The organism is Xanthomonas sp. 3058 (assembly GCF_014199765.1).
Lineage (GTDB): Bacteria > Pseudomonadota > Gammaproteobacteria > Xanthomonadales > Xanthomonadaceae > Xanthomonas > Xanthomonas campestris_B.
Genome location: NZ_JACHOF010000025.1, coordinates 1 through 57671, shown reverse-complemented (window position 1 = coordinate 57671; position 57671 = coordinate 1). Strand labels below are relative to the sequence as shown.

The following is a 57671-nucleotide window of genomic DNA, read 5'->3' as shown; positions in this document are numbered from 1 at the left end:
GCTTGCGGGAATTGCGACAGCAACGCGCAGCCCAGTGCAGCGGCGGCGGTGGTATTGCCGATACCCATTTCGCCGCCGACAAACAGCTGCGTACCGCACGTTTTCGCCTGCGCAATGCTTTCGGCGCCGGCGGCGAGCGCGTCGCGCAGCTGCGTCGATGTCATCGCCGGCTGCTCGCAGATATTGGCGCTGGAGGGCGCAATCCATGCGCGGCGCACACGCGGCAAATCGCCCGGGTCGTTGACCACCCCCAGATTCACCACTTCCAGGCGTGCGCCCAGCTCACGCGCCAGGACCGCAATGGCGGCGCCACCGCGGGCAAAATTGCGCACCATCTCGCCAGTGACCGCTTGTGGAAACACCGATACGCCTTCGGCGGCGACGCCGTGGTCGGCGGCATAGACCGCGATCCAGATGCGCTGCACGGTGGGGTGTTCGTTACGCTGCCAGGCCGCAAATTGCACGGCCAGCTGCTCCAGCCGGCCCAGCGCACCGGGCGGCTTGGTCAATTGCTCCTGCCGCGCCAGTGCCGCAGCGCGCACGCGTGCGTCCGGCATGGCGCAGGCACCATGAATCCAATCGCTACTCACATCGGGTCTCCTTGCAACACGGTCGGCGATCCCGACACGACGAACACCACACGCCCGCACTGTAGCGCCAATGTCTGGCGCAGCCGGCCGGCCTCATCGGCCAGACGGCGCGCCAGTTCGCCCAGCGTCATGTTTCCATTCCGCCACCGCATGCGGACCCGCACGACCTGCCCGGAAAGCCACGGCTAAACAGCACGCAGCGCATCAGCGTCGCGCACGAAGTCGCTGCTGTCGGGACAGCCGAACGGATGGCGCAGCCGCCGCATCGGCAACCCACTGATTCGCAACGGTCTGACGCAGCAAGCGTCTGCCAGATAACGGCCAGCACGCGGGTTTCTGAAACCGGCGCCACCACGGCACGCGTTGACTGCGGCGGAGCGTTAAGCGAAGGCCTGCGCGGTGGCGGCATGCATCACCTCACGCACAGACGGGGCGGCATCGGCATTTCTTTCAGCCGAATACCAAGTCGGCAGCAATCGGCAGCCGCGTGGTCGGCGTGCTCGACAACCACGATGAGCTACCGTCACCCGACGCCCAGGCACCGACTGCGCCCGCCTGCCAGCGTGCGCAATCGGTGCGTTGTTGTTACTGCGCCGCTTGGTAGCGGAAGGTCAGCAGATAGTTGCGCCCCGGCTGTGCGTACCAGCGAGCGGTTTCGTACTGGCGATCGAACACGTTGTTGGCGGTAAACGACACCTTCCACTCCGCGTTCACCGCGTAACTCACGCGCAGATCGAGCAAGCCATAGCCGGCCAGGCGATCGGTGTTGGCCAGGTCGTCGTAACGCTTGCCGGAGCCGAACAGACTGGCGCCCACGCCGAATGCACCGAAGCTGCGGTCCGCATCGATGCGTCCGCTCTGCCGCGCACGCCGCGGCAACCAGTTACCGTGGTTGATGTCGCCATCGGCCTGCGGCTGCAGCCAGGTCAACGCACTATGCACGGTCCAGCCGGCCAGTTCGGTGTCGTAACCGGCTTCCACGCCGCGGATGCGCGCCTGATCGATATTGTTCGGCTGCCCGAACGGATGCGCCGCATCCACCAACGACGCGTCGTAGGCGATCAGATCGTCGATGCGGGTCTGGAACGCGCTCAGCGTCCAGGTGCCCCAGCCGTAGCTACCGCGCAGGCCGAGCTCGGCGCTCTTGGAGGTTTCCGGCCCCAGCAACGGGTTGCCGAAATCGGGGTAATACAACTCGTTGAAGGTCGGCGCCTTGAACGCAGTGCCGTAGCTGGCGGTCAGGCGCAGATGTTCGGCGACATCCCAGCCCCACAGCAGGCTGCCGGTGGTCTTGCCGCCGAACTGGCTGTTGTCGTTGCGACGCAGGCTGGCCTGCAACGATTGGGCCCCGAAACTCTGCTGCCACTGCGCGAACGCGGCGCGGTCGATGCGGCTGTCGGCATCGTAGCTGTCGCTGCTGGCGATGGCGTCGCGCTGCCAGTCGAAGCCCACGCTGAGCAGGCCGGCGCGTGCATCGATGTCGGCCTGCAAGGAGCCCTGCTTGCGACGGGTGTCGTAGGTGGACACGTACGTACCGTCGTAATACGCATCGCTGAAATCGGAACTGCTGCCGACGCTGGCAGTGAGCTTGACCGCATCGGTGGGGGCATAACGCACACGCCCGCCGGCCGCCTGTTGCACGCCCTTGGACAGGTTGCCGCCGAAGGCCGAGCCGTCGTATTCGTTGCGGCTCTGCGCGCGCAGTGCGTGCACGTCGGCATCCCACTGACGATTGAAGCGCCAGCCACCCTGCACACTCAACGAATCGTTGCGGTAGCCGTCGCGATCCGGATCGTAGTCGCTGGAACTGGTGTCCAGATAGGCATTGATGCCATCGGTTTCATCGTGCACCGCGTTGGCCGAATACCAGCCGCCACTCTCGCTCAGATCGCCCTGGCTGCGCCCGGCCACGCCTGCGCTGTAGCGGCGCGCGTTGTCGCTGCCGGCTACCGCGCTGAAGGTCGGCACGAAGCTGCCTTGCGGCCGACGGGTGAATATCTGGATCACACCGCCCATCGCCTCGGAACCGTAGAGGCTGGAAAACGGGCCGCGCACGATTTCGATGCGTTCGATCTGCTCGATCGGCAGATCCTGCAGCGCAGCGCCGCCCGAGGTGGCCGAGCCGATGCGCACACCGTCGATCAACACCACCACCTGGTCTGACTCGGTACCGCGCAGGAACAGCGAGGTCGGCTTGCCCGGGCCACCGTTGTTGGCCAGCGACACCCCGGCTTCGCCACGCAGCAGGTCCTGCAGCGAATTGACCTGGCGACGCTCGATCTGCGCGCGGTCGATCACCGTGACCGGCGCCAATGTCTGGTCCTGGGTCTGCGCGGTGCGCGAGGCGGTGACCACGACCTGGTCGAGATCGACGGCAGCCTCGGCCTGCGCCAGGTTGACCACGCACAGCGACAGGCCCACGGCCAATACGGCGCGCGGTGGCAAAACGGAAGAAAGGGACATCAACGGCTGCTCCTGGAACCGCACCTACCCGCGCGGCGGCAATGGGGGCGGCAGGCAGCAACGGGCCAGGCGTCCGACGCAGCAGCGCCAGACGATCAAGGCCACGCCCACCGCGTGCCGGGTCAGTCCCTCAGGCCGGTCTCCGGGCTCGCGAGTGGAAGCTGGCGCCTCCGATACCGCGCCTTCCCATGCAAGCGCACAGTGGCATATTGCGGCATCTGACCTCGCCCACCGTTGCGGGGGCAGCTCCGGAATTGCCTCTCGCCAAGGCGATGCGCGCACCGGATTCCCGTTTAAACCACCGACAAACCGGCAGTCACCTCAGGGGCGCGCATGGTAGCAGGATTGGCGCGGTGCCTCGCAGGTGTCTGACAGTCGGCGAGATCGAACGTCTGGCGACGTAGAGGTGGCGACAGTGAAGCGCTTGGCGTGCGATGCGGAATTCCTGATGAGGGGTGGCAAATGCGCCCTCATCCGCCCTTCGGGCACCTTCTCCCGCATGCGGGAGAAGGAGGAGAGTCACTATGAGGCGAAAGCCGATTGCCTTCTCCCGCATGCGGGAGAAGGAGGAGAGTCACTATGAGGCGAAAGCCGATTGCCTTCTCCCGCGTGCGGGAGAAGGTGGCGCGCAGCGCCGGATGAGGGCCGCAATGCACTGCTGCCGACACCCAACCGACAAGCCCGCTTGCAGCTCAGCCCTTGGTAAACACCAGATGCCCCCCCTCGGCACGCACGCGCACCGTGTCGCCACTGAGGTACTGGCCGGACAGGATCTGCTGGGCCAGCGGGTTCTCCACCTGCGACTGGATCGCACGCTTGAGCGGGCGTGCGCCGTAGACCGGATCGAAGCCGACATTGCCCAGCAATTCCAGCGCGGCATCGTCCAGATCCAGCTTGAGTCCGCGCTCGGATAGGCGCTTTTCCAGCCCATGCAACTGGATGCGCGCGATCGATTTGATCTGCGCCTTGTCCAGCGGATGGAACACCACGATGTCGTCGAGCCGGTTGATGAACTCCGGGCGGAAATGTGCCTGCACCACGCCCATCACCGCCGCCTTCATCTGCGTATAGGCCTCGGCACTGCCATCGCCGGAGAGCTCCTGGATCTGATGCGAGCCCAGGTTGGAGGTCATCACGATCACCGTGTTGCGGAAGTCCACGGTGCGGCCCTGGCCATCGGTCAGACGGCCATCGTCGAGCACCTGCAGCAGGATGTTGAAGACATCGGCGTGCGCCTTTTCCACTTCGTCCAGCAGGATCAGCGAATACGGCCGCCGGCGCACCGCCTCGGTGAGATAGCCGCCTTCCTCGTAGCCCACGTAGCCCGGAGGCGCACCGATCAGGCGCGACACCGAATGCTTCTCCATGAACTCGCTCATGTCGATGCGGATCATCGCTTCGGTGCTGTCGAACAGGAAATCCGCCAGCGCCTTGCACAACTCGGTCTTGCCCACGCCGGTCGGCCCCAGGAACAGGAACGAACCGCTCGGGCGATTGGGGTCGGACAGGCCGGCGCGTGAGCGACGTACCGCATCGGACACCACCTTGATCGCCTCGTTCTGGCCGACCACGCGGTGATGCAGCTCATCTTCCATGCGCAGCAATTTGTCACGCTCGCCTTCGAGCATCTTGTTGACCGGAATACCGGTCCAGCGCGACACCACTTCGGCGATTTCCTCGGCGGTCACGCGGTCCTGCACCAACTTGAAGTCGTGATGTTCGACCTCGTTGGCCAGCGCCATCTGCTTCTCCAGCTGCGGCAATACGCCGTACTGGATCTCGCTCATCTTGGCGTAGTCCTGGCGACGCTGCGCGGCTTCCAGTTCCAGCTTGGCGTGCTCGATCTGTTCCTTGACCTTGGTGGTGCCCTGCAGCGCCGCCTTTTCCGACTTCCACAACTCATTGAGGTCGTAGAACTCGCGTTCGAGCTTGTCGATGTCGCTTTCCAGGTCGGACAGGCGTTGCCTGGACGCGTCATCCTTTTCCTTCTTCAGCATCTCGCGCTGGATCTTCAGCTGGATCAGGCGGCGCTCCAGGCGATCAAGTTCCTCCGGCTTGGAGTCGATCTCCATGCGGATGCGCGATGCCGCCTCGTCCATCAAATCGATGGCCTTGTCCGGCAACTGGCGGTCGGTGATGTAGCGGTTGGACAACGTGGCCGCCGCCACGATCGCCGGGTCGGTGATCTCCACGCCGTGATGCACCGCGTAGCGTTCCTTCAAGCCACGCAGGATCGCGATGGTGTCTTCCACCGTCGGTTCGCCCACGAGCACCTTCTGGAAACGCCGCTCCAGCGCCGCGTCTTTTTCGATGTACTTGCGGTATTCGTCCAGCGTGGTGGCGCCGATGCAATGCAGCTCGCCGCGCGCCAGCGCCGGCTTGAGCATGTTGCCGGCGTCCATCGCGCCATCGGCCTTGCCCGCGCCGACCATGGTGTGCAGTTCGTCGATGAACAGGATGATCTGGCCTTCGTTCTTGGACAGGTCGCTGAGCACCGCCTTCAGGCGCTCTTCGAACTCGCCGCGGAACTTGGCGCCGGCAATCAGCGCGCCCATGTCCAGCGACAGCACGCGCTTGCCGCGCAGGCCTTCGGGCACTTCGCCGTTGATGATGCGTTGCGCCAGGCCCTCGACAATCGCGGTCTTGCCCACGCCGGGTTCGCCGATCAGCACCGGGTTGTTCTTGGTGCGCCGCTGCAACACTTGAATGGTGCGGCGGATTTCTTCGTCGCGGCCGATCACCGGATCGAGCTTGCCGCTCTCCGCACGCGCGGTCAGGTCGATGGTGTATTTTTCCAGTGCCTGGCGTTGTTCCTCGGCGTTTTCCGATTGCACGGTTTCGCCGCCGCGCAGCTTGTCGATGGCCGCTTCGATCTTCTTCTTGTCGCCGCCGGCCGCGCGCAAGGCCACGCCCAGCGGGCTGGCATCGTCGGCAGCGGCCAGCACGAACCACTCGCTGGCGATAAAGGCGTCGCCATGTTGCTGGGCGAGTTTGTCGGTCTGGTTGAGCAGGCGGTTGAGATCGTTGCCGATCGACAGATTGCCTTCCTGCCCGGAGACCCTGGGCAGCGTGTCCAGCGCCTCGCCCAGCCGCTCGCGCAACAAGGGCACGTTGACGCCGGCCTGCGACAGCAGCGGGCGCGTGCTGCCGCCGCTCTGGTCGAGCAGTGCGGCCAGCACGTGCACCGGTTCGATGATGTTGTGGTCGCGGCCCACGGCCAGCGACTGTGCGTCGGCCAGTGCCTGCTGGAACCGCGAGGTGAGCTTGTCCATCCGCATGGGGAATCCTCTGAACGGGTGGCCGGCAACGCCGGCGATACCGTGCAGATGCGGCTGCTGTGCGGCGTTTCAAGGTTTGGCGGGCACCGACCGTGCGGTCGCGCGCAGGCGGGCCGGTCCGAACTGGTCGCTGGCCGCGACCTTCGGCGGGTCGAATCGATCGATCCGGCAGGCCGACCGCTCCACCGCAACGATGCCTTGGCGGCCCACTGGCGCGTCAACGCAAGCGGACGCCCGGCCGTCATTCACTCCACAGAAGCCGCAGCCGATGCAGCAACGCCATGCCAGGCCAGGCGCTGGCGCTGACCAGCCTTCCTGCATCGCCAGCCGATCGCCACAGTGCGTGCTTTCCTGCCTTCAGCAACGCAACACCCACCCTGCAGCGCACGGCGATCGCTTGCTCCGGCTCAATCGGTGGCCGGCTTTTCCCAGAGATTGATGCCGCCCTCGACCGCGTAGCGATCGATCTCGGCCAGTTCCTGGGTACTGAAGGCCGGTGCCTGCAAGGCCGCGACGTTCTCGATCAGTTGCTCGGGGCGGCTGGCGCCCAGCAAGGCCGAGCTCACCCGCAGGTCGCGCAGCACCCATGCCAACGCCAGCTGCGCCAGGCTCTGCCCACGCCGCCGCGCAATCGCATCCAGTCCACGCGCACGCTGCAGATTGTCGTCGGACAGATGTTCCGGCCGCAGCGAATGGCCACCAGGCCGATTCACGCGCGCATCGCTCGGCACCCCGTCGAGGTATTTGCCGGTGAGCACGCCCTGCGCCAGCGGCGTAAACGCGATCACTCCGGCACCGACCTCGTCAGTGGCATCGAACAAGTCGTGCTCGGCCCAGCGATTGAACAGGTTGTAGGACGGCTGGTGGATCAGTAGCGGCACCTTCCACTCGCGCAGCAGCGCGGCGATCTGGCGTGTGCGCGCCGCCGAATACGACGACACTCCCACATACAGCGCCTTGCCTTGCTGCACCGCGCTGGCCAGCGCACCGGCGGTCTCTTCCAGCGGCGTGTCCACATCGAAGCGATGCGAGTAGAAGATATCCACGTAGTCCACGCCCATCCGCTGCAGGCTCTGGTCAAGACTGGACAGCAGATATTTGCGCGAGCTGCCGCCCTGCCCGTACGGGCCAGGCCACATGTCCCAGCCGGCCTTGGTGGAGATGATCAGCTCATCGCGATACGGTTTGAAATCTTCCCGCAACAAGCGGCCGAAGTTGATCTCCGCACTGCCGTACGGGGGGCCGTAGTTGTTGGCCAGATCGAAATGGGTGATGCCCAGATCGAAGGCGGTGCGCAACAACGCGCGCTGCGTGTCGATCGATGTGCTGTCGCCGAAGTTGTGCCACAGGCCCAGCGACAAGGCAGGCAACACAAGTCCGCTGCGACCGACACGGCGGTAGGCGATACGGTCGTAGCGATCGGGGTGTGCGAGATAGGTCATCGAAGTGTCCGGTTGTTCAGCGTGCGCAGAAGCGTCGTGGGGAACGTGCAAGCCCGAATACTGGTGCACCGGGTATCGGACCTGTTCACACAGGCCGTCCACCCCGCTGCGGTTTCGGTGTGATGCGCGCTGCATCATCGCCAAACCGACGTAAAAAAAGCGGGAAGCAGCAGCAGTGGAAGCCGCGCTTGAACCCTCAACGACCTTGCCTGCAACGGTGAGCGCCGCTCCTGCACGCGCCGACGAACAAGCCCGTCCCCGTAGCGCGGGTGCTTCGACGACGCGGCGCACAAAAGATCCTGTCAACCGCGATAATGCGCGGATGGAAGCGCCCAAGCCCTGGCATCTTTATCTATTGCTGTGCAGCAACGGCAGCTACTACGCCGGCATCACCAACGATCTGGAACGCCGCTTTCAGGCGCACCTGCGTGGTACCGGCGCGCGTTACACGCGGGCGAATCCGCCGCTGCAGGTGATCGCCAGCCATGCGTACCCGGACCGTGCCAGCGCCTCGCGCGCGGAATGGCAGCTCAAGCAGCAACCGCGCGCGCGCAAGCTGGCCTGGCTGCAGGCACAACCGCCGCAGTCTTCGCCCGCCGACGCTTCGGTCATCCCTGGCTAGCGGAGGGTTTCCAGGTCACGTTGTGTAGGCCGTGCATGCCGCTTGGAGATGCGATGCACGACCACCCTCGGGTGCGAAGCGGTGGCTGCGCCGCGCAGGCTTGGTGCCGAGGCAAACGGCGTGGCATGGCGCAGGCTGCAGACCGTTGACGCCCACCGTCGGCAAGCGCCCCACGGCACGCTAATGCTGCAGTGCGCGCCTGCTTCCACACCTCGTAGTTCGCCTCGCACTCACCTCACCCTACATCGCAGCTTCTAACCTGCAGTGCTGTGGATGATGGAGCAACGCATGCATTACAACCTGTATTACTGGACCGGCCTGCAAGGCCGCGGCGAATTCGTGCGCCTGGCACTGGAAGACGCCGGCGCCAACTACACCGATGTGGCACGTGTCCAAGGCGATGCGGTGATGAATGGTTTTCTGGAAGGCGATCAGGCCGGTACCCAACCGTTCGCACCGCCCTTCCTCGAAGCCGACGGCATGCTGGTCGCACAGGTCGCCGCAATCCTGCATGTCATCGCACCGCAGATGCAATTGGTGCCAGCGCCGGAAGCGCAGCGCATTCAAGCGCTGCAGCTGCAGCTGACCATCGCCGATCTGGTGGCCGAGGTGCACGATACCCATCATCCAATCGCGTCGGGGCTGTATTACCAGGACCAGAAGGCCGAAGCAGCCAAGCGGGCGCAGGACCTGCGCGCGAATCGCTTACCCAAGTTCCTCGGCCATTTCGAACAGGTGCTGCACCGGGCTGGTGGCGTCCACGTGCTGGGCACGCATTCGTATGTCGATCTGTCGTTGTTCCAGCTGATCAGCGGCCTGGAGTACATGTTCCCCAAGCGCATGGCAACCCTGTCGACCGATCTGCCCGGCTTGAAAGCACTGCAGCAGCGCGTGGCCGAACGGCCGCGTATTGCGGCCTATCTGGCCTCCGAGCGCCGTGTGGCGTTCAACACCAACGGCATCTTCCGTCACTACCCGGAGCTGGATGCGGCCTAGGCATTGAGGCGACATGCCAGGCGTCGCAGCGCAGATGCCGCCGAGCACGCACTCCACCGCACCAGCCGCGTTTGCAAGCCGTTGCAGGCCGGCATGCGATGCGGCCTGGTGTCGCGCCCAGCGACGGTGGCGTCAACGCCCCTGCAGCAGCGCCGCACGAATTGTCCGCAGCTGCGCTTTCACCGCGGCCTCTTGCGTCGAGCCGAGTCGCAGCAACGCCTTCTGTCCGACCGACAGCGACTCCAGTGCGGGATCGACGAAGCGGTAGCGGCCGCGCTCGTCGCGCAGCACCACGATCGGCTGGGCCGGATCCGGCGTGCGCAGCAGATGATCGATCACATCGATCACGCGGTCGTTGAAGTAACGATCCGGCGCGCCGAGATCGGCATATGCCTGCTGAAACAGCGGGTAGAAACGCACATAGCTGCGCACCAGCGCCTGCGCATCAACGCCGGTAAACGCCGCCACGTAAGGCGCATAGCGCGCCGCATTGGCCTGATCGATCACAACAGCGCCAGCGGCATCGGAGACCTGCAACTCACCCGGCACCGGCTGCAGCACCGAGACACGGCGGCTGATGCTGGGCTGGGTGAGATTGTCGATCATCACCACCACACGTTCGATCAGATGCTTGCGCAGCACGAGCGACAACGCGCCGTCGTCCTGCACCAATGCCAGCAGCGCCTGCCAGGCCGCATCGTCGCTTTGCGCCAGGGCAGGAATTGCCGCATCGGCCGCATCGGCGGACGGCGGTTGCACCGGGTGACGTGGACCGGTGTTGGCCGGCGTGGGTGCGGTCACCGCGGCGGCCACCGCACTGGCGGTACGACTGATTGGCGCGGGTAACGCGTCCGGCGCAGTGGAAGTACCGCTGAATAGCCACCAGGCGGCACCGAGTACGACGGGCACGGCCAGCAACCACGGCCAACGCGACGGTTTGGATTGCATTGTGGAACTCCTCACATCGACAACATCCATGGTGTGACCATGGGAGATCGCGGTGGTTCCATCGATCCTGCAATACGCAGCACCAAGCATCGCCGCTGCCGCGCCAAGTTGGTGTCGTCGGTGTCGGTGTCAGACGGCCCAATTCATCCACGCATCCAGCTTACCGCTGCAACGCGTTGCAGCGCGCGTCATTCGGGCCCTTCGCCGAAGGCGATGCGTGCATCGACCCACTCGGCGACGACGGCTGCCGCGATGCGGTCGGCCTGCGCGGCCTGCATCGCCTTGTGTTCGATCAACCAGCGCGCCGTCGCCGCGCGCGCCGGCTGCAAGGCAGCCAGCGCAGCAGTGCGCTCGGCCTGTGACCACAGCGCTGCGTCTTGCAAGCCGGCGATCGCCGCCGCCGGATCGCGCCGCGGCTCGGCACCTTGCGGGCGGGACAGAAACAGCGTCGGCGAGACCGTGGCCTGCAGCGACAGCACGCGCCACGCGGCAAAATCGGCGTAGCGCATCGTTCCGGTCTCGGCGGATGCCCGCTCGATCATTGCAGAAAACGCCTGATACAGCCGCTTCCATGCCGGTTGATCGAACAGGCCGGGCTGCGGCTGGCAGATGGGTGCGCCGATGTCGCGACTGGATCCGTACATCGGCCCCATCGCCTCGTAAGCGGCTTCGCCCTGCTGCGCGAACACGAAGCAATGCACGTAGGGACGCCCGTTTGGCAACGTATCGGTCACGCCGTAATCGCTGCGCTCGATCCACAACCGCAACAGGGTCAGATCGCGGGCCTGCGCGGCCTGCGCGTCGGCCGGCTCGTCCGTATCGAGCAGCTGAGCGGCGACCGTATCCTGCTTGCGTAACGCAGCACTCGCCGCCGCAAAGCGGGCGCGCGCGTCGGATGCGCCGACGCCGGCCGCTGGCACGAAGCGATGCAGATAGACCAGCCACGCAGAGGCAAGGCCGCCGTCGTATTGGCGCAGCTGTGCAGCGGCTGCGGCCGGCGCCGTGGGAATGCCGGCGATGATGCGGTCCAGTGCGTGTTGCTGCGCAGTGAGCGCCTTGGTCAGCACATCGGCTCTGGCCTTCAATGTGCGCTGCAGGCAATCGTCCAGCTTGGCGTCCTGCGCGCAGGCGTTGCGCTGCCGCAGCCAGGCCCGTTGCTGATCGCGCACGCCTGCAACCGAACCGCGCGGCGTGGTTTCCAACAGCGCGCGATAGGACGCATCCAGCTGCTCATCCAGAAGGCTGAGCGGCGCGAGCGCACACAGCCGTTTTTCAACGGCGTTGCTTGCCTGCTTGCAATCGAACGAGGCCGCCCAGGCACCGCTGGCGCCAAGCAACAGCGCGCCACCGACAACCACCCGCAGTGCACCCAAGCGATAGTTCATTGCAACGCCTCCTTGCGTGCAGGCAGCAACGACAGCAGCAGCAAGGTCACCGCCAGCGCGACGTAGGCACCAACGAACTGCCAGCTGATTACCCGCGCCAATCCTTGCAGCGACCACGGCAGATAGATGCCGCCGCGCGGGTCCACCGAATGGATCAAGCCGAACAGCGTCAGCCCTGCTGCGACCAGCAGGAACACCGCTCCACGGCGCAGGCGACCATCGATCATCGCCGCCACCGTGGCGATCCACAGCATCGCGGTGATGATGAAGCCATTGCCCAGCGCGAAGATCACCGCCAGCTCCGGCAAGCCGTGCCCATCGAGTTTGGTGGTCAGCGCAATCAGTTGATCCGGCGCGATCCAGCCAGGCGCCTTGATGGTCAGCAGGTACGCCACCGACGGCAGGAACCCCAACACCATCGCACCGGCGTGATGCCTGGGGGTGGCCTGAAACGCCTGCGTGGTGATGTCGATCGACACATACACGATGATCGGCGCCAGCACCGCCAGCGGCAGCCACTGCACCAGGCCAGAGATCACGCCCAACATGCCGCCGATGCCGACGAACAAACCGGTCAGCAACGTATAGCCGGTACGTGCGCCCATGTGCTTGTACGCGGGCTGACCGATGTAGGGCGTGGTCTGCGCCACCCCGCCACACACGCCTGCCACCAAGGTGGCCAAGGCTTCCACCAGCAGAATGTCGCGGGTGCGGTAGTCGTCGCCAGCGGCACGCGCGCTCTCGCTGACATTGATGCCGCCCACCACCATCAACAGGCCGAACGGCAGCAGCAACGGCAGATACGCCACCGTGGCGGGCAGGCCGTCGATAAAGCCCAGATTCGGCAACGGCAACACGATCGTCGGCGGCGCCCAGTCCGGCACGGCAAAGCCGGGCGCACCCAAACCCGCCAGGCCCAGCCCGTAATACAGCGCAGTGCCGATCACGAACGCCACCAGCACGCCGGGCAGCTTGGTCGGTAACCGCCCCTTGGCCAACAGCACGTACAGCAGCAAGCCCAGGGTGACGAAGCCGGCCACCGGCGAACGCAGCGTCTCCAGCAGCGGCAGCAGGCCCATCAGCACCAGCGCGATGCCGGCAATGGAGCCGAGCAGGGCCGCACGTGGCAGCGCGCGGGTGACCGCTTCGCCGACGAACGACAGCACCAGCTTGAGCAGGCCCATCACCACCAGCGACGCCATGCCGAGTTTCCAGGTGGCGATGGCCGCCGCCTGCGGGTCCAGCCCCTGCGCCTTGAAGCCGACGAATGACGGGCCCAACACCAACAGCGCCATGCCGATGCTGGTGGGCGCATCCAGGCCCAGCGGCATCGCGGTGACGTCGTCGCGCCCGCTGCGAGCGGCCAGCCGCCGCGCCATCAAGGTGTAGAGCAGGTTGCCCACCAGTACGCCGAACGCGGTGCCGGGAAACATGCGCCCGAACACCACCTCGGCCGGGAACTGAAACATCCCGATGAGCGCCATCGCGATGAAACCGAGGATGGAGAGATTGTCGACGACCAGGCCGAAAAAGCCATTGAGGTCGCCGGCGACGAACCAGCGCGGCGCAGCCGCAGTACGCGAAGAAGGGGCCGACATGGGAGCCAGGAAGCGTGGGGATCGACCGATGGTAGCCGCTGCCCCGCATGCGCGACAGCCGCGCAATGGATCAGAGCGTGCCGTTGCGACCGCGCCGATCCGTTCCGTGGCAGGCGGCTGCGTGGCACCGACGGCCCTACTTCGTCGCCGCAGCGACCTCGATCCAGCCAACGATGTCGCCACGGCCGGCATCGCGATAGCGCACCTGCACGCGTGTGGCATCGGTGCTGACATCCAGCGCGTCGGCCCGATCGCCCTGCACCAGATAGCGCTTGGTGCTGGTGGCCATGGGCGTGGCGTACAGCGGCAGACGCGCCACCTGCACGCGCAGTTGAACCGGCATCGGGGCGTCCAGCGTGGTGCCGATCTCGCTTGAAACCTTCGTCCCGCGCGCGTCGTAACTCGGCCACACCGATAGCGGCATGCCAGCGTCGGTACCTGGATCCAGCAAGGTCTGGATGTCTGGCGACGCGATCGGCTGCTGCGTCCTGGCCACATACAACCGCCCATCGGCCGCATAACGATACACATCGGCGTACCACATCGGCCCGCTGCGGCAGGAGCTGGTCAAGCTGCGCTGCTGCTTGTCGGGCGTCAGATTGAAGAAGCCTTCGCACTGCACCGCCGGGCGGGTAGGCGCGGTCAGCGCACGAAAGCGGCGTTGCGCCGGATCGAACACAAATACCAGCACCGCTTCGTTGACCTGGCCGAGCATCGCCGACACCGCAAGATCCGGATGTCCGTCGAAGTTGTAGTCGTCGCTGTCCACGCCGGTGCCGCCCTCTCCCTCGTCCACGTTCGCGTCGAACCATTGCTCCTTGCCGCCCGGGTTCAGCACCACATGCAGGCGTGCGCCGACCAGTGTGGCGGTCGCACGCGTGTTTGCGTCGAGCGTCACCTGCACGCTGGTGTCGCGTGCCAACGACGCGAACGACAGCCCGCCAAATGCGGCGAACAGCAGCGCGCGCGCAGCGCTCACGCGCATTCGGTGCAGATGTTCAAGGCGCATGGTCACCCGCCTCAGAACGACACCTCAACCGCCTGCCGCGACCACAGCACCGACTGGTGTCCGGTGGCCTGCTTCCAGGCCAGGCGGATCGCCTCGATATCGTTGCGCCGCTGCGGGGTGTCTTCGTGCAGGATCACCAGCACCTTGGTGCCTAGCCGGTTCGGCTCCTTGGCACCGCGGAACAGCCATTGGCCATAGGCGTCGAACACGGTCAGCCCGTCTGGAAAGCGCGGCGTCACTTCCTTGTCCAGGAACGCGCGCCACTGCGCCTCGCCGATCGTCCGGGTCTGCGGGCGGTCGGCCGGGCCGGTTTCCTCGCCGACGCCAAAGTACAGCTCGCTGCGCACCCAGCCCTGGGCGGTCGCCGGCCGCGCCGCATCGCCTTGCAGGCTGGCGGTGGTCGCGCCCGGCGCACCGCCGGGAGTGGTCGCGCAGGCGGACAGCGCCAACAGGGCGGCAAGCAGGCAGGACGGCAGCAACTTCATCGATTTCTCCACATCGGGTCTGGGCGGGCTGGCTTGAGGCAAGCTCATGCAGGCCGGGCATCAGCGGATGCCGGCGTGCGCGCACTGTGCCATCTCGCACGCGCCTGAACAACGCGATAACATCTCTCCATCCGGATGAATGTGGACGATCCGACCCCTTTGCGCCCCCCGCCCGGCCGGATGCCGACCGCACGGCGCATTCGCAGTTGTTGTCGCAGGAGAGAGAGATGACCCGCCCTACCCTTTCGGCTATCGGCCTGGCCATTGCCGCCGTGTTGAGCGCCAACGCGCACGCCCAGCAGGCCGCCTCCGGCGCCACCACCATGGACACGGTGATCGTCACCGGCACGCGTGCCAGCGACCGCACCGTGCTGGAATCGACCGTGCCGGTGGACGTGCTCACCGCCGAGGACATCCGCAAGGCCGGCGTGGTCAATGGCGAGCTTGGCAGCGCGTTGCAGGCGCTGCTGCCGTCGTTCAATTTCCCGCGCCAGTCCAACTCCGGCGGCGCCGACCATATCCGCGCCGCACAGTTGCGCGGGCTCTCGCCCGACCAGGTGCTGGTGCTGGTCAACGGCAAGCGCCGCCACACCTCGGCGCTGGTCAACACCGACAGCAAGATCGGTAAGGGCACCACGCCGGTGGATTTCAATTCCATTCCGATCAACGCGATCAAGCGCATCGAAGTGCTGCGCGACGGCGCCGGCGCGCAATACGGCTCGGACGCGATCGCCGGCGTCATCAACGTGATCCTGGACGACAACCCCTCGCGCGGCGAACTGGAAGCCAGCTTCGGCGCTTACAACACCGATGTGGAGCCGATCAATCGCCGCGTCACCGACGGCCAGACCAGCTACGCCAGCGCCAAGGTCGGCACCCTGCTCGGCGATGACGGCGGCTTCTTCAAGGTCGGCCTGGAGCTGAAGAATCGCGAGGCGACCAATCGCGCCGGCTTCGATCAGATTCCGCCGTTCGAAGAACAGACACCGGCCAATCTGGCGCTGGCCGGCAAGCGCAATTACGTGCTCGGCGATGGTGCCACCAAGGGGCTGAACGCCTGGCTCAACACCAAGGTTCCCTTCAGCGCCAGCGGCGAGTTCTACGCCTTCGGCACGTATAACCAGCGCGATACCGAAGGCGCCAATTACTTCCGTTACCCGGACAGCAGCGCCAACTGGCGCGCGCTCTATCCCAACGGCTATCGGCCGATTTCCGAAGGCGAAAACCGCGATCTGCAGATCGTCACCGGCGCGCGCGGGCAGTTGGGCAACTGGGACTACGACGCCAGCGTCAACTACGGCCGCAACGACTTCACCTACCGGCTGCGCAATTCGCTCAACGCCTCGCTCGGCCCCAACAGCACCACGCGTTTCAAGACCGGCGATTTCGCCTTTGCGCAGACCGTGGGCAATCTGGATCTGACCCGCGTGTTCGATGCGGCCGGTGCCACCCACACCTTCGGCACCGGCGCCGAATTCCGCCGCGAGCAATACCGCACCCACGCGGGCGATCCGGCCAGCTATGCGGCCGGCCCGTTCACCGATCGTCCCACCGGCTCGCAGGCCGGCGGCGGGCTGACCCCGCAGGACGAAGCCGATCTGTCGCGCAATGTGGCCAGCGCCTACGCCAACGTGTCCAGCCAGTTCGGCGACAAGTTCTCCACCGACCTGGCCGGCCGCTACGAGCATTACCAGGATTTCGGCAGCCAATGGACCGGCAAGCTGGCTGCGCGCTATGCATTCGCGCCGGCATTCGCGCTGCGCGGCGCGGTCTCCAACAACGTGCGCGCGCCCTCGCTCAGCCAGATCGGCTACGAAGCCACCTCCACCGGTTATGACGCCGCCGGTCGCCTGACCCAGGGCCGGCTGCTGTCGGTCAACAACCCGATCGCACGCGCGCTCGGCGCCACCGACCTGAAGCCGGAAAAATCGCTCAACTACAGCCTGGGCTTCACCAGCCAGCTGGGCGATCACTTCGACCTGTCGCTGGACTTTTTCCAGATCGATATCGACGACCGCATCGCACTGTCCGAAGACATCACCGGCGGCACGCTGACCGACTTCGTGCAACAGAACTTCGGCGTCACCGGCGTACAGAGCGCCAGCTACTTCCTCAATGCCGCCGACACCCGCACCCGCGGCGCCGAGCTGGTCGGCAACTGGCGCCAGTACGCCTTCGGCGGCGATCTGCTGCTGACCGGTACCTACAGCTACGCCAAGACCGAGTTGAAGAACGTCATCGCCACACCGGCGCAGTTGCTCGCCCTGGACCCGGAGTACGTGCTGTTCGGTGTCGAAGAGAGCAACACGCTCACCGATGCGGCGCCGCGCACACGCGCCGCCCTGGCCGCCAACTGGACCAACGAGCACTGGAACCTGCAGACCCGCGTCAATCGCTACGGCAGCGCCAGGCGCGTGTTCGACTTCGGCGGCGGCTTCGTGCCACGCCAGACCTACGGCGCGGAATGGCAGCTGGACCTGGAAGCGGAGTACCACCTGGGCACGCAGTGGACGCTGGCGATCGGTGGCCAGAACATCCTCGACAACTACTCGGACCGCTCCATCGACGACATCGCCTACTTCGGCAACCTGCCCTACGACGTGCTCTCGCCGATCGGCAGCAACGGCGCGTATTGGTATGGGCGGGTGCGGTATTCGTTCTAGGCCGGGATTGGAGATTGGAGATTGGGGATTCGGGATTGGCAAGTGCGGCTTTGCTGCGAATCCCGACTCCCCGATCACCCATCCCCCGCAGTTCCAGAACCTGAAGCTCACCCCGGTCGGATCGCTCCATCGACGACATCGCCTATTTCGGCAGCCTGCGCTTTAGGCCGAGATGGCGACTCCGGATTGGGGAGTGAGAAGTGCGGCTTTGTTACGAATCCCGACTCCCCAATCCCCAATCCCCGCCATTCCATAACCTGAATCTCACACCGGTTTGCGCACACTGCCGTGATGGCAGACGCGCACTCCCCCCTTCCGTCGCCGCCATTGCTGGACGATGCCTGCGCATTGTTTCTGGACGTGGACGGCACTCTCATCGACTTCGCCGACAGCCCCGAGGCTGTGCGGCTGCTGCCCGAGGTCCGCGCGGCCATCGGCCGCCTGAGCGACCGCCTTGGCGGCGCAGTTGCACTGGTCAGCGGACGACCGCTCTCGCAGCTGGATGCCTTGTTCGCGCCGTTGCTGCTGCCGGCCGCCGGCCTGCACGGGCACGAGCTGCGTAGCGACATCGCCGCACGCGCCGCGATGCCGCAAGACACCTCCGAATGGCTGCACGGCCTGCATCAACGCGCTGCCGCACTGACCCGCCAACATCCCGGTGTGCTGGTCGAAGACAAGGGCGTCAGCGTCGCGTTGCATTGGCGCGCGCAGCCACACGCCGGACCGGATGTTCTCGCCTTCGCGCAGCAGGAAATCGCCCAGCTTTCCGGGTATCGCCTGCAACCGGGCGATCACGTGGTCGAATTCGTGCCCGAAGGCAGCAACAAGGGCCTGGCGGTCGAACAGCTGATGCAGCACGGCGCATTCGCCGGCCGCACGCCGGTATTCGTCGGCGACGACCTCACCGACGAATTCGGCTTCGAAGCGGCCAATCGCCTCGGCGGCTGGAGCGTGCTGGTCGGCGATCGCGCCCAGACCAGCGCGCGCTTCCGCGTCGATGGCACTGCACACGTGCATGCCTGGTTGCAACACAACGCGCGCAACGTGTGATCGTCGCGCGGCTGACTTCTTTTCTCTATCAATAGGATCGTTCGCACTCCATGACCGAGCCAAACCTGGATCTGGGCGTCATCGGCAACTGCAGTTTTGGGGCATTGGTCGATCGACAGGCACGTGTGGTGTGGAGTTGCCTGCCGGCCTTCGACGGCGACCCGGCGTTCTGTTCGCTGCTCTCGCCCAAGGGCGAAGGCGGCGACTTCGCCGTGGAGCTGGAAGACTTCGCCAGCAGCGAGCAACACTACCTGCCCAATACCGCCGTGTTGCGCACGGTGTTGCGCGACAGCCACGGCGGTGAAGTGGAAGTCATCGACTTCGCACCGCGCTGGCGCAATAACGCGCGTTTCTATCGGCCGGTGAGCATCATCCGCCAGATCCGTCCGCTGGCCGGCAACCCGCGCATCATCGTGCGCGCGCGCCCGCTGGCCGACTGGGGTGGCCGCACGCCGGAAACCACCTGGGGCAGCAATCACATCCGCTGGGTGCTGCCCGAGTTCACGCTGCGCCTGACCACCGACGTGCCGGTACGCTTCGTGCGCGATGGCCTGCCGTTCGTACTCAGCCACCCGGTGAGCCTGGTGCTGGGCGTGGACGAATCGCTGACCCGCTCGCTCACCGGTTACGTGCAGGAAGCGCAGGAACGCACCGAGGAATACTGGCGCGAATGGGTGCGCTATCTGTCGATTCCACTCGACTGGCAGGAAGCGGTGATCCGCAGCGCGATCACGCTCAAACTGTGCCAGTACGAAGACAGCGGCGCGATCATCGCGGCGATGACCACCTCGATCCCGGAAGCGCCCAACACCCCGCGCAACTGGGATTACCGCTATTGCTGGCTACGCGATGCCGCGTTCGTGGTGCGTGCGCTCAATCGGTTGGGCGCAACGCGCACGATGGAGCAATTCATCGGCTATATCTTCAATATCGCCACCACCGACGGCACCATGCAGCCGCTGTACGGCATCGGCTTCGAGTCGCAGCTGGAAGAGCACGAAGTCGACACCATGGACGGCTATCGCGGGATGGGCCCGGTGCGGCGCGGCAATCTGGCCTGGATCCAGCAGCAGCACGATGTCTACGGCAGCGTGGTGCTGGCCTCCACGCAGTTGTTCTTCGACCTGCGCCTGAAGGATCAGGGCGACGCCGACACCTTCCGTCGCCTGGAACCGTTGGGCGAGCGCGCCTTCGCGCTGCACAACGTGCCCGATGCCGGCCTGTGGGAATTCCGCGGTCGCGCCGAAGTGCATACCTATACCGCCGCGATGTGCTGGGCCGCCTGCGATCGCCTGTCCAAGATCGCCGAACGGCTCGCGCTGGACGATCGCAGGGCCTACTGGCTCGAACGCGCCGACACCATCCGCGAGCGCGTGTTGAACGACGCCTGGAGCGACGAACACGGCCATTTCACCGATACGCTCGGTGGACATCGCCTGGACGCCTCGCTGCTGTTGCTGGCCGACATCGGCATCGTCGCCAACGACGACAGTCGCTTCGTGCGCACCGTCGAAGCGGTCGGCCGCGTGCTCAAACACGGCGATGCGCTGTACCGCTACATCGCACCGGATGACTTCGGCGAGCCGGAAACCAGCTTCACCATCTGCACGTTCTGGTACATCGATGCACTGGCCGCGATCGGCCGCAAGGAGGAAGCGCGTGAGATGTTCGAGCGTATCCTCTCGCGCCGTAATCACCTCGGCTTGCTGTCGGAAGACCTATCGTTCGAAGACGGCGAAGCCTGGGGGAATTTCCCCCAGACCTATTCGCACGTTGGGCTGATCATTGCGGCAATGCGCTTGTCGCGGAGCTGGCAGGAGGCGTCATGAGTCGTTTGGTGGTGGTATCCAACCGCGTTGCAGTGCCCGGTGAAAACCGTGCCGGCGGCCTGGCGGTTGGCTTGTTGGCTGCGCTCAAGGAGCGCGGCGGTGTGTGGTTCGGCTGGAGCGGCAAGACCGTGCGCGGCGACAGCGGCGGCATGCACGAGCAGACCGAGGGCGACATCAAGTTCGTCACCATGGACCTCAACAAGCGCGACATCGATTCGTACTACAACGGCTTCGCCAACCGCACGCTATGGCCGCTGCTGCACTTCCGCCTGGACCTGGTCGATTACGACCGCGCCACCCGCGAAGGCTATATGCGCGTCAATCGGCTGTTCGCCGAAAAGCTGGCGCCGCTGTTGAAGGACAGCGACACGCTGTGGATCCACGATTACCACATGATCCCGCTGGGCGCGATGCTGCGCGAGATGGGCGTGGGCTGCAAGATGGGTTTCTTCCTGCACGTGCCGATGCCCTCGGCCGACCTGATGCAGGCCATGCCCGACCACGCGCGCCTGTTCAGCACCTTCTATGCCTACGACCTGGTCGGCTTCCAGACCCAACGCGACGCCGAACGTTTCAAGGCCTATGTACGCCTGTTCGGTGGCGGGCGGGTTCTGGAAGGCGACATCGTCGAAGGCCCCGGCGGGCGTCGCTTCAGTGCGGCCGCCTTCCCGATCGGCATCGATACCGAGTTGATCGCCAACCAGGCGAAAGCCTCGGTCGGCAAGCAGGCAGTACGCGACCTGCGCGAAAGCCTGCGCGGCCGCCAATTGGCGATCGGCGTGGACCGGCTGGATTATTCCAAGGGGCTGCCAGAGCGGTTTCAGGGATTCGAGCGCTATCTGGAACGCTACCCCGATCAATCCGGCAGCCTGACCTACCTGCAGATCGCGCCGGTGTCGCGCGGCGACGTCAACGAGTATCGCCAGTTGCGCGGGCAGCTGGAGCAGATCGCCGGCCACATCAATGGCGGCCATGCAGAGCCCGACTGGACCCCGCTGCGCTACGTCAATCAGAACTTCAGCCATGCGACGCTGACCGGCTTTTATCGCGCCGCCTCGGTGGGCTTGGTCACGCCGTTGCGCGATGGCATGAACCTGGTCGCCAAGGAATTCGTGGCGGCGCAGGATCCGGAAAATCCGGGCGTCCTGGTGCTGTCGTTGCTGGCCGGTGCCGCCGACGAAATGAAAGAGGCGCTGCTGGTCAATCCGCACGATCTGGATGGCGTGGCCGACGCGATCGCCACCGCGGCAAGCATGCCGCTGGCTACGCGCATCGAGCGCTGGCGGGCGATGATGGATCATCTGCGCAAGAACAACATCAATCACTGGCGTCAGCGCTATCTGCAGGCGCTGGCGGATATCTGAACCTGTTTTCCCCGAGCTGCTAGCACCACGCGACTAGCGCACAGATGCGCCGCACACTGGCAGCGCCTCCCTTCTCCCATCGGGAGAAGGGGCCCGACGAGCGGATGAGGATACCTTTGTAGGTGGCACTGCAACGATGCTGCTCTTGCGAATTCCAAAATCCCGAATCCCCACTGCCACCCCAAGAGCCTCGACGCCTTCAGGCGCGGGTGACGACAGCGACTGCGACGCGCGTGCCGCCGGGACGCGCTGTCAGTGCCCGCGCAAGCCCAGCCGGATCGCAGCTCGCATTGCGGATTCGGGCAATTCCAACGCTGCAGATGCACAGCCTGGAACGCTGGTTCTCATTCCGTCACGGACACGCGCGTGGTTGCGGTCTAAAATGTGCACATGATTAGCGCAGAGGGACCCTGGGAGGGGCTGCGCGTTCATATCCAGACGTTCTTGATTAGATCGGGGCCGCTCCTTGCCAGCCCGTGATCTTGCTCCCTCCACGACTCGCCACCGCTTGCTGGTGCCTGGGTCCTTCCTGACATCTCAAAATGACTGATCAATCCTCAAAACGTGGGCTAGGCACCTGGTTGCTGGTGGCCTATGCGGTGGTGATCGCCGTGCTCGGTGCGGTGCTCGCCTACGAAGGCGGCCGCCTGGTCGCCGTCGGCGGTTCCTGGTACTACGTGCTGGCCGGCATCGGCATGTTCCTGGCCGGCGTGTTGCTGACGCTGGGCAAACGCGCCGGCCTGTGGCTGTTTGGCGCAACGCTGGCGGCCACCATTGCGTGGGCGCTGTGGGAAGTGGGCCTGGATGGCTGGGCCCTGGTGCCGCGTCTGGCCTGGATATCGGTGCTGGGTCTGCTGCTGCTGCCGTTCTGGGGCGTGGCACGTCGGCGCATGCAGCCGCTGTCGGGGCTTGGGTATGCGGTGGTGACCGGCGTGCTGCCGATCCTGGGCGCCGCCCTGATCCTGTGGCCGTTGCTGGTCCCGCGCAATGTGGAACTGGCCGACGCATCCAAACTGCCGGCCGATAACGCCAGCCCGTTCAGCCGCGCCATCGTGCCGAGCCCGGACGGCAATGTCGCGGCCAACCACGACGCCAGCAACTGGACGTCCTACGCCGGTTCCAACCTGTCCAACCACTACACCCCCGGTGCGCAAATCACACCGGACAACGCCAAGCAACTCAAGGTGGCCTGGGAATTCCACACCGGCGACCTCAAGCCGGCCGGTTCCAAGCTGGGCTATGCCTTCCAGAACACCCCGCTCAAGGTCGGCGACCTGCTCTACATCTGCACCCCGACCCAGAAGGTGATCGCGGTGGAAGCGGCCAACGGCAAGGAGCGCTGGCGCTTCGATCCGCAGACCAATCCGAAGGCGATGGCCGGCGTTGCCGCCACCACATGCCGCGGCGTGTCGTACTACCAGGCGCCGGAAGGCACTGCCGAGTGCCCGACGCGGATCTTCTGGCCGATGGTCGATGGCCGCCTGGGCGCGCTGGATGCGCAGACCGGCAAGCCGTGCACCAGCTTCGGTAACAACGGCTTTGTCGATCTGAATGCCGGCACCGGCAACACCAAGCCGGGCTTCGTCGGCCCGACCTCGCCGCCGGTAGTGATGCGCGGCGTGGTGATCCAGCCCACCGGCCAGGTCCGCGACGGCCAGGAAGGCGATGCGCCCTCGGGCGTAGTGCGCGGCTTCGATGCCCTCACCGGCCAGCTGCGCTGGGCGTGGGATCTGGGCAACCCGGCGATCACCGCCGAGCCGCCGGCCGGGCAGACCTATACCCGCTCCACCCCGAACGTGTGGTCGCTGATGGCCGCCGACGACGAGCTGGGCCTGGTCTATCTGCCCACCGGCAATGCGTCCGGCGATTTCTTCGGCAAGGGTCGTACCTCGCAGGATGAGGAATACACCGCCTCGCTGGTTGCCGTGGATGCGGCCACCGGCAAGGAGCGTTGGCACTTCCGTACCGTCAACCACGACCTGTGGGACTACGACATCGGCCCGCAGCCGAACCTGGTCGATTGGCCGGTCGCCGGCGGCGGTACCCGTCCTGCGGTAATCCAGGCCACCAAGTCCGGCCAGGTGTTCGTACTGGACCGTGCCACCGGCGCGCCGCTGATGCCGGTCAAGCAGATCGCCGTGCCGCAGGGCACCGATCATGGCGACTGGACCGCTGCCACCCAGCCGATCTCGCCGGGCATGCCCAATACCGTGGGCGCGCCGAGCCGTGAGTTCGAAACCATCGTCGAATCCGATGCCTGGGGCATGACCCCATTCGACCAGCTGGCCTGCCGCATCCAGTTCAAGCAGCTGCGCTACGAAGGCATGTTCACCCCGCCGACGCTGCAAGGCTCGCTGGCGTTCACCGGCAACCACGGCGGCATCAACTGGGGCGGCGTGTCGGTCGATCTGCAACGCGGCATCATGGTGATGAACAGCAATCGCCTGCCGTACACCTTGCAGGTCTATACCCGCGAAAAGATGAACGCGCTGGGCGTGGTGTCGGTGTTCGACGGCAAGAGCAAGACGCCCGGCTACATGGCGCAGAAGGGCCTGGCCTATGGCGCGCGCAAGGAGCCGTGGATGTCGCCGCTCAACACCCCGTGCGTCGCCCCGCCGTGGGGCTACATCTCCGGCGTGGATCTGCGCACGCAGCAGGTGCTGTGGCGCCGTCCGCTGGGCACCGGTTACGACCAGGGCCCGATGGGCGTTCCGTCCAAGACCAAGTTCGAGATCGGCACGCCCAACAACAGCGGCTCGTTGGCCACCGCTGGCGGCGTGACCTTCATCGGCGCATCGCTGGACGACTTCATGCGCGGCTTCGACACCCGCACCGGCAAGCAGGTCTGGGAGACCCGCGTCCCGGCCGGCCCGCAGGCTGCTCCGATGAGCTACACCATCAACGGCAAGCAGTACATCGTCGCCGCAGTGGGTGGACACGACCGTATGGAAACCAAGTCGGGCGACAGCGTGATCGCCTGGGCGCTGCCCGACGACGCGCAAGCCACGCCGGCCAAGTAAGCCGGACGAACGCGGCCGGCAGCGGCAAGCACCCATGCACGCATGCACGGTGTGCTTGCGTGCTGCCGCTCACGTCGATCGGACGGCCGCTCGCCGGACACCGTCGGCCACGCTCGACCAGCCCTGCGTCAGGGATGCAAGACCATACCGGCCGTCGCAAGACGGCCGGTTTTTTTGTGCGTGGGTCGCCGACCAACACCGACGATTGAACGCATTGCGGGGCCACCGGCCGGCGAACGCTGCGCGACCGCCTCCGCGCGTCTGGCCAACCTGTTTGCGAAAAAAACAGACCCAGACACGGACGCACGCCACGCACCCCGTGGCTGGTTCGATCCCAGGCTGCCGTTCGATGGATCGGCGCGGACGATTGCCGTCCAATCTTCACGTAAAACTTACAATCGATGGCCAAGTTCCGTCCTCGCGATGCCCCTAACGCCTCCCACCAACCAGACTGAAAACGCTTCCAAATCAATTACATCGGCATTTTTCTTACTCATCGCTCAGATTCCGACGAACGGTGATTTCACGCCGTCATGATTCGGACTCAGCCGCCGATATCCCCAATGCAGCCACAACTGCCGGAACCGCCCCACTCCAGATCACCTCGTCGGACTCAGCCTATGTCGCCTTTACACGATGCCCCTGCTTCCCGCCGGCCCGCCGGTCGGAACGCTCCGCGCACCAGCACGACTGCATGGCTGCCTGCCGCCGCACAGATCGGGCTGCTGACCGTGCTGACGCTCTACGCCGCCACGCTGATGCCCGGTGGCTTCTGGAGCGGGCTGGGACGTTTGCTGCCGGCTGTGCTGGTACTGGGCCTGGCGAGCGCCGGACTGTGGTGGTGGTCGCGCCGCAGCAACGCCGCGCAATTGCAGACGGCGCTCAGCACGGTCGTGGCGATGGGTGACGAACGCTTCCAGCGTGTGGATCTGCGCAGCGCCTCCGGCGAGTTCGCACCATTGCTGCACGCCTTGCAGAACACCCAGGACAAGCTGGCCATCCGCATCGACGTGATGGAACAGGGCCTGCGCCATGGTCAATTCGTGATCAAGGCACTCGACGATCTGGACACCATGATCCGCATCGCCGATGACGATGGCCAGGTGCTGTTCGCCAATCGCAAACTGCTCAAGATGCTCAAGCTGATCGAGCCGGATGTGCAGAGTTTCCGCCCCGGCTTCCGGGCCGAAGGCTTTGTCGGCGGCAGCATCGGCGACATCTATCCGGACAGCCAGGCTGCGATCGACCGCATGCGCGCGTTGACCGCCTCCAAGGCCGTGCGCGCGCCGTTCTTCGGCCGCCAGATCGACTTCGTCTACAGCCCGATCATCGCCGCCGACGGCACCCGGCTGGGCAACATCGCGCAGTGGATGGACGTCACCGCGCAGGTCAAGGCCGAGCAGGCATTGATCCAGATCATCGATGACGCGGCGGCAGGCGATTTCAGCCACCGCATGCAGATCGACGGCATGGACGGAGTGCTGCTGTCGCTGGCGCAGGGCATCAACCGCATCTACGACTCGGTGGAAACGCATCTGGCCGCGTTGGAACGCGTGATCGGCGCGCTGGCCGAGGGCGACCTCACCCAACGCGTGGACGGCGAGGCACGCGGCATCTTCGCGCGTCTGCGCGACGACACCAATCAGACCGTGACGCGCCTGACCGAGATCATCGGCGGCATCCAGACCGCCTCGGACACGATCCGCAGCGCGGCGGTGGAAATCGCCGCCGGCAATACCGATCTGTCCGGGCGTACCGAGCAACAGGCGGCCAATCTGAAAGAAGCCGCCAGCGCGATGGAAGAACTCACTTCCACGGTGAAACAGAACGCAGAAAGCGCGCTGCATGCCAACCGCCTGGTGGCGGGCACCGGCGACGTCGCCCACAACGGCGGCCAGGTGATGGACGAGGTGGTCGCCACCATGAGCCAGATCAGCACCGCATCGCGCAAGATCGGCGAAATCATCGGCGTCATCGACAGCATCGCGTTCCAGACCAATATCCTTGCGCTCAACGCCGCAGTGGAAGCCGCACGCGCGGGCGAACAGGGCCGTGGCTTTGCGGTTGTGGCCTCGGAAGTGCGGGCGCTGGCGCGGCGCTCGGCCGACGCGGCCAAGGAGATCAAGACGCTGATCGCCGATTCCACCGACAAGGTGGAACTGGGTTCGGGCCTGGTGCACCGCGCTGGCGCGACCATGCGCGAGATCGTCGGTTCGGTCAAACACGTCACCGACATCATGGGCGAGATCACCTCGGCCAGCGCCGAGCAATCCAGCGGTATCGAACAGGTCAACCGCACCGTCGCGCAGCTGGATGAAGTCACCCAACGCAATGCGACGCTGGTGGAAGAAGGCACTGCAGCGGCGCGTAGCCTGGAAGAACAGGCGATGGAACTGGCCGATGCCGTGGCGATCTTCCGCCTGCAGTCTGCCCGGAGCGGCCCCTCCCAGGTGGCGCATGCACGGTTTGCGCATGCGGCTGCGTGATTCGCGCAGCGCATGAAGCAATGCACTGACCACGCGTGATCGATCGCACCCCAGCATCCAGTGGGGTGCGATCAGGTTCACCTGGCGCGCGCCAGCGAATCCTTTCAATCACTAGCGAGCGATTCGAACCTACCCCAGGGACCGTCGCTGTCGGCGACGGTTCGCGCGTCTTCGCCTGAGGCGACGGCAATGGCGATTGCTGCGGTGATGACCGCTGTGTCGCGGCCATGCTGGCTTCAGCACGCGGACGACGACGCGTTATCGATGATGCCGGTCGCGCCCAGGAGCGCACTCATACCTATGGCATCGACTTCAGCAGCTGCAGCTGGCACTGATCGGCGTGAGCGGCGTGATTATTTCAACGCGCAAGCGCCTGGCTGTGCGCGTACTGGATGCCGATCTTCCGCACGCGCGCACAACTGCCGGCCAGGCAGCAACGCGGTTGGCGGTGCTCACTCCAGAAATCGCGCGCGCTGTTCGGGCGTGGGCAGCATGCAGTGCTCGCTGCGGCCGAACCACCGATAGCGATTGCGTGCGATCCGTCGATAGCCGATGTCGCGCACGCGACGTGGCACCAGCCGCAGCACACCGGCCAGCCGCCACAGGCCGCCCAAGCCGGCCAGCACCCGCACGATCGCGTCGCTGTCGGTCCATGCACCACTGGCATCCACCAGCAGGAACGACAACGGATCGTCCGGATCCAGACCGTGGTGCTGCAACAGCGCGCGCCCGGCCTCGCCTTGCATGGCGGCGAAGCGATAACGCCCGCGCCGGTCGTGCTTCAGCAGAAACTTGACCCAGCCATTGCACAGCAGGCACACGCCATCGAACACGATGGTCGCGGGTGCAACATGTGGCGCGGCACTGGGTGGCTCACTGCGGTTCAAGCCAGCCCTCGTAGCGAATGAACGGACCCACCAGCGGCAAATGCACATCGACCAGGAAGGCGTAGCGGCCGCTGTCGGCATGCTCACGACACCGCACCTGGTCGAACCAACGCGCCGGCAGCGGCAGCCAACCGAAGGCCCACACGCGTGTGGCTTGCCAGTACAACGACTGCGCATCGGCCCGCAGCGCGAACTCGAAGCGCACCGCGCCGAGGTGTTCGCGCAGACCGTTGCCCGCTCGCCACATCCGCGAATCCATCGGCACACCGCCGAACCGCCGCTGCCAACGCTCGCCGCGCGCATCGACCACAAACGTCACCGCGACATCCACCTCGCCGCTACGCGGCAACCGGCTCAGCAGCGCCAACAATGGCACCAAGGGATGCCGGCCGCGCTGGATGCGCGCCCAACCGGCAAAGGTCTGCCGTTGTTGCACCGAATGCAGCGCGCGTACCGGCGCAGGCAATTGCGCGAATGCGTCCGCCCCCAGCAGCTGCGCGAACAGCGGCGTGCTCAGGGCGCGATCCAGGCCAGCGTGGCCATGCGTCCGCTGCGACGATCGCGGCGATGCGAAAAGAAGCGTTGCGGGTCGGAAATGGTGCACAGGCCGCCGCCATGAATCGCACTGGCCGCTACACCGGCCTGCTGCAAGCGCTGCCGTGCCAGCGCGTACAGATCCACCCGCCAATGCCCCGGACGCGTCGCGACAAACGCGTGCCGCGCCTGCGCATCGTGCCCGACGAAGGCGGTGAACACGTCCTCGCCGATTTCATACACTTGCGGCCCCGCCGCCGGCCCCAGCCACGCCATCAGCTGCTGTGGCGGCGTGCGCATCGCCGCGACACTGCGCTCCAGCATGCCATCGGCCAGACCGCGCCAACCGGCATGCGCGGCGGCGACTTCGCTGCCATCCACGGCAGCGAGCACCACCGGCAGGCAATCGGCGGTCAGGATCGCCAGCACCACACCTGGCACCGCCGTCACGGCCGCATCGGCAACCGGTTCCTGCGCAGCCGGCACCACGTCGTTCCCGTCATCCCGTTGCGTGCCATCCGCCGCGGGCGGCGCATCGGCGCGCAGGACCTGCACGCCATGCACCTGCCGCAGCCAGTGCGGCGTACTGGGCAGCGCCAGCGCCTGGACCAGCAACGCCCGGTTGCGTTCCACCCGCTCGGGGACATCGCCGTCCGCACTGCCGCGGTTGCCGAGGTTGAGCGTGTCGAACGGTGCCAGTGATTCGCCCAGCCCGTAGCGCAGCGTGGTCAGCGCGTGGATGCGCGGCGGCGCGGGCCAGTCGGCCGGCAGGAGGAAGGGCGCGGCCACCGGCACCTCAGCGGCGTGCCAACTCGGCCGCGCGCGCACTGTCTTCGCGCAATGCCGTCATCAGCCGCTGCAGGTCGGCCGGCACCGGCGCGCTGGCGCGCACCGGCTCGCCGCTGACCGGATGCAGGAATTCCAGCGTTTCGGCATGCAGCGCCTGGCGCTTGAAGGTGCGCAGCTCGTGCACCAGTTCGTCGGTGGCGCCCTTGGGTAGCTTGAGCGCGCCGCCGTACAGCGGGTCGCCGACGATCGGCGACTTCAGGTGCGCCATGTGCACGCGGATCTGGTGGGTGCGCCCGGTTTCCAGGCGGCATTCCAGCGCGGTATGCGCGCGGAAACGCTCGCGCAGGCGGTAATGGGTGACCGCATCGCGGCCGTCGTCGCGCACCGCCATCTTCAGGCGATCGCGCGGGTGGCGGTCGATCGGCGCATTGGCGGTGCCGCCGGACACCAGCGCGCCGACCACCACCGCCAGATACTGGCGATGCACATCGCGCGCGGACAATTGTTCCACCAACGCGGTCTGGGCCTGCAGCGTGCGCGCCACCACCATGACGCCGCTGGTGTCCTTGTCCAGGCGATGCACCACCCCGGCGCGCGGCACCGCCGACAGCGCCGGGTCGCGGAACAGCAAGGCGTTGACCAGGGTACCGTCCGGGTTGCCGGCGCCCGGGTGCACCACCAGGCCGGCCGGCTTGTCGATCACCAGCACCTGGTCGTCCTCGTACAACACGTTCAGCGGGATGTCCTGCGGCGCGGCATGGGTCTGGGTTTCCAGCACCACCTGCACTTGCACGCTCTCGCCGCCGCGCAAGGTGTCGCGCGGGCGCGCCATTGCGCCGTCCAGCAGCGCATCGCCGGACTTGATCCACTCCGACAGCCGCGAGCGCGAGAATTCGGGGAACAGCTCGGCCAGCACCGCGTCGAAGCGGCGCCCTGCGGCGTTGTCGGGCACGATGGCCTGGCGGAGGGACGGGTCGAGGGGTTCGGCAGATGGGTCGGACATGGACACAGGCACTCAGGCAAAAGCGGGAATTTGGGGGTCCGGGTGGCGGGAGTCAGTCGCCGGACAGGCCACTAGGCTATCATCGCGCTCTCGTTTTCCTGATGCGTCCTTCCCAGACCCATGATCCGACGGTCCACGTTTTCCGCGCCTGTGCGCCTTATTGCCCTCATGCTGGTCATGGCGTTCGTCGTCACCGGCTGCCATCGCGGTGCCAAGAAGAACCCGGACGAGGGCATGCCGGTCGAGCAGCTTTACGGCAAAAGCCACGGTCTGATGGAGAAAGGCAACTGGGCTGGCGCCGAAGCCAGCTACAAGCGCCTGATCGCCCAGTACCCGTACGGCCCGTACACCGAGCAGGCGATGATCGAAAGCGCCTACGCCCAGTACAAGGCCGGCAAGCACGACGATACGGTGTCCAGCGTCGACCGCTTCATCCGTACTTATCCGACCCATCGCAACATCGCGTACCTGTACTACCTGCGCGGGCTGGCCAACAGCAACCGCGACACGGTGTTCCTGCGCCGCGTGTGGTCGCTGGACCCGAGCCGTCGCGACCTGTCCTCGCCACAGCAGGCCTACAACGATTTCAATACGGTCACCGACCGCTATCCGAACAGCCGTTATGCCGCCGATGCGCGCAAGCGGATGATCGAGTTGCGCGACATCTTCGCCCAGCACGAACTGGACAACGCGCTGTACTACCTGCGCCGCGACGCCTGGGTATCGGCAGCGGGCCGTGCCAACTACCTGCTGGAAACTTATCCGCAGAGCGCCTTCCAGTACGACGCGATCGCCGTGCTGGCCGAGGCCTACACGCACCTGGGCAACAAGACGCTGGCCGCAGACGCACGCCGCGTGCTGGAACTCAACGATCCCAAGCACCCCTGGCTGACCGGCAACTGGCCGAAGTATCCGTGGGCAGTGCGCAAGCTCAACCCGTTTGCTGGCGAAAAATCCGCCGCGACCGGTCAGCACAATGCGCAGATGAGCCGCGACTGAGTCCGCAGCGACAGATGCATACCGAAGGGGCCGCAAGGCCCCTTTCTTATTGCCGCATGTCTGGTTGCAGCAGGCAGACCACAGCGAGCCGGAGGCCGCGGCGAGTCCACCGCAGTGCCCGGCAGCGCCGGCAGCGCCGGCCCGGCAGACCCGCCGGTCTGCGGGCGCATTGCAGGCCACTGCAAGGAACCGGCACCAAGTCACCGAACGGCGCGGACGGGCTGCCTATACTCGCCCCAGAACACGATCCGACTCCCTGCCGGCGCCAGCCAGGAAACCATATGTCCCGCTCCCCCGTCTCGCTCATGCTCGCCATGCTGGCGACGTTGCTGACCGCAACGGCCGCGCCCGCAGCGGCCGCGCCCATCGTCTACGGCGTCAACACGCACGACAATCGCCCCGGCTATGCCATGGCCCAGGCCGAGGCCCGCTTCCAGCTGCTGGCAGCGCGCAACCTGCGCAGCTACCGGTTCGACGTGGATCCGCGCGATTACGCAACGCTGGATGTGCTGGTCCCGCTGGCGCGCAAGTACGGCATCACGCTGCGCCCGATGGTCTACCCGATGTCGCGCGAGATCGGCTACCAGCTGGCACGTCGCTATGCGGCGGACATCAAGGTCTGGGAGATCGGCAACGAGCAGGATCTGGTCCGTGCCGAGGCCGATGCCCGCATCGCCGCGATGACCACGATGTATCTGGGCATGCGGCAGGCCTCCGACGAACTGGGCGCCGGCCTGCGCTTCACCATCAACATCACCGCCTGCAACAGCGACGACCGCAGCGCCAACGCACGCTGCCCGGGCGATCGCAATGGGTCGCTATGGTTTCTGGCCAAGGCCAAGGCGGCCGGCTTCAACTTCGACCACATCAGCTTCCACTACTACGCCTTCCACTACGATGCCGGCTACTGGACCGAGTTGTATCTGGGACAACTGCGCACCGCCGCGAAGACCTACAACACGCCGGTCTTCTTCAACGAGCTGAACTGCGCCGAGATCTACACCGGCAACACCACCGGCGGTAGCGAAGGCGATCGCGGTTGCTACGACAGCCTGGCGCAGCTGCTACGCAACGTGCGCGACAACTATGCCGACGTGGTGTCCGAAGTGAACGTCTACGAATTGCTGGATCAGACCACCATCCAGGGCGCGGAAGGCCATTTCGGCCTGATGTACGACCTGGCACGTCCGAAACCGACCCTGGACCTGCTCACCCGCTTCGCCCAGCAGCCGGCCACCACGGCGGCGGCCGATGCAGCGGGTTACTGACCGTAGTAGCCGTTGGTGATCGGATAGCGCCGCTCGCGACCGAACGCGCGCCGCGACACCTTCGGCCCCGGCGCGGCCTGGTGGCGCTTCCATTCGTTGAGCCGCACCAGCCGCAGCACGTGTTCGACCGTATCGGCCGCATAGCCGGCGGCGACGATGTCGTCGCGCGACTGCTCCTGGTCGACATAGCGATACAAGATCCCGTCCAGCACGTCGTACGGCGGCAGCGAATCCTGATCGGTCTGGTTGTCGCGCAGCTCGGCCGAGGGCGGGCGCGAAATTACTGCCGGCGGAATCACCGGCGCGCCGCCGACGGTATTGCGCCACTTGGCCAGACCGAACACCTCCGTCTTGTACAGGTCCTTGAGCGGTGCGTAGCCGCCGCACATATCGCCGTAGATGGTGGCGTAGCCGACTGCGTATTCGCTCTTGTTGCCGGTGGTCAGCAGCAGCCCGCCAAACTTGTTGGACAGCGCCATCAGGATCACGCCCCGGCTGCGCGACTGCAGATTTTCTTCGGTGATATCCGGCTGGGTGCCCTCGAACATCGGCCCCAACGCGGCGAGCAAGCCTTCGAAGGCCGGCTCGATCGCGATGGTTTCCAGCTTCACGCCCATCGCGCGGCATTGCTCCTCGGCCAGATCGTTGGACAGGTTGGCCGTATAGCGCGAGGGCAGCCGCACCGCGGTGACGTTCTCGCCGCCCAGCGCATCGACCGCCATCGCCAGCACCAGCGCCGAATCGATACCGCCGGACAGGCCCAGCCAGACCTTGCCGAAGCCGTTCTTGCGGCAATAGTCCTTTAGCCCGCGCACCACCGCGCGCCAGGCCAGCGCGTCCATGCTCTCGTCGCCATCGTCCACCCACACCACCGGGGTGAAGCTGCGCTCGCCGGCGGCATAGTCCACCACCAGCCACTGGTCGACGAATGCGGCGGCAGCCGGATGCACGGTGCCGTCGCCATCGGCCACCACCGAGGCCCCGTCGAACACCAGCGCGTCCTGCCCGCCGACGACGTTGAGATAGGCAATCGCCGCCCCGCTCTCGCGGGTGCGCTCGGCCAGCAAGGCATCGCGCTGCGCATGCTTGCCGCGCTCGTAGGGCGAGGCATTGGGAACCAGCACCAGCTCGGCACCGGCCTGCACCGTCCTGGCCAGCGGCTCGGCAAACCACAGGTCTTCGCAGATCACCACACCCACCTGCACGCCCTTGACCGTGACCACGCAGGCCTCGCCATCCGGGTCCACGTCGAAATAGCGGCGCTCGTCGAACACCGCGTAGTTGGGCAATTCGCGCTTGCGATAGGTCGCTTCGATACGCCCGTCGCGCAACACGCTGGCCGCGTTATAGACCACGCTGCCGGCGCTCTGCGGCCAGCCGACCACCGCGACGATTCCGTGCGTGCTGGCCGCGATGCGCGCGAGCGCTTCTTCGCAATGGGCGAGAAATCCGGGCCGCAGCAGCAGGTCTTCCGGCGGATAACCGCTGATCGTCAGTTCGGAAAACAGCACGATGTCCGCTCCGAACTCGTCCCGTGCCGCCGCGATGAACGCGATGATGCGGTCGGTATTTTGCGCCACTGCGCCGACCGGGAAGTCGAACTGGGCCATGGCGATGCGGAGGGTCTGGGACATATCGGCAGCCTTTTGCGGATTCCTACCGAATGCCGGAAGGAGGAAGAGAAGAGCGGGCGACGCACAGACGTTGCGCAATCGCTTCACACACATCGTTGGTGCGCACCAGCACCTCATTATTCCAGAAGCGCAGCAGCTGGAAGCCCTCTCGGTGCAGGAAGGCCTCGCGCACTGCATCGGAGGACGCATCCAGGTGCTGGCTACCTTCAAGCTCGATGATCAGTGCGCAGTCCAGGCAAGCGAAATCGGCGATATACGGCCCAATGGGACATTGCCTGCGAAACTTGCATCCCAACAGGCGCCGATCACGCAGGTGGTACCAAAGCAAGCGCTCGGCAGCGGTCATCTCGCGCCGCAGCGCTTTTGCGCATCGGATTTTTTCGCCAGCGCGCATTGGACGCTATAGAGGTCTACGGGAGCTCACAGCTTGGGGTGGGGCATGTGCGCCCGCTATCGGCTGTGGTCGTTTGGTGGTGTAGGGGAAAGCGGCCCTCACCCCTACCCCTCTCCCGCAAGCGGGAGAGCGGAAATCAAGGCAAAAGCAGGCAGTAGAACTGCCTTAACTGCTCCGCGCTCTTTCCAGGCATCGCTCTTTCATCGAGAGGCTTCCTCTAATTCGGCCTAGGCGTCTGCTTTTGCGTCTGCTTTTGCCTCTGCCTCTGCCTCTGCCTCTGCGTCTGCCTCTACGTCTGCCTCTGCGTCTGCCTCTGCGTCTGCCTCTGCCTTTGCCTCTGCCTCTGCCTCCGAGACTGTTTGTGCTTATGCCTCCCGCTTCTGCTTGTGGCTCTAACACCTCTGCTGGTTTTTTCTTTTGCTTTTGCTGTTGCTGTGATTGCTGTGTCCGCTGTATCGCTACAACACAAGCCACCGCTGCCACTCCCTTCTCCCGCGTGCGGGAGAAGGTGCCCGAAGGGCGGATGAGGGCAGCAAAACCAGCCCATAAAAAAGGCCACCCGAAGGTGGCCTCTCTCAACCCACACGCTTGCGCGCAGCGAGTGCTTACTTCACCAGCGCAGCGATCGCCGCACCCAGATCGCCCGGCGAACGGACGGTCTTGACGCCGGCCGCTTCCATCGCGGCGAACTTGCCTTCGGCGGTGCCCTTGCCGCCCGATGCGATCGCACCGGCGTGGCCCATGCGCTTGCCGGCCGGGGCCGAGGCACCGGCGATGAAGCCGACCACCGGCTTCTTCACGAACTGCTTGATGTACTCGGCACCGGCTTCCTCGGCGTCGCCGCCGATTTCGCCGACCATGATGATGCCTTCGGTCTGCGGGTCTTCGTTGAACAGCTTGAGGCAATCGACGAAGTTCAGGCCGTTGATCGGGTCGCCACCGATCCCGATGCAGGTGCTCTGGCCCAGGCCCACTTCGGTGGTCTGCTTGACCGCTTCATAGGTCAGGGTGCCCGAACGCGACACGATGCCGATCTTGCCCGGCTTGTGGATGTGGCCCGGCATGATGCCGATCTTGCACTCGCCCGGGGTGATTACACCGGGGCAGTTCGGCCCGATCAGCACGGTGTCCGGATGCGAACGGGTCAGCACGTTCTTGACGCGCAGCATGTCCAGCACCGGGATGCCTTCGGTGATGCAGACGATGACCTTGATGCCGGCCGCAGCCGCCTCCAGGATCGCATCGGCCGCGTACGGCGGCGGCACGTAGATCACCGACGCATCGGCGCCGGTGCTCTGCACGGCATCGGCCACGGTGTTGAACACCGGCAGGTCGATATGGGTGGTGCCGCCCTTGCCCGGCGTCACGCCGCCGACGACCTGGGTGCCGTACTCGATCATCTGAGTGGCGTGGAAGGTGCCCTGCTGGCCGGTAAAGCCCTGCACGATCACCTTGGTGTTCTTGTTAATCAAAACGGACATGGATAGTTCCTTCGGTGTCGTGGATCAGGCGGCGTTCTTGACAGCTTCAACGACCTTCTTGGCACCGTCGTTGATGTTGTCGGCCGGGATGATGGCCATGCCGCTGTCGCGCAGCAGCTGCTTGCCTTCTTCCACGTTGGTGCCTTCCAGGCGCACCACGACCGGCACCTTGACGCCCACTTCCTTGACCGCGGCGATGATGCCTTCGGCGATCATGTCGCAGCGGACGATGCCGCCGAAGATGTTGACGAAGATGCCTTCGACCTTGTCCGAGGACAGGATCAGCTTGAACGCCTCGATGACGCGCTGCTTGTTGGCGCCGCCGCCCACGTCCAGGAAGTTCGCCGGCTCGCCGCCGTTGAGCTTGATGACGTCCATGGTGGCCATGGCCAGGCCTGCGCCGTTGACCATGCAGCCGATGTTGCCGTCCATGGTGACGTAGTTGATGTCCAGCTCCGACGCGGTCACTTCGGTCTCGTCTTCCTGCGTCTTGTCGCGCATGGCGATCAGCTGCTTCTGACGGAATGCGGCGTTGTCGTCGCTGTCGAACTTACCGTCCAGCGCGTACAGGTTGCCGTCGTCCAGGATCGCCAGCGGGTTGATCTCAACCAGCGCCAGGTCCTTTTCGTTGAACAGGCGATACAGGTTCACCATGATGCTGGCGAACTGGCCGGCCTGCTTGGCATTCAGACCCAGCTTGAAGCCGAAATCGCGGCCGTGGTAACCCTGCACGCCCTCGACGAAGTCGACGTTGAGCGCGTGGATCAGCTCCGGGGTTTCGGCAGCGACCTGCTCGATCTCCACGCCGCCCTCGCTCGAAGCGATATAGGTGATGGTCTTGGTGCCGCGATCGACCAGGATCGACAGGTAGAGCTCCTTGACGATCTCGCCGGCGGTGGTCACCAGCACCAGATTGATCGGCAGCTCGACGCCGGCGGTCTGGTAGGTGGACATCTTGGTGCCGAGCATCTTGGCCGCTGCGGCTTTCACATCGTCGGTGGTCTTGCAGAACTTGACGCCGCCAGCCTTGCCACGGCCGCCCGCGTGAATCTGCGCTTTCACCATCCAGGGGCCCTTGCCCAGGGAGTTGGCAACTTCAACCGCTTCGTCCGGGGTCGCCGCGACCTTGCCGGCCGGGACGGGGATGCCGTACTCGGCAAGCAGCTGTTTTGACTGGTATTCGTGGAAATTCATGCGTCACCGTGGGAAAAGGAAACGACCGCTGCGTGCAACGCAGACCGCCAGGGCGGCACGTCATAAGACGCGAACGGGCCGCCTATTGTGGCCGACCACGCTGCGCTGCGCAAAATTCGCCGGCATCGCCCGCCCTTCCTACGCCTGCCTGCGGCCAGCCGCCGCCAGGCCCGCGCGCAGCGCAGGCGCCGTACCTGCCTATACTCGCGGCTTGTTCCAGCGGGGAAGTGGCTTGGCATCCAGCGCATCGCTTATCGACCGGATCCAGTCCGCGCCGCAGCGCGAGCTGTACTTCTTTTCGCTTTACCGGGTGCTGGTGGCCGGGCTGATCGCCGCACTGGTCTTCAGCCCGTTGTCCGACGCCATTCCCGAGCCACGTTACCCGCGCCTGGCCGCCGGTGTGGCGATCGGCTACCTGTCGCTGGCCATCCCGCTGCTGTTCTGGAGCCGCAACGAACGCCGCCTCACCGCCACCGTGCTGTGCGCGGTGATCGCCGACATCCTCGCCGCGACCCTGGCCACGCATGCCCTGCCCGGCGCCAGCGCCGGTATCGCGATGATGTTGCTGTTCAACGTCGCCGCCGCCTCGATCCTGCTGCGCCTGCGCTACGGCATGGGCATCGCCCTGCTCGCCAGCGCCGCCATCGTGCTCGAATACCTGTGGACCCTGCTCGAAGGCGCCGGCGCCACCCGTCCGGTGGCCGAGCTGGCCATGTTTGCCACCAGTTACGTCGCGGTGGCCTTCATCTGCGAACAGATCGCCGCGCGCGCGCGTAGCAATCAGGTGCTGGCCGAACAGCGCGGCGCGCAGGTCGCCAATCTGTACGAGATCAACGAGCTGATCATTCGCCGCCTGCGCACCGGTGTGCTGGTGGTCGATACGCATAACCACATCACCCTGGCCAACGAGGCGGCATTGGCGCTGCTGGGCGATGGCGACCAGCGCAACGCCCCGGCAGATCTGTCGCTGGCCGCACTCACGCCGGAACTGGCGCGTCGCCTGCAACGCTGGCGCAGCGGCTGGCGCCAGGAAGAAGCCCCGCTGCAACTGGGCGCCGACCGCCCGGAAGTGCAGCCGCGCTTTGCGCGCCTGCTGGCCGACAGCGACATGGTGCTGGTGTTTCTGGACGACGCCAGCGTGGTTTCGCGCCGCGCCGAATCGCTGACCTTGTCGGCGATGGGGCGCTTTTCGGCCAGCCTGGCGCACGAGATCCGCAACCCGCTGGCGGCGATCAGCTACGCCTCGCAACTGCTGGAAGAATCCCCGGACATCGGCGATGCCGACCGCCGCCTGCTGCAGATCATCCACCAGCAATGCCAGCGCACCAACGGCATCGTCGAAAGCGTGCTCGGCCTGGCCCGCCGCGAACGCGCAAACCCGGAAAACCTGGATCTGGCCGCCTTCGTGCGGCGCTTCGTGATCGATTACCGGCAGACCCTGTCGATGGAAACCGACAGCCTGGAATCCAGCATCCAGGGCAGCTCGGTGCATGCATTGGTGGACCCCAAGCACCTGCATCAGATCCTCACCGCACTGGTCCACAACGCGCTCAAGTACGGCCGAGTGCTGGACGAACCGGCGCGCGTCAAACTGCGCGTCGAGCGCCAGGACCGCATGGCGGTGATCGACGTGATCGACCGCGGCCCGGGCGTTCCGGACACCGTCGCCGCGCAGTTGTTCCGCCCGTTCTACACCACCTCCGAACACGGCACCGGGCTCGGCCTGTATATCGCCCAGGAGCTATGCCGCGCCAACCAGGCGCAACTGGACTACGTGTCGGTCCCCGGGGGCGGCGCGTGTTTCCGGATTCTGTTGCAGGGGCCCAATGGCCTGCTGGGCAAGTGAGTGATCGATCTGCGCTGTCGCACTTCGAGCATCGCTTGGCAAACTTGGCAAACAGCGCAGCTGCCAGGGAACCTCTGAACAACTCACCTACCATCTGGGGAAGCTTGTAGCCTCGCCTGATCCCGACAAGTGCCCTTACTTAAAATCAAGCGCTTACGCGTGACGCAGCCTGGCTCAGGCTCCGATCGAAGGCCTGAGACAGAGGCGTTCAGAGCCTCCCTAGAACCACATCAGGTGTGCGACATCTGCACGTGCGGATGAAGCCGCGTCCCCACATCGCCCCCCCTCCAAGACGACGACAGCCCTGCCCGCCAGGCCAACCCCACCGCGTTGGAGACGCCTTGCACCACATGCGGCGCGGCACCTATCCCTCGCTTCTGACTGGCACCCATCGGCGCACCTCGATCCGCACACACGCACCGAACATCCGCGTGAACCGTTTGGCACCAACGCGGCCGGCAATTGTCGACGGTCATCGCGCTGGGATATCGTGGGCAACATGAACGAACAGAAAAGTGCCCTGGTTGTCGATGACGAGCGTGACATCCGCGAATTGCTTGTCCTGACCCTGGGCCGCATGGGGTTGCGCATCAGCACCGCCGCCAACCTGGCCGAAGCACGCGAACTGCTGGCCAGCAATCCCTACGATCTGTGCCTGACCGATATGCGCCTGCCCGATGGCAACGGCATCGAACTAGTCACCGAAATCGCCAAGCACTATCCGCAAACGCCGGTGGCGATGATCACCGCGTTCGGCAGCATGGACCTGGCGGTGGAAGCGCTGAAGGCCGGCGCGTTCGACTTCGTCAGCAAGCCGGTGGATATCAGCGTGCTGCGCGGCCTGGTCAAGCACGCGCTGGAATTGAACAACCGCGACCGCCCCGCTCCACCGCCACCACCGCCGGAACAGGCCAGCCGCCTGCTCGGCGACTCCGGCGCAATGGAAAGCCTGCGCGCCACCATCGGCAAGGTCGCGCGTAGCCAGGCACCGGTCTACATCGTCGGCGAATCGGGCGTGGGCAAGGAACTGGTCGCACGCACCATCCACGAACAAGGCGCACGCGCGGCCGGGCCATTCGTCCCGGTCAACTGCGGCGCCATTCCTGCCGAGCTGATGGAAAGCGAATTCTTCGGCCACAAGAAAGGCAGCTTCACCGGCGCGCATGCCGACAAGCCCGGCCTGTTCCAGGCCGCGCATGGCGGCACGCTGTTCCTGGACGAAGTGGCCGAATTGCCGCTGCAGATGCAGGTCAAACTGCTGCGTGCGATCCAGGAAAAATCGATCCGTCCGGTCGGCGCCTCCAGCGAAACGCTGGTGGATGTGCGCATCCTCTCGGCCACCCACAAGGATCTCGGCGACCTGGTGTCCGACGGCCGTTTCCGCCACGACCTCTACTACCGCATCAACGTGATCGAACTGCGCGTCCCACCGCTGCGCGAACGCGGCGGCGACCTGCCGCAACTGGCCGCCGCCATCATCGCCAGACTGGCACATAGCCACGGCCGCCCGATTCCGCTGCTGACCCAATCGGCGCTGGACGCGCTGAACCATTACGGCTTCCCCGGCAACGTGCGCGAACTGGAAAACATCCTCGAACGCGCCCTGGCCCTGGCCGAAGACGACCAGATCAGCGCCACTGACCTGCGCCTACCCGCCCATGGCGGCCACCGCCTCGCAGCCAGCCCCGGCAGCGCCGCCATCGAACCGCGCGAAGCGGTGGTCGACATCGACCCCGCCTCGGCCGCCCTGCCGTCCTACATCGAGCAACTGGAACGTGCCGCGATCCAGAAAGCGCTGGAAGAAAACCGCTGGAACAAGACCAAGACCGCCGCGCAACTGGGCATCACCTTTCGTGCGCTGCGCTACAAGCTCAAGAAGTTGGGGATGGAGTAGAGAGGCCGGGAATCGGGAATCGGGAATCGGGCGTGGGGAGTGGGGAGTGGGGAGTGGGGAGTGGGGAATCGTAAAAGGCGAATGGTCGGTTTCGGCTGCTGTTTTGAGCAATCACAGGCGGTGCGGGGACGGGAGCGCCAGGACTGGAGCGCCGTTACGATTCTCCAACTTGACCCACCCATCCAGGTATAATTTGTCTCGGTCGCACATGCATGAGGAGCCGTCATGAAAAAGCCCAGCCTTGAGACCGTTGTCGAGCATTATCGCGCCACTCGCAGGGACAATTTTGCCGCCAGCCAACGCTTGGAAGGCATCAAAACCCCTGACACAGCTTCAAACAATCAGCGCCCCTTACCCAGCAAAGAGGCATTGCGCAAAAAGTACCTGGCCCTCTCCCGGCCAGGATGAAAGACAAGTATGCGGTCATTGCTGACCCTGCCTGCTATCCCGGCACAGGTGTTCTCCGGAACAAACTGAACATCGTCGACCCTGATGTTTTGGAGGCGGCAGAAGCCGCCTTTGCAGCAACCGCAGTGCAATCCATCGAACTCGGCGCGCCACCGTTCGATCTTGCTTATCTTTGCAGCCTGCATCGGCAACTGTTCGATGAAGTCTACGAATGGGCGGGCATGCTCAGAACCGTGGATATCGCCAAGGGCACCACACGATTTTGCATCAGCAGCCGCATTAAAGCCGAAGCGCATCGCTTGCTGAGCCAGCTGGACGCTACCGATCTGACCACGCTGCCTCGCTCCGCACAGATGGCGTTGGTCGCAGAGCTCTATGGCGAATTGAACATGATTCACCCGTTCCGTGAAGGCAACGGTCGGACGCAGCGCCTATTCTTCGAGCATTGGTTGCTGCTCAATGGACTGGCGGTCTCGTGGAGGCATGTGAGCGCAGGCACCTGGGTTGCAGCCTGCATCGCTGCCGTGTCATGCGATTACGTCCCGCTGGAAGAAGTCTTCGATCGCTGCATCACGCAGATCGAAGAACCGTCAGTCGATCAGGATCACGACTGACGCTCCACTCAGTCCTTGGTAACCCGATTGATCTCAGCCAAGCTGGTCACCCCATGCGCCGCCTTGACCAGCGCCGACTGGCGCAGATCGCGGATTCCGATCTTCTGCGCCGCCTCGGCAATCTGCATCGCATTACCGCCTTCCAGCACGATCGCGCCGATCTCGTCGTTCATCGGCATCACCTGATAGATACCGGTACGGCCTTTGTAGCCTTCGGTGCACTCCTCGCAACCCACAGCTTCATACAGCTCGATCCCCGCAGCGACCTGCTCTGCGGTGAACCCCTCCGCCAGCAACGCATGCTCAGGCAAGGTCGACTTGCGCTTGCAGTTGCTGCACAAACGCCGCGCAAGCCGCTGCGCGATCACCAACGTCACCGACGAGGTGATGTTGTAAGGCGCAATCCCCATGTTCATCAGACGCGCGATGGTCTGCGGCGCGTCGTTGGTGTGCAGCGTGGACAGCACCATATGACCGGTCTGCGCTGCCTTGATCGCAATCTCGGCCGTCTCCAGGTCGCGGATTTCGCCGACCATGATGATGTCTGGATCCTGGCGCAGGAACGAGCGCAACGCCGCGGCAAACGTCATGCCACGCTTGACGTTCTGCTGCACCTGATTCACGCCAGGCAACCGGATTTCCACCGGATCCTCGGCCGTGGAGATATTGCGCGTCTCATCGTTGAGGATGCCCAGCGCCGTATACAACGACACCGTCTTGCCCGAACCGGTCGGACCGGTCACCAGCACCATGCCGTACGGCTTGTGGATCGCATCCAGGAACAGCTTCTGCTGATCGGCCTCGTAGCCCAGCTTCTCGATGCCCAGCTTGGCCGCGCTACCGTCCAGGATACGCAGCACCACCTTCTCGCCGAACAGGGTCGGCAAGGTGCTCACGCGGAAGTCGATCTGTTTGGTCTTGGACAGGTTGAGCTTGATGCGCCCGTCCTGCGGCACCCGCTTCTCCGCAATGTCCAGCTGCGACATCACCTTCAGGCGTGCCGCGATGCGCTGGCTCAGCTTCACCGGCGCCTTGGCCACGTTCTTCAACAGCCCATCGATCCGCAACCGCACCCGGTAGTCGTCTTCATACGGCTCGAAATGGATGTCGGAGGCTCCCCGCCGGATCGCATCCACCAGCACCTTGTTGACGAACTTCACCACCGGCGTGTCGTCGCCCTTGGCATCGACCCCGGCATCCCCGCCAGCGCCCATGTCCTCGTCCCCGGTGGAGACGTCCAGATCCCCCATGTCGTCATCGTCGTCACCGAGCGATGAGCCAAGCGAGGCGTTGCTGGCCTGCCACTGCTCCAAGGTACGGCGGATCTGGTCCTCGTCCACCAGGATCGGCTCGACCACCAGATTGGTATGAAACTTGATGTCGTCCAGCGCACGCGTCTGGGTCGGGTCACTCACCCCCACGAACAATCGGTTGCCGCGCTTGAACAGCGGCAGCACCTGGTACTTCTGGAGCAACTCCTCGCTGACCAGCTTGACGGCGTTCTGGTTAGGATCGAACGACGACACATCCAGCAACGGCATCCCGAACTCAACCGAATTCGCCGCTGCAAGTTGTGAAGCTGTTACCAGCTTTTTCTCCGAGAACCATTGCGGTAACGGCACTTTGGCATTGGCGGCCTGCTCCATGGCAGTGCGTGCAGAGCCTTCATCAAGAGCCCCGTCCTGAACAAGACGTCGCGCGATACCGGTGATGCCAACCAGGTTGGCAGATGTCAAAGCATTCATACAGCCCCCTAGGATGCGGAGGCAAGAATAACCCATCCATTGAGCACACAGGGTATTGCAAAAACGCCGGCCTCAGTAAGCGCCTTCAACGTGACCTGCCCCCACTGACCGTCCCAGCCTTGCTAAAGGCACGGCCCTCGCCTAGCCCAACAAAACGGCATTGAACGAACCCGTCCATGGCCACTAAAAACCCACAAAGCGGTCACTAGTGGCATCGTAGCCGCTCAACCCAGCCCTTTCCCGCATACGACCTGCCTCGCGCCGTGGAACTACCCAGCAGACGCAATCTGTCTTCCCCCTCACAGGAGGCTACGCGGGGCAATTGGAGCGTTCAAAAAATTTGCTAGTCGTACTGGACCTCACGGAGAATCTGCAGCTGAAGGGCGGGGCGAAAAAGCAGAAAAATACTTGAAACTGAATTCAAATAGATATTCTCTACCCCCCAATTCGGCTCACCCACTCCATTGCTCCCGTGAACTTATTCGACTTAAATACCCCCGGGGAAAAGCCGGTGAAAATCACCGGCAAGGATTAGCAATTAATAAGTAAAAACTATCAGACACGACATTCAGCTGGAACGTATTTGTTGTTAGTAGCACTAGATACGGCACACTTCCAAGTAATCGCATCACTGGGCACAGTACCACCCTTAAGAGCAGCACCACCACTATTCGGAGTTAGCGTAAATGCAACGCCCTTCGCCTTGTCGGTCATCGTTACGGTAATTGCACCAGTTCCATCATCAACAGCGATCTTACTAACATTGGTAGTTGCAGTTGGCGGGGCATAGCCAGTCCCTAGGGCCGTAGTGCCATTGCTCGCGTTTTCAGCCACAACAGTCTTTGCTGCGGAGGCTAGAACCAGACCCTCAGAAACCCGCGATCGAACTGTGTAATCTTGGTAAGCTGGCAGTGCGATGGCGGCCAGGATGGCAATGATTGCCACAACAATCATCAATTCGATAAGGGTAAAGCCTTGCTGCTTCTTCATGATTACATCCCCTAGATGTGTTTAATAAAAATGGTTGCTGCGCGTCGTCGGCCGTCATGACCTAGCCGCCAGGTTTCTTGCAGGGTTAGTCAAGCAAATTGCGTGCCAATGCAACGTCCCTACCTATGAGCTACCCCGGGACCAAGCATCGCAGACCCAGAGCTGATTGGAAGCGCTAGCTTCAAGAACTGCGAGCCGTCTTGCAATGTGACGCAAGTCGTCACTTTTAGCCTCTACACGAACCTCATAAGGGCACTTCCCGGCAGTTCGAATCACCGTGTGAAGCGTGCCTAAAGGCGCTACTATAGGCATAGTTCCGGCCTGGGGATGGCCGAAGGGGAAAGTTATGTCTGTCGCGCGTAACGTGATCAAGAAGCAGCCGGCCGACCGAGGCAGCAGCTATATGCAACCTTTCATATGGGAAGGTATGGACAAGCGCGGCGTCAAGATGAAAGGAGAACAGGCAGCCCGCAACGTGAACATGTTGCGCGCAGAACTTCGCCGCCAAGGCATCACGCCTACTGTCGTCAAGCCAAAACCTAAGCCCCTGTTCGGCGCGGCTGGCAAAAAAGTCAGCTCCAAGGACATTGCGTTTTTTAGTCGTCAGATGGCAACCATGATGAAATCCGGCGTTCCCATAGTCGGATCGCTCGAGATCATTGGCGAGGGCCACAAGAACCCGCGAATGAGAAAAATGGTCGGCCAGATAAGGACCGATATCGAGGGCGGATCTTCGCTACATGAAGCCATCAGTAAGCATCCGGTTCAGTTTGACGAGCTCTACCGGAATCTCGTCCGCGCGGGCGAAGGTGCAGGCGTGCTAGAAACAGTGCTAGACACAATTGCCAACTACAAAGAAAACATAGAAGCATTAAAGGGAAAGATAAAAAAAGCATTATTTTATCCCGCAATGGTTATGGCGGTAGCTCTATTAGTAAGCGGAATCCTACTGATCTTCGTGGTACCCCAATTTGAAGATGTCTTCAAAGGGTTCGGAGCTGAACTTCCAGCATTTACGCAGATGATTGTTAATGCATCACGCTTCATGGTTTCATATTGGTGGCTAATGCTGATTGCGAGTGTTGGGGGGGTGGTCGGTTTCATTTTTGCCTACAAGCGCTCCCCGCGCATGCAACACGGAATGGACCGATTGATTCTGAAGGTGCCGGTTATCGGGCAGATCATGCATAACAGTGCTATCGCACGCTTCGCTCGGACCACTGCTGTCACGTTCAAGGCGGGTGTTCCACTAGTTGAAGCACTAGGCATCGTGGCTGGCGCTACCGGTAATAAGGTGTACGAAGAGGCGGTACTCCGCATGCGGGACGATGTATCGGTTGGCTATCCGGTCAACATGGCCATGAAACAGGTCAATTTGTTCCCGCACATGGTCATCCAGATGACCGCAATCGGCGAAGAGGCCGGTGCACTGGATGCCATGCTGTTCAAGGTTGCCGAGTACTTCGAGCAAGAAGTCAACAACGCTGTGGACGCGCTCAGCAGCCTGCTGGAGCCGCTGATCATGGTGTTCATCGGCACCATCGTAGGCGGCATGGTCATCGGCATGTATCTTCCGATCTTCAAACTCGGCGCAGTGGTTGGATAAGACGTAATGGCATTTCTCGACCAGCATCCCGGTCTCGGCTTTCCCGCCGCGGCCGGACTGGGACTGCTGATCGGCAGCTTCCTGAACGTGGTGATCCTGCGCTTGCCCAAGCGCATGGAGTGGCAGTGGCGGCGCGATGCGCGCGAGATTCTGGAACTGCCGGACATCTACGAGCCGCCGCCGCCGGGCATCGTGGTGGAGCCCTCGCACGACCCGGTCACCGGCGACAAGCTCAAGTGGTGGGAGAACATCCCCCTCTTCAGCTGGCTGATGCTGCGCGGCAAGTCGCGCTACAGCGGCAAGCCGATCTCGCTCCAGTACCCGCTGGTGGAGTTGTTGACCTCGATCCTTTGCGTGGCCAGCGTCTGGCGCTTCGGCTTCGGCTGGCAGGGCTTTGGCGCGATCGTGCTGAGTTGCTTTCTGGTGGCGATGTCCGGCATCGACCTGCGCCACAAGCTGCTGCCGGACCAGCTGACCTTGCCGCTGATGTGGCTGGGTCTGGTCGGCTCGATGGACAACCTCTACATGCCGGCCAAGCCCGCCCTGCTGGGCGCGGCGGTCGGCTATGTCTCGCTGTGGACGGTGTGGTGGCTGTTCAAGCAGCTCACCGGCAAGGAAGGCATGGGCCATGGCGACTTCAAGCTGCTGGCCGCGCTCGGTGCCTGGTGCGGGCTGAAAGGCATCCTGCCGATCATTCTGATCTCCTCGCTGGTCGGCGCCATCCTCGGCTCGATCTGGCTGGTGGCCAAAGGCCGCGACCGCGCCACCCCGATCCCGTTCGGCCCCTACCTGGCCATCGCCGGCTGGGTGGTGTTCTTCTGGGGCAACGACCTGGTGGACGGCTACCTGCACTTCGCAGGCCTGCGTTGACCGGGGCACGACGATGAGCGACTTCATCGTCGGCCTTACCGGCGGCATTGCCTCCGGCAAGAGTGCCCTGGCCGCCGAGTTCGAGAAGCTGGGTGTGCCGGTGATTGATGCTGATATCGTCGCGCGGCAGGTGGTGGCGCCGGGTCTCATACTTGATGGCATCACAAACCGCTTTGGCCAGGGCATTTTGTTGCCGGATGGCACGCTGGATCGGCAAGCCTTACGCAACATCGTCTTCGCGGATCCAACCGAGCGGAAAGCGCTCGAAGCGATCACCCATCCTGCCATTCGCACCGAACTGCAGCGCGCAGCCAAAGCGGCCAATCACCCCTACGCTATCGTAGCAATCCCATTACTCGCTGAAGCAGGGGCACGGGCGACCTATCCCTGGCTCGACCGCATCCTGGTCGTCGACGTACCGGTTGCGCTTCAACACGCCCGCCTGATGCAACGCGATGGCAGTACGTCAGTCCTTGCCGATCAGATGATTGCAGCACAAAGCTCTCGCACACAACGACTGGCCATTGCCGATGATGTGGCAAGCAATGAGGGCAATACCGACCAGTTGGCGCAACACGCGCAACGGCTGGATGCGACTTACAGAGCGGCGCTTCAAACCCATCGAATCGGGAACTAACGTTTGATACTCCCGTATACGATATGCGCCACGGCAGAACGGCCACCATCACATCGGTGAAAAATGATTTGGATGCAATGCATGGAATCCACTATTCCTGCACAGCAGGCCTGCCGGTACATGTGGCATGCGCCACTAACAGCGTGATGCATTCGAATCAGGAAAGTCACCTTTCGCCTGATTTACTTCCCTGCAATTGACATTGCAAACAACCAGTAGCAACCCCTGCCTCAAGGAGCGTAGAAACTCCTCTCATAGCGGTACCCACCTCCGTCAAACCGGTGGGTTTTTTGTGCCTGTTGGCAGGTGCAAGCCGACACGATGCCTGCGTCGGGAGGGCGGCTAATACAACACTCCTTCGGGAGAAATACGCCCGCCGGCTATGAGCGGTTTCTAACCTCCCGACATCCCGTCGCCGGCCGGCGACGTTGCCTGTTCTTCGAAGGAGGCGTTGTCATGGCAAATGTATCGATAGTGCAGGTGAGTGAGCATCGTCGCTCCATGGTGCTGGCGGAGGTGAGGCGATGAGCCGGGCGCAGTCTCCAATCGCCAAGCTGTCCAAACCAAATGCCAAACGCACCGCTACCGCCAAGCAGCCTGAGCGCGCGATCGATGCACAGCCCGTGCGGCTGGTTCCATCGCCCACCTTCGATGTGGACAACCTCGACTTCGACCATCGCCCCAAGCGCCGCGTGGACGATCTGCCGCCGCGCCCACGCCGCAAGGCGCGCACGCCCACGCGCTGCACAGTGGGTTATGCGTTCTACGAGGCCGAACCCGGCCGGCCGCACAGCCAGCGCATTCCCAGCGTGCGCTTGCGCGGGCTGTGGCTGGAGCAGTTGGGGTTTGCGGTTGGCTGCAAGCTGCAGATCACTGCGCGTGAGGGAGAATTGGTTGTGACGGTTGTACGCGCTCACACGCCATGAGCGACTGCCCTCCGCATACGGCGATCGTCCCCAGCGGTTCTGGCTCTCCCGCAGCTGGGGGACTAGAATCGAACCCACTCTTCGTGAGGTGCCTGCCATGTCCGCTCTCTTCAAACAGCAAGCTCACCAATTGGTGGATGCGTTGCCCGAAGATGCACGCTGGGAGGACCTGATCTACCAAGCCGCACTGCACCGGGCTATTGAAAAGGGGATCGAAGAGGCAGATGGCGGGCAGTTGATTGCTGCTGAGGATGTGCTTCGGCAGCTTGAATTGTCTGCGTGAGGGTGTATTGGACGCCAAGCGCCCACGCCAGGCTGCTGGAAATCCAGGCCTATCTGAAAGAGCATGCACCATCCATGGCGAAAGCGGTGACAGTCGCCCTGGCGCGGCGCGCATTGGAGCTGGGTCATTCGCCCGCGATGGGCAGAGCGCTGCCACGCTACGCACCCGCTGAGGTGCGGGAGTTGCTGGAACGCCCTTACCGACTGATCTACCGCGTTACGCCAACGCAGGTGGATATCCTGACGGTGCTGCACTACCGCCAACTGATGCCATCGGACCTGTCCGACCTACATCGTTGATCACCGCCGAAACGCCAACGTGGCAATCACGCCACGCTCCTGCCCCGGGCGCACACTCACCCGCCAGCCATACAGATCGCAGAGCCGGCTGACGATCGACAGGCCGATGCCGCCGCCTTGCGAGTGGCCGGCGTGGGTGCCGCGGTAGCCGCGCTGGAACAGTTTGGCGGCGTCCTCCTCGCTCAGGCCGGGGCCGGAGTCGATGACTTCCACCGCATCGCTCAGCACGCGCACGCGCACCTGGCCGTCCTGGGTGTACTTGACCGCATTGCCGATCAGGTTGCCTAGCGCGACCGACAGTGCGGACTCGGGGGCGTCGATGACCAGATCGCGCTCGCCTTCGATCAGCAACTCCAGTGGCTTGCCACCAAGTTGTGCGCGATGCGCGTCGATCAGTTGTTCGGCCACCTTGGCGACGTTGCTGCTGCCCTGGCCGCGTTCGTTGCGCGAGAGCAGCAGCAGCGAGCCGATCAGGTCGCTGCACTGCAGTTCGGCACGCTGGATGCGCTGCAGACGTTGCAGCACTTTTTCATCCAGGTTGGGCCGGGTGAGCAGCAATTCGGTAGCGCCACGAATCACCGCCAGCGGGGTGCGCAGTTCATGGCTGACGTCGGCGTTGAATTCGCGGTCGCGTTGCACGACTTCGGTGAGGCGGGCCGAATAGTCGTCCAGCGCTTCGGCAAGCTGGCCCACTTCGTCATCGGGGAAGTGCGCGGCCAAGGGCTTGGGTTCGCTGGTACCGCCGCGGTAAGCGCGCAGGCGCGCGGCCAGGTCCGACACCGGGCGCATGACCTTGGAGGCGGACCACCAGCCGATCAGCAGCGAAAATCCGCTGAACACCAGCACCGACAACATCAACGTGCGCTTGAGCTGGATCTCGCCCTTGAGCGTCTGGGTCATGTCGTAGGCCAGGAAGAACCACTCGCTCGGTGTCTTGCGCACGGCCAGCTTGTACGAATACGCGTTGCCGCTCTCGTCCACACCGGAAATGGTGTGGATGCCGTCGGGCAATCGGTACCACTCCGGCTGCTCCAGCCGCAGCGCGTCGAACTTATCGCTTTTGACCACGCGTCCACGCATCTGCTGCACCGGCAGATCGGGGTTGCGCAACGGGTCGGAATAGAAGCGCTGCGCGAACGCGTCGATATTGCGATTCATCACGTCTTCGACCAACTGGTTTTCCACGCGCGAGCGCGCCCAGTTGGTGGCGAAGGCGAACAGTGTCGTCAGGCAGAAGCCCAACAACACGAACGACAGGATGATGCGGCTGCGCAGGCGCCGCCGGTAGCGGCCACGCTTGGGAGCGGGCCGCACGCCGCCATGGCTTTCAGGCATCGGGCGAAGCGATGCGGTAGCCGATGCCATGACGGGTCTGGATCATCGGCACGTCGAACGGCTTGTCGACGACCGCGCGCAGGCCGTGGATATGCACGCGCAGCGAGTCCGAATCCGGCAACTCCTCGCCCCAGACGCGGGTTTCCAGCTCCTGGCGGGTGACCACGGCCGGCGAGGCTTCCATCAGCGCCTGCAGGATCTTCAGTGCGGTCGGATTGAGCTGCAACAGCTTGCCGCGACGACGCACTTCCAGCGTGTCCAGGTTGTATTCCAGGTCGCCGGTTTCCAGCACGCGCGTGTGGACGCCCTTGCCGCGACGCGACAGCGCGTTGAGCCGCACTTCCACTTCCTGCAGCGCGAACGGCTTGATCAGATAGTCGTCGGCGCCGGAGTCGAAGCCGGCCAATTTGTTGTCCAGCGAATCGCGCGCGGTGAGCATCAGCACCGGCGTCTGCTTGCGCGCTTCGTTGCGCAGCTTGCGACACACCTCGATACCGTCCATGCCGGGCAGATTGAGGTCGAGCACGATGGCGTCGAACTCGTGCACCACCGCCAGATGCAGACCGGTGACGCCATCGGCGGCAAAGTCCACGGTGTGGCCACGGTCTTCAAGATAGTCGCCCAGATTGGCGGCGATATCGCTGTTGTCTTCGATTACTAGAATTCGCACTGGAACCTCATTGGTTAAGCTGTTTTTAGCGCTGGCGCCGAGAAATTTCGTCTTGCCTCACAGTCGTCATCCGGCACGGGCGGCCGTGATCCACTGCTTGGTGCTCATCTGCAAAAACCAAGTGCGCGCTGGCGCCGGCACATCAGCCGGCTATTTTCGCTCGCCTTGGTCAAAATTCTGGTGACGACCTCCTGATCGCTGCCGATAGCGCCACGCCGTGCTGGCAGCAGCGTCGCGTTCGGACATGCCTTCAGTCGCGCCAGGATCCGGTCGATCACTGCCGCCACCTTAACGCGCTCATCCTGACTGATCCCGGAGTCTTTCGCGCCCTCCTCGGACCCGCGCGTACCTGATCTGCCAGCGGCTTGAATAGGGTGTCGGCGCTGCCCCGCGCAGCCACGTCTGGCTGTTGGAAGCACCGGGTACCCGTGGCCAGCCACCCCGCGCTCGATTGATTGGCCATGCTGACGCCTCCTTGTGTCTGACCGATTTAACATTTGGCGAATGTAGACGCGAACCCCGGGGGCGGCAAGTCGTTCAATAAAAAGGCCCAAGTGCGACACCGCACTTGGGCCAAAAGTTCATCCCGATCACCGTCACTGCCGAGAGCGGAGCTACGGTCGGGTGAGGCTAGCGGGCCAAGGATTACATTTTCGTTAATTTTTCGATAAGGGCGGCGACATACCGATCAACGGATCGACTGCTCCAGATGCTCGATGATGCTGGCCGCCACATCGACCCCGCAGACACCTTCCACCCCTTCCAGGCCAGGGGTCGAGTTGACCTCCAGCACCAGCGGCCCGCGCCGGGAGCGAATCAGGTCCACGCCAGCCACGGCCAGGCCCAGTGCGCGTGCCGAGCGCACCGCCACCTCCTGCTCCTGCGGCGTGGCTTCGGCCACGGCGGCGCTGCCGCCCAGATGCAGGTTGGAGCGGAAGTCGCCTTCGGCCGCCTGGCGGCGCATGGCCGCCACCACCCGGTTGCCGACCACGAAACAGCGCAGGTCCGCGCCTTCGGCCTCGCCGATGAACTCCTGCACGATGAAGTTGGCGTAGAGCCCACGCAGCGCCTCGACCACGCCGCGCGAGGCGCTGGCCTTCTCGGTCAGGATCACCCCGGCGCCCTGCGCGCCTTCGTTCAACTTCACCACGTGCGGCGGCGGGCCGAGCATGGACAGCAGATCCTGGGTGTCGTCAGGGTTGTCGCCGAACACGGTCACCGGCATGTCGATGCCTTGCGCCGCCAGCAACTGATGCGCACGCAGCTTGTCGCGCGAACGCAGGATGGCGTCGGACGGGTTCGGCGTATAGGTACCCATGAACTCGAGTTGGCGCAGCACGGCAGTGGCGTAACGGGTGACCGAGGCACCGATGCGCGGGATGACCGCATCGAAGCCGGTGATGGGCTTGCCCTTGTAGTGCAGGCTGAAGCCATCGGCAGCGATACGCATATAGCAGCGCAGCGGGTCGAGGATGCGCACGGTATGGCCACGCTTGCGCCCGGCTTCGATCAGCCTTCGGGTCGAATACAGCTTGCTGTTGCGCGAGAGGATGGCGATTTTCATAGCAGCGGGCACACGGCGCGGCCTGGACATGGTTCGGAGTCTGATGACGGGTGAGCCATGTCCGCGCCTCCGGCCGATCGCGCGTGCAAGCTGCAATCCTGCACTGCACGCAAACAACCCGACTGGTGTGCGACGGCCCGAGGATGGGACAACGTAGCGTCTCCAAGAACGTTGCGGCGACGCACGCACTGCGCAACCTCAACTGCATCGATGCTAGCAGGGCGCGCGCGCGGCACTCAAGCAACCTGTGCATGCGCGGCACAAGGTGCCGCATTGGGGTGATGGGCGACAAACCGGGCGCTACGTTACGCATGACGGATCGCATCGACCTATGGCACCGTGCGCAAAGCTCCCCTGTCCCAGCTATCCACGTCCAGCCAATGCGAGCATGGCTGTCGCCCTCACGCGGCACCCTTCCGGTCGTAACGCCTTTTGCACAGCTGAAAACGCAATGCTTGCGCCCCCTCATGCCGGCATGCCGGCGCACCCGAGACTCTTCATGCGACGTCCAGCAAGCGCGGCCTATGCCAACCCCTCCCGCATCCGCCAGGGACGCCCGTTTCCACGCGGCGCCATGTTCGATGGCAAAGGCACCAATTTCGCGCTGTTTTCTGCGCATGCCACACGGGTGGAGCTGTGCCTGTTCGACGAACAGGGCACCGAAGTCCGCGTCGACCTACCCGAATACACCAACGAGATCTGGCACGGCTATCTGCCCGACGTCAAACCTGGCCAGCGTTACGGCTATCGCGTCCACGGCCCGTATGCGCCGACCGAAGGTCATCGCTTCAACCACAACAAGCTGTTGATGGACCCGTATGCGCGTGAACTCGAAGGCGATCTGGTGTGGGCAGACGAGCTCTATGGCTACACCGTGGGCCATCCCGATGGCGACCTCAGCTTCGACGAGCGCGACAGCGCGCCATTCATGCCCAAATGCGTGGTGGTCGAAGATACCTACGACTGGGAAGACGACACGCAGCTGCTGAAGCCGTGGAATGAGATGGTGATTTATGAAACCCACGTACGCGGCTACACCATGCGCAATGCACAGGTGCCAGAGGCCGTGCGCGGCACCTTCGCCGGCCTGGCGCAGCCGCAGGTGCTGCAATACATCAAGGACCTGGGTGTCACTGCGGTCGAGCTATTGCCGGTCCATGCGTATCTGGACGACCAGCATCTGCTCGACAAGGGCCTGCGCAACTACTGGGGCTACAACACCATCGGGTTTTTCGCGTTGAAATCGCGCTATCTGGCCAGCGGCCATCGCGACGAGTTCCGCGACATGGTCAAGGCCATGCACAAGCAAGGCCTGGAAGTCATTCTGGACGTGGTCTACAACCACACCGCAGAAGGCAGCGAGCTGGGGCCGACGCTGTCGTTCAAGGGCATCGATAACGCCAGTTATTACCGCCTCGCCGAAGACAAACGCTATTACATCAACGACACCGGCACCGGAAACACGCTGAATCTCAGCAATTCGCGGGTGATCCAGTTCGTCAACGATTCGCTGCGCTACTGGGCGGGCGAGATGCACGTGGACGGTTTCCGTTTCGACCTGGCCACGATTCTTGGCCGCGAGCCGAGCGGTTTCGATCAACGTGGCGGCTTCCTGGATGCGTGCAACCAGGACCCGCTGCTATCGGAAATCAAGCTGATCGCAGAGCCATGGGACTGTGGCCCGGGCGGTTACCAGGTGGGCCATTTCCCGCCTGGCTGGACGGAATGGAACGACAAGTTCCGCGACAACGCGCGCGCCTTCTGGAAGGGCGACGAGGGCATGCTGGCCGAGTTCGCCACGCGCTTTACCGGTTCGGCAGATCTATTCGATCGTCGCGGCCGTCGTCCGTGGGCCTCGGTCAACTTCATCACCGCGCACGATGGCTTCACCCTGCGCGATCTGGTGAGCTACAACGAGAAGCACAACATCGACAACGGCGAGGACAACCGCGACGGTTCGTCCAATGACGGGTCGTGCAACTACGGCGAAGAAGGCGACACCGACAACCCCGACATCCTGCAGATCCGCGAGCGGCAGATGAAGAACCTGCTCGCCACGCTGTTGCTGTCGCAAGGTACGCCGATGGTGCTGGCCGGCGATGAGCGTGCGCAATCGCAAGGCGGCAACAACAACACCTATTGCCAGGACAACGCGATCACCTGGCTGGATTGGGAGAATGACCCCACCGATGGCCGCCTGACCGAGTTCGTCAAGGCGCTCACGCAGTTACGCAAGCGCTACCCGATCCTGTCGCGCGGCCGCTTCCTCAATGGCCAGTACAACGAGGAAGCCGGCCTGCGCGATCTCATCTGGCTCAATCCGGGTGGCAGCGAGATGGAAGAGGCGCACTGGAACGATACCGGCGCGCGCTCGGTGGGTTTGCTGCTGGAAGGCAAGGCGCAGACCTCAGGCGTCAAGGAACTGGCCAACGACGCCACCTTGTTGATCGTCATCAACGCTTACCATGAGGGCGTGACCTTCACCCTGCCCGCCACCGACGAGGCGGTGTACTGGAAGCTGGTGTTGTCGACCGACGAGGCGCTGGAAGTGGACATGATGCCCGCAGGCGCCAGCGAGTTTCTGGCACCGCCGCGTAGCGTCTCGGTGTTTGAGTGCAAAAGCGATCAGTAACGCTTGAGCGGTGAAACAAGCGCGCTGCCCGCTGATTTCTGGCGGGCGGCGCGTTTTTCACGTTGGCGTGCGGGCGATAGTTTGAACGCTTTCCACGCAACGCAACTGCAGTTTATTGGGGTATGCCGCTGCACAATCGAATGCCGCCCTATGTCGGCCCGGTTCAACCAGACACTGTGCCAAGCCAGGAAGAAGGTGGCAGCATTGCCCCTTGCCCGAGTTGAAACCCGGCCAAGTCAGCGACAGAAAGCTAACGGACGCGCAGGAACTGGAATGCAGGCCGGCAGGCTGCGAAAAAGTCTCGGTATGCACTGACGCGGCGCGGTTCCTGCAACTGCAACTGCAGATCGCGCAGGACCGCGAACGACGACTTCAAACGACCATGCGCCGATCGATCGCTGGCAAACACCCAACAAAAAGACCGTACCAGCAATGCCCTGACTTCAATAAACCTCAACCCGGATACAACGGAAACCGCTTGTCCGGATGATTGGCTTTCCATTCCTTGTAGGAGCTGGTGCCTTCCCAGGCCTTGAACGCCCGCGGCGTGCGACCGCGCCCGGACCAGGTCTCGCCGGAGTGCGGAATCCAGTATTTGGCCACGACTTCGCCGGTGGACGACAGCGGCCCCTTGGACTTGCCAGTCATCGCCAGGGAGGCGATCTGTGACTTCTGTTTTGCGTTGAACCGGCTACCGAACTGGGTGAGCACCTCGACAACATGGTCGAACGCTTCCAGCGTCTGGGCATACTTCAGCTGGGCCTCTTCCTGCTCCAGCTTACGGAGCTCCTCCAGCAATTTGGCTTTGGCGGCGGCGGCGGCGGGTGAGGCGGGCGGAACCTGGCGCATTGGCAAAACTAAAGGGTTGGGAGGGGTCAGCGAGTATTGCCGTTGCGAAGGCTAGCGTAAAGCGCCGAGTTTTACGTTGGTCTGCCGGCGCTCAGCGATGGCACTGCAGCGCATGCTCCCGGGCCATGGTCAGCACCGGCCCGATACGCCCGGCCCGGATCAGCTCGCTGCAATGCTTGCCAACAAATTCGACCCGTGGCGCAGAGAACCACTGCATCACCCGCTCCAGCTCACCGGCATTGATCGACCAGGCGTGGCACACCGTCTCGCCAAGTTCTTCGACGCCGATCAACCCCAGCTCACGGATCTGCTCGGCGTCGAGCGCGAACATCTCCAGCACCTTGCCCGCATCGTCCGGCGTGCCGAAGCCGGTGCTTATCTGTTGCGCCAGCCCGGTGCAGTAGGCCACCGAGGCCGCGCGTGCAGCCTGGGCGCGACGCATTCCCTTGATCAGCGCGCCAACAAGTTGGGAATGAGTGGTCGTCATGGTGCTCGCTCGATAATGGCTTGCACTATGCCTGTCATGGCGCACCTTCTCAATCAGGAAGTTCCCCACGACTGCGAAGGAAATAACGGAAAATGTTGGCAGCGATGCTCTACATGCAGTTACAACTGCAATCGTCGTCATTGTGTCTGCGAGGTCATCTTGCAAATGGATATTACCTAAATCGACCAGGCTACCCACTCCGTTTTACCGACCGAGACATGGCACGCCATGAAGATCGCCGAAAATCGCCGGGCATGAAAAGATGCAAAAACCTGTGAGAAATGCTTAACCGGCAATGCTCAGATCAAGCATCGCCGCCCGAAATTTTTCATACTTTCATCCATCCATTTCTGACTATTCAGAGACCAGGATGCCGGCGACGTCCCCCCGATTTTGAGTGGCGCCTCAGTTTGGAGTCCAATTCCCTACCCCGAGGAGATCGGACGTGAAGAAGCGCTTTACCGAGGAACAGATTATTGGCTTCCTGCGCGAAGCCGAAGCGGGCGCAGCTGTTCGAGAACGACCTGATCAAGGATGCGCTGCGAAAAAAGTGGTAAGCGCACCGGCGCGTCGTACGCTGGTGCGCGAGTGGATCGGGCGTGGCG

Annotated in this window: 47 protein-coding genes and 1 riboswitch (1 of these 48 running past the window's edge); of the genes, 21 read left to right on the top strand and 26 right to left on the bottom strand. The window is 64.1% G+C overall.

Annotation, left to right across the window (positions count from 1 at the left end):
• From cobT to mgrA, 5 genes are all read right to left on the bottom strand, one after another.
• On the bottom strand, positions 1-590 hold the 5' portion of the coding sequence (gene cobT, locus GGR61_RS19315) for a nicotinate-nucleotide--dimethylbenzimidazole phosphoribosyltransferase (protein WP_184407443.1). The gene continues 457 nt to the left of window position 1, outside the view; the window shows 590 of its 1047 coding nt (coding positions 1-590); the start codon lies at positions 588-590; its stop codon lies off the left edge, out of view.
• Positions 587-721 (bottom strand): bifunctional adenosylcobinamide kinase/adenosylcobinamide-phosphate guanylyltransferase, encoded by a 135-nt coding sequence (locus GGR61_RS19310; protein ID WP_184407444.1) that lies wholly within the window; start codon positions 719-721, stop codon positions 587-589. Before GGR61_RS19310 ends, cobT begins: the two co-directional genes overlap by 4 nt.
• Positions 722-1175: 454 nt before the next feature.
• Positions 1176-3053 carry a TonB-dependent vitamin B12 receptor gene (gene btuB / locus GGR61_RS19305; protein WP_184623407.1) on the bottom strand — a complete coding sequence of 626 codons (1878 nt, stop codon included), beginning with the start codon at positions 3051-3053 and terminating at the stop codon, positions 1176-1178.
• 115 nt (positions 3054-3168) lie between these two features.
• Positions 3169-3392, bottom strand: a riboswitch (cobalamin riboswitch).
• A 353-nt stretch (positions 3393-3745) separates the two neighbouring features.
• Positions 3746-6331 carry an ATP-dependent chaperone ClpB gene (gene clpB / locus GGR61_RS19300; protein ID WP_184623405.1) on the bottom strand — a complete coding sequence of 862 codons (2586 nt, stop codon included), beginning with the start codon at positions 6329-6331 and terminating at the stop codon, positions 3746-3748.
• A gap of 407 nt (positions 6332-6738) precedes the next feature.
• Positions 6739-7773 (bottom strand): L-glyceraldehyde 3-phosphate reductase, encoded by a 1035-nt coding sequence (mgrA, locus tag GGR61_RS19295; protein ID WP_184623403.1) that lies wholly within the window; start codon positions 7771-7773, stop codon positions 6739-6741.
• 322 nt (positions 7774-8095) lie between these two features.
• Here mgrA and GGR61_RS19290 point away from each other — a divergent pair, with 322 nt between their 5' ends.
• Entirely contained in the window at positions 8096-8395 is a 300-nt protein-coding gene (locus tag GGR61_RS19290; protein WP_184407448.1) for a GIY-YIG nuclease family protein, read from the top strand.
• Positions 8396-8683: 288 nt separating this feature from the next.
• Entirely contained in the window at positions 8684-9391 is a 708-nt protein-coding gene (locus tag GGR61_RS19285) for a glutathione S-transferase (protein WP_184623401.1), read from the top strand.
• A 132-nt stretch (positions 9392-9523) separates the two neighbouring features.
• Here the strand turns inward: GGR61_RS19285 and GGR61_RS19280 are convergent, their stop codons facing one another.
• From GGR61_RS19280 to GGR61_RS19260, 5 genes are all read right to left on the bottom strand, one after another.
• A complete protein-coding gene (locus tag GGR61_RS19280) occupies positions 9524-10339 on the bottom strand; it encodes a DUF3014 domain-containing protein (RefSeq protein ID WP_184623399.1) in 816 nt (271 codons plus the stop codon).
• A 188-nt stretch (positions 10340-10527) separates the two neighbouring features.
• Positions 10528-11724 (bottom strand): lysozyme inhibitor LprI family protein, encoded by a 1197-nt coding sequence (locus tag GGR61_RS19275; protein ID WP_184623397.1) that lies wholly within the window; start codon positions 11722-11724, stop codon positions 10528-10530.
• Positions 11721-13322 carry a hypothetical protein gene (locus GGR61_RS19270; protein ID WP_184623395.1) on the bottom strand — a complete coding sequence of 534 codons (1602 nt, stop codon included), beginning with the start codon at positions 13320-13322 and terminating at the stop codon, positions 11721-11723. The genes GGR61_RS19275 and GGR61_RS19270 overlap by 4 nt, the downstream gene beginning before the upstream one ends.
• Positions 13323-13458: 136 nt before the next feature.
• Positions 13459-14331: a hypothetical protein gene (locus tag GGR61_RS19265; protein WP_184623393.1), complete on the bottom strand. Its 873-nt coding sequence runs from the start codon at positions 14329-14331 to the stop codon at positions 13459-13461.
• An 11-nt stretch (positions 14332-14342) separates the two neighbouring features.
• Positions 14343-14816: a DUF3574 domain-containing protein gene (locus GGR61_RS19260; RefSeq protein WP_184407454.1), complete on the bottom strand. Its 474-nt coding sequence runs from the start codon at positions 14814-14816 to the stop codon at positions 14343-14345.
• Between the two features lie 227 nt (positions 14817-15043).
• Between GGR61_RS19260 and GGR61_RS19255 the strand changes: the two genes are divergently transcribed.
• The 6 genes from GGR61_RS19255 (at position 15044) to GGR61_RS19230 (ending at position 27228) form a co-directional block, all read left to right on the top strand.
• Positions 15044-17479, top strand: a complete 2436-nt coding sequence (locus tag GGR61_RS19255) for a TonB-dependent receptor (RefSeq protein WP_184623391.1) — start codon at positions 15044-15046, stop codon at positions 17477-17479.
• 291 nt (positions 17480-17770) lie between these two features.
• Positions 17771-18529 carry a trehalose-phosphatase gene (gene otsB, locus GGR61_RS19250; protein WP_184623389.1) on the top strand — a complete coding sequence of 253 codons (759 nt, stop codon included), beginning with the start codon at positions 17771-17773 and terminating at the stop codon, positions 18527-18529.
• Positions 18530-18579: 50 nt separating this feature from the next.
• Positions 18580-20358, top strand: coding sequence for a glycoside hydrolase family 15 protein (locus GGR61_RS19245; protein WP_184407457.1), 1779 nt, complete (start codon positions 18580-18582; stop codon positions 20356-20358).
• Positions 20355-21722, top strand: a complete 1368-nt coding sequence (gene otsA / locus GGR61_RS19240) for an alpha,alpha-trehalose-phosphate synthase (UDP-forming) (protein WP_184407458.1) — start codon at positions 20355-20357, stop codon at positions 21720-21722. Before GGR61_RS19245 ends, otsA begins: the two co-directional genes overlap by 4 nt.
• Before the next feature lie 581 nt (positions 21723-22303).
• Entirely contained in the window at positions 22304-24742 is a 2439-nt protein-coding gene (locus GGR61_RS19235; protein WP_184623419.1) for a glucose/quinate/shikimate family membrane-bound PQQ-dependent dehydrogenase, read from the top strand.
• 620 nt (positions 24743-25362) lie between these two features.
• Positions 25363-27228 (top strand): methyl-accepting chemotaxis protein, encoded by a 1866-nt coding sequence (locus GGR61_RS19230; protein ID WP_184623382.1) that lies wholly within the window; start codon positions 25363-25365, stop codon positions 27226-27228.
• Positions 27229-27680: 452 nt separating this feature from the next.
• Here GGR61_RS19230 and GGR61_RS19225 read toward each other — a convergent pair whose 3' ends face one another.
• From GGR61_RS19225 to rluD, 4 genes are read right to left on the bottom strand one after another with little or no spacing between them, the layout of a single operon-like run.
• Positions 27681-28115, bottom strand: coding sequence for a thiol-disulfide oxidoreductase DCC family protein (locus tag GGR61_RS19225; RefSeq protein WP_184623380.1), 435 nt, complete (start codon positions 28113-28115; stop codon positions 27681-27683).
• The gene (locus GGR61_RS19220) at positions 28102-28608 is read right to left on the bottom strand and encodes a DUF4166 domain-containing protein (protein ID WP_184623417.1); all 507 of its coding nucleotides are present in this window, start codon (positions 28606-28608) and stop codon (positions 28102-28104) included. The genes GGR61_RS19225 and GGR61_RS19220 overlap by 14 nt, the downstream gene beginning before the upstream one ends.
• Positions 28609-28628: 20 nt before the next feature.
• Positions 28629-29444, bottom strand: coding sequence for a peptidoglycan editing factor PgeF (gene pgeF / locus GGR61_RS19215; RefSeq protein WP_184623378.1), 816 nt, complete (start codon positions 29442-29444; stop codon positions 28629-28631).
• Between the two features lies 1 nt (position 29445).
• The gene (gene rluD, locus GGR61_RS19210; RefSeq protein WP_184623376.1) at positions 29446-30441 is read right to left on the bottom strand and encodes a 23S rRNA pseudouridine(1911/1915/1917) synthase RluD; all 996 of its coding nucleotides are present in this window, start codon (positions 30439-30441) and stop codon (positions 29446-29448) included.
• A 120-nt stretch (positions 30442-30561) separates the two neighbouring features.
• On the opposite strand from rluD, the gene GGR61_RS19205 reads away from it, so the two are divergent.
• The gene (locus GGR61_RS19205; protein ID WP_184623374.1) at positions 30562-31440 is read left to right on the top strand and encodes an outer membrane protein assembly factor BamD; all 879 of its coding nucleotides are present in this window, start codon (positions 30562-30564) and stop codon (positions 31438-31440) included.
• 281 nt (positions 31441-31721) lie between these two features.
• Complete coding sequence (locus GGR61_RS19200) at positions 31722-32708, top strand: hypothetical protein (protein ID WP_184407464.1); 987 nt, start codon at positions 31722-31724, stop codon at positions 32706-32708.
• On the opposite strand, the gene GGR61_RS19195 is transcribed toward GGR61_RS19200, so the two are convergent.
• The 4 genes from GGR61_RS19195 to sucC form a co-directional block, all read right to left on the bottom strand.
• Positions 32702-34342 carry an NAD+ synthase gene (locus tag GGR61_RS19195; RefSeq protein WP_184407465.1) on the bottom strand — a complete coding sequence of 547 codons (1641 nt, stop codon included), beginning with the start codon at positions 34340-34342 and terminating at the stop codon, positions 32702-32704. The two genes, GGR61_RS19200 and GGR61_RS19195, sit on opposite strands and share 7 nt — an antisense overlap.
• A 22-nt stretch (positions 34343-34364) precedes the next feature.
• Positions 34365-34736, bottom strand: a complete 372-nt coding sequence (locus GGR61_RS19190; protein ID WP_184623373.1) for a DUF559 domain-containing protein — start codon at positions 34734-34736, stop codon at positions 34365-34367.
• Positions 34737-35341: 605 nt separating this feature from the next.
• Positions 35342-36217 (bottom strand): succinate--CoA ligase subunit alpha, encoded by an 876-nt coding sequence (gene sucD / locus GGR61_RS19185; protein WP_011038208.1) that lies wholly within the window; start codon positions 36215-36217, stop codon positions 35342-35344.
• A gap of 24 nt (positions 36218-36241) precedes the next feature.
• Positions 36242-37411, bottom strand: a complete 1170-nt coding sequence (gene sucC, locus GGR61_RS19180) for an ADP-forming succinate--CoA ligase subunit beta (protein ID WP_005992833.1) — start codon at positions 37409-37411, stop codon at positions 36242-36244.
• Positions 37412-37643: 232 nt separating this feature from the next.
• Here sucC and GGR61_RS19175 point away from each other — a divergent pair, with 232 nt between their 5' ends.
• From GGR61_RS19175 to GGR61_RS19160, 4 genes are all read left to right on the top strand, one after another.
• Positions 37644-39257 carry a HAMP domain-containing sensor histidine kinase gene (locus GGR61_RS19175; RefSeq protein WP_184623371.1) on the top strand — a complete coding sequence of 538 codons (1614 nt, stop codon included), beginning with the start codon at positions 37644-37646 and terminating at the stop codon, positions 39255-39257.
• Positions 39258-39756: 499 nt separating this feature from the next.
• Positions 39757-41151 carry a sigma-54 dependent transcriptional regulator gene (locus GGR61_RS19170; protein WP_184407468.1) on the top strand — a complete coding sequence of 465 codons (1395 nt, stop codon included), beginning with the start codon at positions 39757-39759 and terminating at the stop codon, positions 41149-41151.
• A gap of 225 nt (positions 41152-41376) precedes the next feature.
• Entirely contained in the window at positions 41377-41559 is a 183-nt protein-coding gene (locus GGR61_RS19165; protein WP_184407469.1) for a YhfG family protein, read from the top strand.
• The gene (locus GGR61_RS19160) at positions 41556-42173 is read left to right on the top strand and encodes a Fic family protein (RefSeq protein WP_184623368.1); all 618 of its coding nucleotides are present in this window, start codon (positions 41556-41558) and stop codon (positions 42171-42173) included. The genes GGR61_RS19165 and GGR61_RS19160 overlap by 4 nt, the downstream gene beginning before the upstream one ends.
• A gap of 8 nt (positions 42174-42181) precedes the next feature.
• On the opposite strand, the gene pilB is transcribed toward GGR61_RS19160, so the two are convergent.
• Together pilB and GGR61_RS19150 are read right to left on the bottom strand one after the other, a co-directional pair.
• The gene (gene pilB / locus GGR61_RS19155) at positions 42182-43918 is read right to left on the bottom strand and encodes a type IV-A pilus assembly ATPase PilB (protein ID WP_184623366.1); all 1737 of its coding nucleotides are present in this window, start codon (positions 43916-43918) and stop codon (positions 42182-42184) included.
• 555 nt (positions 43919-44473) lie between these two features.
• Positions 44474-44908 (bottom strand): pilin, encoded by a 435-nt coding sequence (locus GGR61_RS19150; RefSeq protein WP_184623364.1) that lies wholly within the window; start codon positions 44906-44908, stop codon positions 44474-44476.
• A gap of 346 nt (positions 44909-45254) precedes the next feature.
• On the opposite strand from GGR61_RS19150, the gene GGR61_RS19145 reads away from it, so the two are divergent.
• The 6 genes from GGR61_RS19145 (at position 45255) to GGR61_RS19120 (ending at position 49529) form a co-directional block, all read left to right on the top strand.
• Positions 45255-46514, top strand: coding sequence for a type II secretion system F family protein (locus GGR61_RS19145; RefSeq protein WP_184623363.1), 1260 nt, complete (start codon positions 45255-45257; stop codon positions 46512-46514).
• Between the two features lie 6 nt (positions 46515-46520).
• Positions 46521-47384 carry an A24 family peptidase gene (locus GGR61_RS19140; RefSeq protein ID WP_002812278.1) on the top strand — a complete coding sequence of 288 codons (864 nt, stop codon included), beginning with the start codon at positions 46521-46523 and terminating at the stop codon, positions 47382-47384.
• A 13-nt stretch (positions 47385-47397) separates the two neighbouring features.
• Complete coding sequence (coaE, locus tag GGR61_RS19135; RefSeq protein WP_184623361.1) at positions 47398-48021, top strand: dephospho-CoA kinase; 624 nt, start codon at positions 47398-47400, stop codon at positions 48019-48021.
• A 524-nt stretch (positions 48022-48545) separates the two neighbouring features.
• Positions 48546-48947: a SymE family type I addiction module toxin gene (locus GGR61_RS19130; protein WP_184623359.1), complete on the top strand. Its 402-nt coding sequence runs from the start codon at positions 48546-48548 to the stop codon at positions 48945-48947.
• 97 nt (positions 48948-49044) lie between these two features.
• Positions 49045-49230, top strand: a complete 186-nt coding sequence (locus GGR61_RS19125; protein ID WP_006448358.1) for a hypothetical protein — start codon at positions 49045-49047, stop codon at positions 49228-49230.
• Entirely contained in the window at positions 49227-49529 is a 303-nt protein-coding gene (locus tag GGR61_RS19120; RefSeq protein ID WP_184623357.1) for a type II toxin-antitoxin system RelE/ParE family toxin, read from the top strand. Before GGR61_RS19125 ends, GGR61_RS19120 begins: the two co-directional genes overlap by 4 nt.
• Here the strand turns inward: GGR61_RS19120 and GGR61_RS19115 are convergent, their stop codons facing one another.
• From GGR61_RS19115 to rimK, 4 genes are all read right to left on the bottom strand, one after another.
• Entirely contained in the window at positions 49530-50864 is a 1335-nt protein-coding gene (locus GGR61_RS19115; RefSeq protein ID WP_184407475.1) for a HAMP domain-containing sensor histidine kinase, read from the bottom strand.
• Positions 50857-51534, bottom strand: coding sequence for a response regulator transcription factor (locus GGR61_RS19110; protein ID WP_003490678.1), 678 nt, complete (start codon positions 51532-51534; stop codon positions 50857-50859). Before GGR61_RS19110 ends, GGR61_RS19115 begins: the two co-directional genes overlap by 8 nt.
• 104 nt (positions 51535-51638) lie before the next feature.
• Positions 51639-51812, bottom strand: a complete 174-nt coding sequence (locus tag GGR61_RS19105) for a hypothetical protein (protein ID WP_184407476.1) — start codon at positions 51810-51812, stop codon at positions 51639-51641.
• Positions 51813-52222: 410 nt separating this feature from the next.
• The gene (gene rimK, locus GGR61_RS19100; RefSeq protein ID WP_184623355.1) at positions 52223-53128 is read right to left on the bottom strand and encodes a 30S ribosomal protein S6--L-glutamate ligase; all 906 of its coding nucleotides are present in this window, start codon (positions 53126-53128) and stop codon (positions 52223-52225) included.
• A gap of 469 nt (positions 53129-53597) precedes the next feature.
• Here rimK and glgX point away from each other — a divergent pair, with 469 nt between their 5' ends.
• Positions 53598-55730 carry a glycogen debranching protein GlgX gene (glgX, locus tag GGR61_RS19095; protein WP_184623353.1) on the top strand — a complete coding sequence of 711 codons (2133 nt, stop codon included), beginning with the start codon at positions 53598-53600 and terminating at the stop codon, positions 55728-55730.
• 453 nt (positions 55731-56183) lie between these two features.
• Here glgX and GGR61_RS19090 read toward each other — a convergent pair whose 3' ends face one another.
• Together GGR61_RS19090 and GGR61_RS19085 are read right to left on the bottom strand one after the other, a co-directional pair.
• Positions 56184-56579 (bottom strand): H-NS family nucleoid-associated regulatory protein, encoded by a 396-nt coding sequence (locus tag GGR61_RS19090; protein WP_184407479.1) that lies wholly within the window; start codon positions 56577-56579, stop codon positions 56184-56186.
• Between the two features lie 91 nt (positions 56580-56670).
• Positions 56671-57066: a hypothetical protein gene (locus GGR61_RS19085; RefSeq protein WP_184623415.1), complete on the bottom strand. Its 396-nt coding sequence runs from the start codon at positions 57064-57066 to the stop codon at positions 56671-56673.
• Between the last annotated feature and the right edge of the window lie 605 nt (positions 57067-57671).

What these genes read in the sequence shown, in the direction of transcription:
- GGR61_RS19090 (WP_184407479.1), bottom strand. Translation starts at nt 56,579, where the DNA reads ATGCGCCAGGTTCCGCCCGCCTCACCCGCCGCCGCCGCCGCCAAAGCC.
- otsB (WP_184623389.1), top strand. Translation starts at nt 17,771, where the DNA reads ATGGCAGACGCGCACTCCCCCCTTCCGTCGCCGCCATTGCTGGACGAT.
- GGR61_RS19145 (WP_184623363.1), top strand. Translation starts at nt 45,255, where the DNA reads ATGTCTGTCGCGCGTAACGTGATCAAGAAGCAGCCGGCCGACCGAGGC.
- glgX (WP_184623353.1), top strand. Translation starts at nt 53,598, where the DNA reads ATGCGACGTCCAGCAAGCGCGGCCTATGCCAACCCCTCCCGCATCCGC.
- coaE (WP_184623361.1), top strand. Translation starts at nt 47,398, where the DNA reads ATGAGCGACTTCATCGTCGGCCTTACCGGCGGCATTGCCTCCGGCAAG.
- GGR61_RS19200 (WP_184407464.1), top strand. Translation starts at nt 31,722, where the DNA reads ATGTCCCGCTCCCCCGTCTCGCTCATGCTCGCCATGCTGGCGACGTTG.
- GGR61_RS19130 (WP_184623359.1), top strand. Translation starts at nt 48,546, where the DNA reads ATGAGCCGGGCGCAGTCTCCAATCGCCAAGCTGTCCAAACCAAATGCC.
- GGR61_RS19245 (WP_184407457.1), top strand. Translation starts at nt 18,580, where the DNA reads ATGACCGAGCCAAACCTGGATCTGGGCGTCATCGGCAACTGCAGTTTT.
- rimK (WP_184623355.1), bottom strand. Translation starts at nt 53,128, where the DNA reads ATGTCCAGGCCGCGCCGTGTGCCCGCTGCTATGAAAATCGCCATCCTC.
- GGR61_RS19280 (WP_184623399.1), bottom strand. Translation starts at nt 10,339, where the DNA reads ATGCAATCCAAACCGTCGCGTTGGCCGTGGTTGCTGGCCGTGCCCGTC.
- sucD (WP_011038208.1), bottom strand. Translation starts at nt 36,217, where the DNA reads ATGTCCGTTTTGATTAACAAGAACACCAAGGTGATCGTGCAGGGCTTT.
- GGR61_RS19265 (WP_184623393.1), bottom strand. Translation starts at nt 14,331, where the DNA reads ATGCGCCTTGAACATCTGCACCGAATGCGCGTGAGCGCTGCGCGCGCG.
- GGR61_RS19160 (WP_184623368.1), top strand. Translation starts at nt 41,556, where the DNA reads ATGAAAGACAAGTATGCGGTCATTGCTGACCCTGCCTGCTATCCCGGC.
- GGR61_RS19205 (WP_184623374.1), top strand. Translation starts at nt 30,562, where the DNA reads ATGATCCGACGGTCCACGTTTTCCGCGCCTGTGCGCCTTATTGCCCTC.
- GGR61_RS19285 (WP_184623401.1), top strand. Translation starts at nt 8,684, where the DNA reads ATGCATTACAACCTGTATTACTGGACCGGCCTGCAAGGCCGCGGCGAA.
- GGR61_RS19230 (WP_184623382.1), top strand. Translation starts at nt 25,363, where the DNA reads ATGTCGCCTTTACACGATGCCCCTGCTTCCCGCCGGCCCGCCGGTCGG.
- sucC (WP_005992833.1), bottom strand. Translation starts at nt 37,411, where the DNA reads ATGAATTTCCACGAATACCAGTCAAAACAGCTGCTTGCCGAGTACGGC.
- GGR61_RS19310 (WP_184407444.1), bottom strand. Translation starts at nt 721, where the DNA reads ATGACGCTGGGCGAACTGGCGCGCCGTCTGGCCGATGAGGCCGGCCGG.
- GGR61_RS19165 (WP_184407469.1), top strand. Translation starts at nt 41,377, where the DNA reads ATGAAAAAGCCCAGCCTTGAGACCGTTGTCGAGCATTATCGCGCCACT.
- clpB (WP_184623405.1), bottom strand. Translation starts at nt 6,331, where the DNA reads ATGCGGATGGACAAGCTCACCTCGCGGTTCCAGCAGGCACTGGCCGAC.
- GGR61_RS19260 (WP_184407454.1), bottom strand. Translation starts at nt 14,816, where the DNA reads ATGAAGTTGCTGCCGTCCTGCCTGCTTGCCGCCCTGTTGGCGCTGTCC.
- GGR61_RS19190 (WP_184623373.1), bottom strand. Translation starts at nt 34,736, where the DNA reads ATGCGCGCTGGCGAAAAAATCCGATGCGCAAAAGCGCTGCGGCGCGAG.
- GGR61_RS19195 (WP_184407465.1), bottom strand. Translation starts at nt 34,342, where the DNA reads ATGTCCCAGACCCTCCGCATCGCCATGGCCCAGTTCGACTTCCCGGTC.
- GGR61_RS19150 (WP_184623364.1), bottom strand. Translation starts at nt 44,908, where the DNA reads ATGAAGAAGCAGCAAGGCTTTACCCTTATCGAATTGATGATTGTTGTG.
- otsA (WP_184407458.1), top strand. Translation starts at nt 20,355, where the DNA reads ATGAGTCGTTTGGTGGTGGTATCCAACCGCGTTGCAGTGCCCGGTGAA.
- GGR61_RS19255 (WP_184623391.1), top strand. Translation starts at nt 15,044, where the DNA reads ATGACCCGCCCTACCCTTTCGGCTATCGGCCTGGCCATTGCCGCCGTG.
- btuB (WP_184623407.1), bottom strand. Translation starts at nt 3,053, where the DNA reads ATGTCCCTTTCTTCCGTTTTGCCACCGCGCGCCGTATTGGCCGTGGGC.
- GGR61_RS19115 (WP_184407475.1), bottom strand. Translation starts at nt 50,864, where the DNA reads ATGCCTGAAAGCCATGGCGGCGTGCGGCCCGCTCCCAAGCGTGGCCGC.
- GGR61_RS19170 (WP_184407468.1), top strand. Translation starts at nt 39,757, where the DNA reads ATGAACGAACAGAAAAGTGCCCTGGTTGTCGATGACGAGCGTGACATC.
- GGR61_RS19270 (WP_184623395.1), bottom strand. Translation starts at nt 13,322, where the DNA reads ATGTCGGCCCCTTCTTCGCGTACTGCGGCTGCGCCGCGCTGGTTCGTC.
- GGR61_RS19125 (WP_006448358.1), top strand. Translation starts at nt 49,045, where the DNA reads ATGTCCGCTCTCTTCAAACAGCAAGCTCACCAATTGGTGGATGCGTTG.
- GGR61_RS19275 (WP_184623397.1), bottom strand. Translation starts at nt 11,724, where the DNA reads ATGAACTATCGCTTGGGTGCACTGCGGGTGGTTGTCGGTGGCGCGCTG.
- rluD (WP_184623376.1), bottom strand. Translation starts at nt 30,441, where the DNA reads ATGTCCGACCCATCTGCCGAACCCCTCGACCCGTCCCTCCGCCAGGCC.
- GGR61_RS19085 (WP_184623415.1), bottom strand. Translation starts at nt 57,066, where the DNA reads ATGACGACCACTCATTCCCAACTTGTTGGCGCGCTGATCAAGGGAATG.
- GGR61_RS19290 (WP_184407448.1), top strand. Translation starts at nt 8,096, where the DNA reads ATGGAAGCGCCCAAGCCCTGGCATCTTTATCTATTGCTGTGCAGCAAC.
- mgrA (WP_184623403.1), bottom strand. Translation starts at nt 7,773, where the DNA reads ATGACCTATCTCGCACACCCCGATCGCTACGACCGTATCGCCTACCGC.
- pilB (WP_184623366.1), bottom strand. Translation starts at nt 43,918, where the DNA reads ATGAATGCTTTGACATCTGCCAACCTGGTTGGCATCACCGGTATCGCG.
- GGR61_RS19140 (WP_002812278.1), top strand. Translation starts at nt 46,521, where the DNA reads ATGGCATTTCTCGACCAGCATCCCGGTCTCGGCTTTCCCGCCGCGGCC.